47 protein-coding genes and 3 pseudogenes (1 of these 50 running past the window's edge) are annotated in these 57,671 nt (G+C 36.9%); 12 read left to right on the plus strand and 38 right to left on the minus strand.

Translation table 11 applies throughout. The features are described 5' to 3' along the window. Positions 1–508 precede the first annotated feature (508 nt). Both E1I69_RS05270 and E1I69_RS05275 read left to right on the plus strand, forming a co-directional pair. Positions 509–883 carry a hypothetical protein gene (locus E1I69_RS05270; protein WP_136378559.1) on the plus strand — a complete coding sequence of 125 codons (375 nt, stop codon included), beginning with the start codon at positions 509–511 and terminating at the stop codon, positions 881–883. A 97-nt stretch (positions 884–980) separates the two neighbouring features. Next, entirely contained in the window at positions 981–1,721 is a 741-nt protein-coding gene (locus E1I69_RS05275; protein WP_136378560.1) for an N-acetylmuramoyl-L-alanine amidase, read from the plus strand. Between the two features lie 66 nt (positions 1,722–1,787). Here the strand turns inward: E1I69_RS05275 and gloA2 are convergent, their stop codons facing one another. Further along, positions 1,788–2,174, minus strand: coding sequence for an SMU1112c/YaeR family gloxylase I-like metalloprotein (gloA2, locus tag E1I69_RS05280; RefSeq protein WP_136378673.1), 387 nt, complete (start codon positions 2,172–2,174; stop codon positions 1,788–1,790). Between the two features lie 230 nt (positions 2,175–2,404). Continuing rightward, on the minus strand, positions 2,405–3,910 hold the full coding sequence (locus tag E1I69_RS05285; protein ID WP_136378561.1) for an alpha-N-arabinofuranosidase: 1,506 nt from the start codon (positions 3,908–3,910) through the stop codon (positions 2,405–2,407). A gap of 394 nt (positions 3,911–4,304) precedes the next feature. Between E1I69_RS05285 and E1I69_RS05290 the strand changes: the two genes are divergently transcribed. Further along, positions 4,305–5,228: an ArsR/SmtB family transcription factor gene (locus E1I69_RS05290; RefSeq protein WP_136378562.1), complete on the plus strand. Its 924-nt coding sequence runs from the start codon at positions 4,305–4,307 to the stop codon at positions 5,226–5,228. Between the two features lie 177 nt (positions 5,229–5,405). On the opposite strand, the gene E1I69_RS05295 is transcribed toward E1I69_RS05290, so the two are convergent. The 4 genes from E1I69_RS05295 to E1I69_RS05310 form a co-directional block, all read right to left on the minus strand. Continuing rightward, positions 5,406–6,116 carry a GDSL-type esterase/lipase family protein gene (locus tag E1I69_RS05295; protein WP_136378563.1) on the minus strand — a complete coding sequence of 237 codons (711 nt, stop codon included), beginning with the start codon at positions 6,114–6,116 and terminating at the stop codon, positions 5,406–5,408. A gap of 161 nt (positions 6,117–6,277) precedes the next feature. Next, on the minus strand, positions 6,278–7,099 hold the full coding sequence (locus tag E1I69_RS05300; RefSeq protein WP_136378564.1) for a carbohydrate ABC transporter permease: 822 nt from the start codon (positions 7,097–7,099) through the stop codon (positions 6,278–6,280). Next, positions 7,096–8,040, minus strand: a complete 945-nt coding sequence (locus tag E1I69_RS05305) for a carbohydrate ABC transporter permease (protein WP_136378565.1) — start codon at positions 8,038–8,040, stop codon at positions 7,096–7,098. Before E1I69_RS05305 ends, E1I69_RS05300 begins: the two co-directional genes overlap by 4 nt. 73 nt (positions 8,041–8,113) lie before the next feature. Next, the gene (locus tag E1I69_RS05310) at positions 8,114–9,430 is read right to left on the minus strand and encodes an extracellular solute-binding protein (RefSeq protein ID WP_136378566.1); all 1,317 of its coding nucleotides are present in this window, start codon (positions 9,428–9,430) and stop codon (positions 8,114–8,116) included. 589 nt (positions 9,431–10,019) lie between these two features. Between E1I69_RS05310 and E1I69_RS05315 the strand changes: the two genes are divergently transcribed. Then, positions 10,020–10,913, plus strand: coding sequence for a 2-hydroxy-3-oxopropionate reductase (locus E1I69_RS05315; RefSeq protein WP_136378567.1), 894 nt, complete (start codon positions 10,020–10,022; stop codon positions 10,911–10,913). A 256-nt stretch (positions 10,914–11,169) separates the two neighbouring features. Here E1I69_RS05315 and dhaL read toward each other — a convergent pair whose 3' ends face one another. The 3 genes from dhaL to E1I69_RS05330 form a co-directional block, all read right to left on the minus strand. After that, positions 11,170–11,817, minus strand: a complete 648-nt coding sequence (gene dhaL / locus E1I69_RS05320; protein WP_136378568.1) for a dihydroxyacetone kinase subunit DhaL — start codon at positions 11,815–11,817, stop codon at positions 11,170–11,172. A 12-nt stretch (positions 11,818–11,829) separates the two neighbouring features. Continuing rightward, entirely contained in the window at positions 11,830–12,831 is a 1,002-nt protein-coding gene (locus tag E1I69_RS05325; RefSeq protein WP_136378569.1) for a dihydroxyacetone kinase subunit DhaK, read from the minus strand. 90 nt (positions 12,832–12,921) lie between these two features. After that, positions 12,922–13,749 carry a sugar phosphate isomerase/epimerase family protein gene (locus tag E1I69_RS05330; RefSeq protein ID WP_136378570.1) on the minus strand — a complete coding sequence of 276 codons (828 nt, stop codon included), beginning with the start codon at positions 13,747–13,749 and terminating at the stop codon, positions 12,922–12,924. Between the two features lie 285 nt (positions 13,750–14,034). Here E1I69_RS05330 and E1I69_RS05335 point away from each other — a divergent pair, with 285 nt between their 5' ends. Beyond that, positions 14,035–14,814, plus strand: a complete 780-nt coding sequence (locus E1I69_RS05335) for a DeoR/GlpR family DNA-binding transcription regulator (protein ID WP_136378571.1) — start codon at positions 14,035–14,037, stop codon at positions 14,812–14,814. Between the two features lie 199 nt (positions 14,815–15,013). Here the strand turns inward: E1I69_RS05335 and rpiB (E1I69_RS05340) are convergent, their stop codons facing one another. Then, a complete protein-coding gene (gene rpiB / locus E1I69_RS05340; protein WP_136378572.1) occupies positions 15,014–15,496 on the minus strand; it encodes a ribose 5-phosphate isomerase B in 483 nt (160 codons plus the stop codon). A 484-nt stretch (positions 15,497–15,980) separates the two neighbouring features. Here rpiB (E1I69_RS05340) and E1I69_RS05345 point away from each other — a divergent pair, with 484 nt between their 5' ends. Together E1I69_RS05345 and E1I69_RS05350 are read left to right on the plus strand one after the other, a co-directional pair. Continuing rightward, entirely contained in the window at positions 15,981–17,555 is a 1,575-nt protein-coding gene (locus tag E1I69_RS05345) for a glycoside hydrolase family 43 protein (RefSeq protein ID WP_136378573.1), read from the plus strand. Positions 17,556–17,697: 142 nt separating this feature from the next. Next, entirely contained in the window at positions 17,698–19,230 is a 1,533-nt protein-coding gene (locus E1I69_RS05350; RefSeq protein ID WP_207308511.1) for an alpha-N-arabinofuranosidase, read from the plus strand. Between the two features lie 325 nt (positions 19,231–19,555). Here E1I69_RS05350 and E1I69_RS05355 read toward each other — a convergent pair whose 3' ends face one another. The 12 genes from E1I69_RS05355 to E1I69_RS05410 form a co-directional block, all read right to left on the minus strand. Then, positions 19,556–20,428 (minus strand): ROK family protein, encoded by an 873-nt coding sequence (locus tag E1I69_RS05355; protein WP_136378574.1) that lies wholly within the window; start codon positions 20,426–20,428, stop codon positions 19,556–19,558. A 79-nt stretch (positions 20,429–20,507) separates the two neighbouring features. Next, on the minus strand, positions 20,508–21,506 hold the full coding sequence (locus E1I69_RS05360; protein WP_136378575.1) for a zinc-dependent alcohol dehydrogenase family protein: 999 nt from the start codon (positions 21,504–21,506) through the stop codon (positions 20,508–20,510). Between the two features lie 13 nt (positions 21,507–21,519). Next, a complete protein-coding gene (locus tag E1I69_RS05365) occupies positions 21,520–24,027 on the minus strand; it encodes a beta-mannosidase (RefSeq protein ID WP_136378576.1) in 2,508 nt (835 codons plus the stop codon). 192 nt (positions 24,028–24,219) lie between these two features. Continuing rightward, the gene (gene manA, locus E1I69_RS05370; protein WP_136378577.1) at positions 24,220–25,167 is read right to left on the minus strand and encodes a mannose-6-phosphate isomerase, class I; all 948 of its coding nucleotides are present in this window, start codon (positions 25,165–25,167) and stop codon (positions 24,220–24,222) included. Between the two features lie 67 nt (positions 25,168–25,234). Then, complete coding sequence (locus E1I69_RS05375) at positions 25,235–26,779, minus strand: alpha-glucosidase (RefSeq protein WP_136378578.1); 1,545 nt, start codon at positions 26,777–26,779, stop codon at positions 25,235–25,237. Between the two features lie 107 nt (positions 26,780–26,886). After that, a complete protein-coding gene (locus tag E1I69_RS05380) occupies positions 26,887–27,975 on the minus strand; it encodes an ABC transporter ATP-binding protein (RefSeq protein ID WP_136378579.1) in 1,089 nt (362 codons plus the stop codon). After that, the gene (locus E1I69_RS05385; RefSeq protein ID WP_136378580.1) at positions 27,962–28,684 is read right to left on the minus strand and encodes a hypothetical protein; all 723 of its coding nucleotides are present in this window, start codon (positions 28,682–28,684) and stop codon (positions 27,962–27,964) included. Before E1I69_RS05385 ends, E1I69_RS05380 begins: the two co-directional genes overlap by 14 nt. A 1-nt stretch (position 28,685) precedes the next feature. After that, positions 28,686–29,603: a carbohydrate ABC transporter permease gene (locus E1I69_RS05390; RefSeq protein ID WP_161974835.1), complete on the minus strand. Its 918-nt coding sequence runs from the start codon at positions 29,601–29,603 to the stop codon at positions 28,686–28,688. Positions 29,604–29,613: 10 nt separating this feature from the next. Beyond that, complete coding sequence (locus E1I69_RS05395; RefSeq protein WP_136378582.1) at positions 29,614–30,549, minus strand: carbohydrate ABC transporter permease; 936 nt, start codon at positions 30,547–30,549, stop codon at positions 29,614–29,616. A 62-nt stretch (positions 30,550–30,611) separates the two neighbouring features. Beyond that, positions 30,612–31,883, minus strand: coding sequence for an ABC transporter substrate-binding protein (locus tag E1I69_RS05400; RefSeq protein ID WP_136378583.1), 1,272 nt, complete (start codon positions 31,881–31,883; stop codon positions 30,612–30,614). 103 nt (positions 31,884–31,986) lie between these two features. Next, positions 31,987–32,898: a DUF1861 family protein gene (locus E1I69_RS05405; protein ID WP_136378584.1), complete on the minus strand. Its 912-nt coding sequence runs from the start codon at positions 32,896–32,898 to the stop codon at positions 31,987–31,989. 25 nt (positions 32,899–32,923) lie between these two features. Next, positions 32,924–33,991 carry a BtaManbiosPhlase gene (locus E1I69_RS05410; RefSeq protein ID WP_136378585.1) on the minus strand — a complete coding sequence of 356 codons (1,068 nt, stop codon included), beginning with the start codon at positions 33,989–33,991 and terminating at the stop codon, positions 32,924–32,926. A 310-nt stretch (positions 33,992–34,301) separates the two neighbouring features. On the opposite strand from E1I69_RS05410, the gene E1I69_RS05415 reads away from it, so the two are divergent. Both E1I69_RS05415 and E1I69_RS05420 read left to right on the plus strand, forming a co-directional pair. Further along, a complete protein-coding gene (locus E1I69_RS05415; RefSeq protein WP_136378586.1) occupies positions 34,302–35,330 on the plus strand; it encodes a LacI family DNA-binding transcriptional regulator in 1,029 nt (342 codons plus the stop codon). Positions 35,331–35,378: 48 nt separating this feature from the next. Further along, positions 35,379–35,600 (plus strand): annotated as a pseudogene (locus E1I69_RS05420) (glycosidase); the annotation flags it as partial. A 70-nt stretch (positions 35,601–35,670) separates the two neighbouring features. On the opposite strand, the gene E1I69_RS05425 reads toward E1I69_RS05420, so the two are convergent. From E1I69_RS05425 to manA (E1I69_RS05440), 4 genes are all read right to left on the minus strand, one after another. Further along, complete coding sequence (locus E1I69_RS05425) at positions 35,671–36,102, minus strand: hypothetical protein (protein ID WP_136378587.1); 432 nt, start codon at positions 36,100–36,102, stop codon at positions 35,671–35,673. A gap of 25 nt (positions 36,103–36,127) precedes the next feature. After that, a complete protein-coding gene (locus E1I69_RS05430) occupies positions 36,128–36,289 on the minus strand; it encodes a glycogen debranching N-terminal domain-containing protein (protein ID WP_161974836.1) in 162 nt (53 codons plus the stop codon). A 288-nt stretch (positions 36,290–36,577) separates the two neighbouring features. After that, a complete protein-coding gene (locus tag E1I69_RS05435) occupies positions 36,578–37,267 on the minus strand; it encodes an acetyltransferase (RefSeq protein ID WP_136378589.1) in 690 nt (229 codons plus the stop codon). 19 nt (positions 37,268–37,286) lie between these two features. After that, positions 37,287–38,234 carry a mannose-6-phosphate isomerase, class I gene (gene manA / locus E1I69_RS05440; RefSeq protein WP_136378590.1) on the minus strand — a complete coding sequence of 316 codons (948 nt, stop codon included), beginning with the start codon at positions 38,232–38,234 and terminating at the stop codon, positions 37,287–37,289. A gap of 451 nt (positions 38,235–38,685) precedes the next feature. Here manA (E1I69_RS05440) and E1I69_RS05445 point away from each other — a divergent pair, with 451 nt between their 5' ends. Together E1I69_RS05445 and E1I69_RS05450 are read left to right on the plus strand one after the other, a co-directional pair. Next, complete coding sequence (locus tag E1I69_RS05445; RefSeq protein ID WP_136378591.1) at positions 38,686–38,976, plus strand: IS110 family transposase; 291 nt, start codon at positions 38,686–38,688, stop codon at positions 38,974–38,976. Beyond that, a complete protein-coding gene (locus E1I69_RS05450; RefSeq protein WP_136378592.1) occupies positions 38,973–39,557 on the plus strand; it encodes a transposase in 585 nt (194 codons plus the stop codon). Before E1I69_RS05445 ends, E1I69_RS05450 begins: the two co-directional genes overlap by 4 nt. 683 nt (positions 39,558–40,240) lie before the next feature. Here E1I69_RS05450 and E1I69_RS05455 read toward each other — a convergent pair. From E1I69_RS05455 to E1I69_RS05485, 6 genes are all read right to left on the minus strand, one after another. Further along, positions 40,241–41,878: a GTPase domain-containing protein gene (locus E1I69_RS05455; RefSeq protein ID WP_161974837.1), complete on the minus strand. Its 1,638-nt coding sequence runs from the start codon at positions 41,876–41,878 to the stop codon at positions 40,241–40,243. Positions 41,879–42,110: 232 nt separating this feature from the next. Beyond that, a complete protein-coding gene (locus E1I69_RS05460) occupies positions 42,111–45,176 on the minus strand; it encodes a glycoside hydrolase family 2 TIM barrel-domain containing protein (RefSeq protein ID WP_136378594.1) in 3,066 nt (1,021 codons plus the stop codon). Positions 45,177–45,483: 307 nt separating this feature from the next. Then, complete coding sequence (locus E1I69_RS05470; protein WP_136378595.1) at positions 45,484–47,523, minus strand: beta-galactosidase; 2,040 nt, start codon at positions 47,521–47,523, stop codon at positions 45,484–45,486. Positions 47,524–47,578: 55 nt separating this feature from the next. After that, positions 47,579–48,406, minus strand: coding sequence for a carbohydrate ABC transporter permease (locus E1I69_RS05475; protein WP_136378596.1), 828 nt, complete (start codon positions 48,404–48,406; stop codon positions 47,579–47,581). After that, positions 48,406–49,329, minus strand: a complete 924-nt coding sequence (locus E1I69_RS05480; RefSeq protein ID WP_207308512.1) for a carbohydrate ABC transporter permease — start codon at positions 49,327–49,329, stop codon at positions 48,406–48,408. The genes E1I69_RS05475 and E1I69_RS05480 overlap by 1 nt, the downstream gene beginning before the upstream one ends. 67 nt (positions 49,330–49,396) lie before the next feature. Next, positions 49,397–50,707, minus strand: a complete 1,311-nt coding sequence (locus E1I69_RS05485; protein WP_161974838.1) for an ABC transporter substrate-binding protein — start codon at positions 50,705–50,707, stop codon at positions 49,397–49,399. A gap of 296 nt (positions 50,708–51,003) precedes the next feature. Between E1I69_RS05485 and E1I69_RS05490 the strand changes: the two genes are divergently transcribed. Further along, positions 51,004–52,299 (plus strand): helix-turn-helix domain-containing protein, encoded by a 1,296-nt coding sequence (locus tag E1I69_RS05490; RefSeq protein WP_136378598.1) that lies wholly within the window; start codon positions 51,004–51,006, stop codon positions 52,297–52,299. Between the two features lie 218 nt (positions 52,300–52,517). Here E1I69_RS05490 and E1I69_RS05495 read toward each other — a convergent pair. The 6 genes and pseudogenes from E1I69_RS05495 to E1I69_RS05520 form a co-directional block, all read right to left on the minus strand. After that, positions 52,518–53,461 (minus strand): annotated as a pseudogene (locus tag E1I69_RS05495) (aldo/keto reductase family protein). Between the two features lie 280 nt (positions 53,462–53,741). Further along, positions 53,742–54,257: pseudogene (rpiB, locus tag E1I69_RS05500) on the minus strand (ribose 5-phosphate isomerase B). A gap of 480 nt (positions 54,258–54,737) precedes the next feature. Beyond that, on the minus strand, positions 54,738–55,277 hold the full coding sequence (locus E1I69_RS05505; protein WP_136378599.1) for a D-lyxose/D-mannose family sugar isomerase: 540 nt from the start codon (positions 55,275–55,277) through the stop codon (positions 54,738–54,740). Between the two features lie 29 nt (positions 55,278–55,306). Next, a complete protein-coding gene (locus tag E1I69_RS05510; protein WP_136378600.1) occupies positions 55,307–56,191 on the minus strand; it encodes a class II fructose-bisphosphate aldolase in 885 nt (294 codons plus the stop codon). Positions 56,192–56,207: 16 nt separating this feature from the next. Next, positions 56,208–57,284 (minus strand): carbohydrate kinase family protein, encoded by a 1,077-nt coding sequence (locus E1I69_RS05515; protein ID WP_207308513.1) that lies wholly within the window; start codon positions 57,282–57,284, stop codon positions 56,208–56,210. Beyond that, positions 57,253–57,671: the 3' portion of an ABC transporter permease gene (locus E1I69_RS05520; protein WP_136378677.1), read on the minus strand. Its footprint extends 529 nt past the window's final position; only the last 419 of its 948 coding nucleotides appear in the window; the start codon falls outside the window, past its right edge; its stop codon occupies positions 57,253–57,255. The genes E1I69_RS05515 and E1I69_RS05520 overlap by 32 nt, the downstream gene beginning before the upstream one ends.

Genomic DNA, 57,671 nt, shown 5'->3' on the forward strand with positions numbered 1-57,671 from the left:
TTGATTTAATATGGTATTATTCATTGAAAGCTCCTTTGTAGAAAGTTTGTATTGTTTTTGGGAACAAACAAACATCTAACACTTCTACAATAAGGGCTTTCTTTTTTTATGTCTACATACAATTAGCGTTTTTACATTTTATGGAATCTGCGCAAAGCTAGTGGACCTGTCCCCCTGTCCCTAAAAATAAATGTGGAAACTTGAATGGTAGATTTGAAGTATGTAATGGAGTATTTCGTTTAAATAAGAAGATGTGTAACAAGAAGATGGAATGATAGATGGGGTCTTTGGAAGTATCTGCATATAAAAATCTAGCAAATAGTCAGAAAACTGTCAAGGCGGGGCATGGCGCTGGGGCTTGTGGGTCATGGGGACAGTTACCTCGTCCCACCATATTTTTACAGGGACAATGAACCTGTCCCTCTGTCCCAGTTCAAAAAAAATTAATAAGGGATGCCCCTTTGTAGCCTTCTATTCTCTATAACAATGGTAAAAGGGGGTTCAAGATGTGTCGAGAATAAAAATAGATTCTGAAATGGATATTCAGAAGTATTCGCAGTTTTACGATTATGAAGAATTTAAAACGAATATGGAGATTTGGCTGATTGTTCATCAAAGCGAGTTCACACTCGGAGAAGTATATGGATTAACTCAATTAATTCACTTATCCTCAGAAGTTCCAGGGGTTTGCCATGAAGCTATGGGAAAAATCGTATGTTGCAAAGAATTAGGATTAAACGAACAGACCATTTCCCGCTCTACGTTTAAGCGAATGATTTGGAAGTGTATGCGTTTCGGAATGTTAAAAGTCAACGAAACAGAAAACGAATACGGGTCACAAAGGGGGAATCTCTATATCTTTAACCCCTACCCTACGTTTTAATAATTGGGACGGAGGGACAGGTCCCTCGTCCCAAAATTTATTTACAAAACGGGACAGTGAACCTGTCCCTCTGTCCCATAAAAGGAGTGAATTATCGATGAGTTGGATTCAAGATGCTGGACATGGTGGTAGTGATCCGGGCGCGGCAAAGGATAGCAATATAGAAAAAGTGTTTACTTTAGAAGCTGCACTCTATGTAAACAGACGGTTATCCGAACTAGGAATTGCAAGTAGTCTAACCAGAACAGGTGATGTAACATTAAATCCCGCACCGAAAACCTCAAAAGTAAAGCCATACAAAAAATGCATTTCACATCATTTTAATGCGGGTGGTGGAAGTGGAGCTGAGACCATCCATTCCATCTACTCTGACGGCAAGTTTGAGAAATTATTAATTGAAGAATTAAAAAAAGCTGGGTATCCAGTAAGACCGAGACCTGTGTACACCCGTAAAAATTCATCTGGCGGTGATTATTACTATATGCATAGACTTACAGGATCCTGTCGGACTACCATACTAGAATACGAGTTTGTGGATGGACCACAATCAGAGAAAATCAAGGACAAGACCTATCGGGAAGGTATGTATGAATGTGTGGTGCGTGCTATTTGCCAGGAGGAAGGTGTTCATTATGAAGGTTCTGGTTCAGGGCAAACACCTACACCCCAAAAAGCCAATCCGCCAAAAGAAACATTAACCGTTGACGGTTATTTAAACCCGAAAACAATCAGTGCCCTTCAAAGATATTTTGGGACTCCTGTTGATGGGATCATCAGTAAACCATCACTTGTTATTAAAGAACTGCAAAGACGATTGAATAAAGGGAATTTAGGATAAAGAAAAATAAATGAGGTGAACCAGGAAATCAAATTTACTAGACTTCCTGGTTCATCTTTTTCATAGCTAATGTTCATAAATCTCTAAAGGCAAATCATCTGGATCTTTAAAAAAGGTAAACCTCTTTCCTGTTATCTCATCTATACGAATAACTTCTACTACAATATTCTTTGACGTTAACTCCCTCACCGCTTCTTCGATATCATCTACTTCAAAAGCTAAATGTCGAAGGCCCGATGCCTCGGGATAGCTTGGTCTTTTCGGAGGGTTCTTAAAAGAGAATAATTCAATCTGATAGGTATCCCCAACTGCCAAATCAAGCTTGTATGAAGCACGGTCTTCCCGAAACGTTTCCTTTAATACCGTAAATCCTAACTTATTCACATAAAAGTCTTTGGACTTCTCATAGTCCGAACAAATAATTGCAACATGATGAATCCGATTGATTTTCACTGTGATCATCCTTTTCTTATATCCCATTAATTTCAAGTTGCCGTTCAGCCAATTAATTTGTACTACTTATATTTACTCATTCAATACCCTTTCTGCAAACAAAAAGTACTTCAAGTGTTTTTAAAATAAGACCACAAACGTTGGGTAAGCAAGGGGCTTCCTTCATCCAAACTAAAAAAACATATCTTTACCAAGAAAGGGTTTTGGTAAAGATATGGTCAATTTCAGGATTATTTTTTAGCTAAACGGATAACATTCCAAGACAATTTTGGCAAGACAGCTGTGACTAATCCATTCTCAACTACCGCGTTTCCATTTGTGTGTGGAGCAACCGGAGTACCCTGAGCGGAATTTGTCTGTTTGATCTCATCATTTTCAAGAACAATATGTTCAACTATCTTATATCCTTCAAAATTACGGATATCACACTCTAAATGTAGTCCTTCTTGCAAGTCACGATTTACCGCAAAGATTGTGAGTTGTTCGTTTTCCTCATTATATACAGCTGTGGACTCTAATAATGGAACGTCAGTAAAGTCTTTACTATCATATTTCGGACTTGAAACAATTGGATTCAGTGCCACTCCTCTTCCATAAACAGAGGTGTGCATATATGGGTAAAATATCGTTTGTTTCCATGCAGGTCCATTCTCTTCCGTCATTATTGGAGCAATCACATTCACTAATTGTGCAAGACAAGCTATTTTCACACGATCCGCATGTTTTAATAATGTAATTAGCATACATCCCACAAGTAGAGCATCTTCGAAATTATATACATCTTCTAGCTGTGGCGGTGCAACACTCCATGGTTCAATTAACTTATCTTGTTCTTTTGAGTGATACCAAACATTCCACTCATCAAAGGAAAGGTTAATCTTCTTTTTACCCCGTTTTTTGGCTTTAATATAATCAGCAATTGAAATAACAGATTGAATAAAGTCATCCATCTCTAGTGACATTGCTAAATAATTGGAGATTTCATTGTCATAGTTACCGTAATACTGATGCAATGAAATGAACTCGACATGATCATATGTATGATCTAAAACAGTTGCCTCCCAATCGGCAAAAGTCGGCATCGAACGGTTTGAACTACCACAAGCCACTAGTTCAATATTCGGATCCACCCACTTCATTACTTTTGCTGCTTCTTGCGCTATCCGTCCATATTCCACTGCAGTTTTGTGACCAATTTGCCACGGACCGTCCATTTCGTTTCCTAAACACCATGTTTTAACATTATAAGGTTCTTTAATACCGTGGGAAATCCGTAAATCACTATAATAAGATCCTCCTGGGTGATTCATATATTCAACTAGGCTTCTAGCTGCATCAATACCCCGTGTTCCTAAATTAACAGCCATGTTTACTTCAGCATTAACTAGCTTTGCCCACTTCATAAACTCATTCGTTCCGATTTCATTTGTTTCTGTTGTTCTCCAAGCAAGGTCTAATCGGCGTGGACGCTGTTCAACAGGGCCTACTCCATCTTCCCAATTGTATCCCGATACGAAGTTTCCTCCCGGGTAACGTACTAATGGGACTTGAAGTTCTTTCACCATTTCAATTACATCTTGACGAAAACCCATTTCATCTGCTTGAGGATGCCCGGGCTCGTAGATTCCCCCGTAAACGGCTCTCCCTAAATGTTCAACAAACGAACCATAAATACGATTATCGATTTCCGAAATCTTAAAGTCCTTTTCAAGGATCATTTTTGCTTTTTTACTCATTTCATGTTCTCCTTTCAATTACTTCAATAATATTTAAAATATTTTATATTTTTATGATAATTACCATTACCGAGGTTGTCAACCCAAAATGTAACCGCAAACATTTTGTTTTATTCGACGAATCTGAATAAACCATTTAAATTTTTCGTAAGATTTCGTAAGATAATAGAGAGGAAGTTTGTTATATCGTGCTTCGAATAGCCTGTTTTCGCGGGAATCTTACCATCCTAACAACAAACTTAACTAGTTTAAATTCTTTTAAAATTTTTCAGTACTGTCAAATTGATTCGATTTCTTGGACAAACAGCACCCTTACAAATCATTCAATTTTGTTTTATGATTATATGAAATAGTTCACGATTACATAAAATAGAGCATTATGGGGGATTGAAATATGCATATCAATGATCTACACTCTGGACTTCATATTTTTAAGGCATTAAGTTCAGAAATTCGATTAGAAATTTTAACTTTGTTAACTAAATACGACAGCCTTAATTTGAATGATCTCGCAAAAAAACTAAACCTATCGAATGGCGCTATAACGATGCATATTAAAAAATTAGAAGAAAGTGGATTAATCGAGGTTATATCTACTGTAGGGAAACATGGGATGCAAAAGATTTGTTATTTAAATGAAGATGAATTAAAGATAGAATTACAACCAAAAGAAGACCAAAACTTCTACGAGTATCAAATTAAGGTTGGGCATTATTGCGATTTCCAGGCGGAGCCAACATGTGGTTTAGCAACAAAAGAAAGCATCATAGGGGAATTCGATGATCCTCGTTATTTTGCAGACCCCGAACGTATAAATGCAGAGATTATCTGGTTAAGTAAGGGCTTTTTAGAATATAGGATTCCCAATTACCTAAAGTCCAACCAAGAGTTCAAAGAACTGCAATTTAGTTTTGAAATAAGTTCTGAAGCACCTAGCTACAGTAATGACTGGCCATCTGATATATATTTTTATATTAATAATATCGAGTTAGGGTACTGGACCTCCCCAGGAGACTTTGGAGGAATAACCGGAAAGATGAACCCACCTTGGTGGCCACCCGAATTAAACCAATATGGATTAACAAAATTATTACGCATAAATAATGAAGGAACGTTTATCGATGGTTTCCGTATCTCCGACATTACTCTTTCGGATATTCAATTGACAACGAAATCAGAGATTAAACTTAAGCTAGCCGTTGGGGAAGAAGGCAATATAGGAGGTTTAACCATTTTCGGAAAAAACTTCGGTAATTTTGACAAAGACATATCGGCAAGAATCCTTTATGATGAGAAAAAAGGTGAGTTAAAAAAATGAGGATGCCTCTTAACAGGGTATCCTTTTAGAGGAAATAGAAGTAAGACTTTGAAAGTATATGTTGACAGAGCATGACTTGTACAGAATTTACGCCTCCGTTGGATATCCCATTGTACACAACATAAAAAAACGCAAAAAAAGCTAAGGAAACAGTGGAATCGTATCCCTTATTCATGTTTAGATAACGATTCCGTTTTTCCTTAATTCACTGCGTAGAACATCTGCCATAATGTCATAACCGAGTACATGTGGATGCAACCCGTCATTCGCTAAACCTGGCTGAAGTGAATTTCCACCTTCAACTTTCATTGCACTATGATAATCAACATAAATTAAACCTTCTTGTTCGGTCAACTGCTTATATGATTGGTTAATCGCAACAACCAATTCATTACGTACATCTGTTTGTCCATTTGTTTCAATACAAGTTGGAAGTATAGAAGTCACTATTGGGATAATACCCGCTTTTTTTGCTTCCGCGACTATGGCTGTTACATCCTCGAGGACCTCATTATGAATTTGATCTGGTTTCTTTCGAACTTCAGCTTGCAACTCATCTAAAATCCATGTGTTATTGATCCCAATATTAATCACAACATATGTTGGTTTAATTTGAATAACATCTGCAGCGAACCTACGTCTGAGAAATGGGGTCATATCTCCTCCAATCCCCCTATTTACAAGACGGCGATTGTTAGCACCAAAGTATGTTTCAATATCCCAGCGATCCGTTATGGAATCACCAATAAAAACAAAATCAATAGGTACTTTATGACTTATCAAGACTTCATTTTGAAAATCAAATGCATTACGTCTTGTGTCTGTTGGCACAACAGCTCCAAACATACCTGGTTTAAGCATTTCTGGTCGTTTTGAAATCTTTGCCATACTACCATCATCCTCCTCTATCATTTTATATAAGTTATGGGTACTCATAAGAAGCCAAACCAAAAACCAATCACTTATGAAGGACTGGAAATATGGAATAATTACTCATTAGCTATTAACATTGAGTAATTATTCCAGTTATAGTTTCCATTAAAGATCACTCATCCCTTTACAGATCCTCCTGCTAAACCTTTTACAACTTTTTCTTGTGCAATGATAAATATAAGAATTACCGGTACACTTGCTAATGTTAATGCAGCCATCAAACCAGGAACATTAACAGAAAACTCGCCATAGAATTTTTGAAGTCCGATTGGCAATGTCATATTTTCTGGACTTGTAATTAAGATTAAGGCAAAAATAAATTCATTCCAAATATGCACAAAGTTATAGATTACTACCGTAGAAATGGCTGGCACGATATTTGGAAATAATACTTTTGAAAAGATAACCCAATGACCTGCCCCATCCATTCCTGCAGCTTCTTCAAGTTCAACAGGAATCTCTTGCATAAATTGGGTCATGATAAAGATTGAAATCGGTAATGCAAAAGCTACGTAAGGTCCTAATAAAGAAAATAATTTATCATAAAACCCAAGACTATTAGACATTACAAAGATTGGAATGAGAGTTGCATGAATAGGTATCATCATCCCAATAAGAAACAAAATAAACAGAGGACGATTTAATCGAAACTTCATTCTACTTAACGGATAGCTGGCAAGAGCAGAGATAAAGACAACTAATACAACAGATACTACCGTAATAATGATACTATTTACAAAATAATTTGTTAAACCCATCTCAAAAACCGAAGAAAATTGTTCTAATGTGAATGATCCAGGAAGTATTGAAAATGGATTAAGGAAAAATTCATTCATTGTTTTAAATGAAGTGGAAATCATATATAAGAATGGGTAGCTAGTAAATAGAAGCAAAATGATTGCCACAAGATAAAGTAGACTCTTATTAACTAGTTTCATTGTACTTCCCCTCTTTTCTTACGCTGTGATTCACCTAGTAGAATAAAAATCACACTTATTAATGAAATGATAAACATTACTGAAGCAATGGCACTACCATAGCCCATATTAAAGTTAATAAACGTTTGTCTGTACATTAATGTTCCTAAAATTTCTGTTGAACCTCCAGAACTTCCACCAACCATTACATAGAAGATATCAAAGGTTTTAAGTGAACCCACTACCGCAAGAATAGATGAACTTACAATTGTTGGCATTAAGGAAGGTAGGGTAATATAATAAAATCGTTGGAAACCATTTGCTCCGTCTATATCTGCAGCCTCGTACAACTCTTCTGGAATACCAACCATTGCCGCTTTAAATAAGATCATATAAAAAGGTGCAAATTGCCAAACCAATACAATCAATACAGCAATAATCGCAACATTTTTGGATGCTAACCAATTGACTGATTCAAAACCAAGTGCATTTAATGCCATATTAATGGGACCATTAGCAGGGTCATACATAAAGACCCACAATAATCCAACTGCAACCGCTGACATTAGATAAGGTAGAAAGAATAAAACATTAAAAAGTCTTTTCCCTCTAATTTTGCTTAGCAAGATCAAAGCCATACCCAAACCTAATGGAACTTGGACAAATACCGATACTAATACGAGATACATATTGTTCCGTAATGCATACCAGAATGAGGAGTCAACCAGTAAGTTTTTGAAATTATCAAGACCAATAAATACACTTTCTCCCATTCCATTCCAATCTAACAAACTATAATTAAATGTTGTAATAATTGGATATAAAATAAAGATGATGTATATGATAATTGCAGGCAGAAGGAATAAAGATATTGCGAGTGTATTTTTATTTTTTTTCTTTTTCTTTTCTTTTTGTGCCTCAGCATGGACAATATCCGATGTTATATTACTTTCTGTTACCATCTTCATCCACCTTTCTTCAATGATTTAAAGGGGGTGAAGGCTAGTAACACCACCTTTCACCCTACCTTTTTTCTTATTCTAATATTTCTTTAGCTTTATTCTCCATTGCTTTTGCAGCATCCTCAGGTGTGATCGATTTACCGAATAATTCATAGGTTGTATTCTTATGAAGCTCACCTAACTCTGGTGGTAAGGTTTGGTCATATGGGAATTGAATAGAGTTCGCATTATTAATCATGTCTGTAAATATTTTTACAAACTCATCTTCAACCTCTACACCTTTAATCGCAACCGGAGTTCCAGATTTATTTAAGTACCCTTGAGCAGTTTCAACACTTGTCAACTCTTTAATTAGTTCTAGTGTAAGTTCTGGATATTTAGTGTCTTTACTAATTGACCAAACCGGTGATACCCCAGCAGCTATGTTAGTAGGGTCACCTTTGCCAGATTCAATAGCTGGGAATCCAAAGACGCCCATCTTTTCTTCGAATTCAGGAAATTCATCACGAACATTATTTACAAATCCTGTTGTAATAAGCATCATAGCAGCCTTACCTGAATACATCAGTTGTCTACCTTGACCTGAATCATAAGGAACACCATTGAAACCTGGATTGAAAGCCCCTCTGTCAACTAAATCTTGAATATATTCACCTGCTTGGATGTAGGCAGGGTCATCGAATCCGCCGCCATTTCTGCGGTACGCATCTTGGAATACCTTTTCTCCACCTAGGCGGTCAGCAAAGTACATTAAGTAGAAAGCTCCTGGCCATTTTGGCTGATTCGCCAGCGCAATCGGATATACATCATTTTCTTTTAATACTTCGACAATATCTAACAATTCATCATATGTTTTTGGAACTTCCAGCCCGTATTTCTCAAAGATTTCTTTATTGTAAAAGAATTGATAGGTTGAAATCCCTAATGGAAGACCATAGATTCTGTCATCATAAGTTGAGTTGTTGAGAGCTACATCAACAAAGCTATCATAGTCGATATCTTCATCCGTTAAATCCCTAACCTTTCCGGATTTTACAAACTCTTCTAACCAACCTCCGCCCCAGCTAGTAAATACGTCAGGAGCATTATCACCAGACATCGCAACAACTACGCGTTGCTTATAATCATCGTTTTGAATAAGCAACTCATTTACTTTAACGTTTGGATTTTTCTCTTCGAAACGCGCTATTGCTTCTTGATATACTTCTTGCCTTGCACCTGGATCAAAGTGCCAAAGATCAATTTCTATTTGTTCTTTATTACCTTTACCTTGATTATCTTTACCATCTCCATCTTTAACGACGGAATCAATGCTTCCTTGTTGACAACCAGTTAATCCAATAACAACAATTGCCAATAAGACACAAAGTACTAATTGAAGTTTTTTCATTTATTGCACCCCTTATTTTTTTATTTTATTTTATTTTAAAATCAATGAGTGATTCTAAAACCTCATCCAAAAATCACAACTAGCAAACTCCGATACTGAATCCAAGTGTCCGTTATAACAAAACGCTTACAACATAATCGAAAAAAATAGTATAATAGATTAAATCCACTGGTGAAAAAACGCTTACAAGTATTAGCAAGGTATTTTTGTATAAATGCTTTAAAATCCTTTCATTTGTTATTAAAAAAATCAGTAATGAAAATAATAAATAGTTTCGTTTTCTTAAAAAATGAATCTATCTATTAGATTACTTGTTAATATGATATTTCTTTTTTTAACAAAAGTCAACAAATAACAAGATTCAAAAATACCGTTAAATACGTTTAGAAACCCTATTCACAACTGTTTTTACGAAAAAAATATTTTTATATTAACTTTCACTTTCAATCGTTTGTTGTCAATAGACTTTCAAAAACATACATATTTTGGTCATATTTAAGTTATATACTCATCAATTGTTGTACTTTTATTGTTTTTATTATAAAATTAATGAAAGTAAAGAATAACATTCTATTGGAGGGATTTTAATATGAAAGTAGGTTTTATAGGATTAGGAATAATGGGTAAACCCATGGCTGGTCATTTAATAAAAAACGGATATGAAACATATCTGTTCGATTTAAATACAAAAGCTGTTCAGGAATTAGCTGAATTAGGTGGTAATGCGTGCGAATCAAACAAAGAAATAGCTGAGATCTGTGATGTTATTTTTACAATGTTGCCTGCTGGAAAGCATGTAAAACAGGTACTATTTTCCGATGACGGCGTAGCTAAGAATGGAAAACCAAATACAATTATAATAGATATGAGTTCTGTATCTCCAGAAGAGTCCAAGTCTTTTGCTAATGACTTATATGAATATAATATGGCTTTTATAGATGCACCAGTAAGTGGTGGAGAACCTATGGCAATCGAAGGAAAACTATCTATTATGGCTGGCGGAGCAGAGGATGATTTTAACAGAGTATTACCATTGTTAAAAACGATGGGATCTAACGTTGTTCACGTTGGCGAAGTAGGAACTGGATCCGCTGCAAAATTAGCTAATCAAATTATTGTGAGCATACATCTCGCAGCACTCTCTGAAGCAGCCGTATTTGCCAGCAAGTCCGGAATTGACTTAAACAAGTTGTACCAAGCAATTAGTGGAGGATTAGCTGGAAGTGCAGTAATGGAGGCAAAGATGCCAAAAATTATTGATAGAGACTTTGAACCAGGCGGAAGAATTGAAATTAATTTCAAAGATTTAGGTAATGTACAATCATCAGCAAATGCTATCGGGGTTCCATTACCCATTACTAATCTAGTAAAAGAGGTTTTCGGCTCTGAAGTCGCAAACGGCAATGCTACAAAGGACCATTCGTATATTATTAACTTTTTCGAAAGAATGGCAAATCACCAAATACCTAAAGGCGGAAAGTAAGCGCAATCACGAACACCTATAACACAAAAAGAGCTTAAACGTACCCGAAACCTTACGAGAGAGGTCAGGGTGCGTTTTTTTGTGCCTTTTTTCTTCCGATAGGCCATTTTTCTCGTTTAAGAAGACAAAAAAAATGACCTAACAACCTTGCTTTTAAACACACAATAGCAAAGTCGCTTTGGTCACTTTTTCCTATTTAATAGATACGGTTGAACCTAATGGGTAATGGCAGGTACGTCAATCCATACCGCTCAAATTAAGAGTTCTTAACTTTGACAACCTTTAGAAAGGTTTCTAAGATCATATAAGCAGAAGTAGCTCCTGGGTCCTGCACACCCCTTGATCTCTCGCCCAAACGACTAGATCGACCAATCTTAGATATCAGGTCTTTTGTTGATTTCATTCCTTTTTCGCCAGCTAATACTGCATCGTTGAATGCAGATAGAAAGTCTTGAGATTGAGTAAAACTTGTTTCTAATGCTTTAGCTGCAGGGTCGATAGTATCAATAATTGTTTTATCCCCCACTTGCGCTTTACCGCGATCTTTTATGCCGTTTATGAACGCAAGCCAATACTCAGTAAGTTCCGCGTCATTGACTTCAGACTTACCTTTAACTATTTTAGCTCCATTTATAAAACCAGAAGCATATAAAGGACCTACTGAAGAACCAACGGCATTTAAAAAAGTCATACCGACCACGGAACTGATTTTTCCAAGGTCTGTCTCATTCGCAAGTTCATTATTTAATTTCTCATTAACCGCTCGCCAACCAATTGTCATCGTAACTCCATGATCCCCATCACCAAGTTTGCGGTCAAGTTCGCAAAGATAGTCTCTTTCAGTCTCCATAACTTCCACGACTTGCTTAAAGTAATATAGAAAATCTTCCGATGTTACTTTCATAATTATCCCCCCTTATCTTTGAACAAACATAGGACAATCTACTGGATGATCGACCATCTTTTTCATTTCATCGTCTACTTTCGTAACCGTTATAGATGCTCCACCCATTTCAAGTGAGGTAATATACTCACCCACATACGAACGATAAATATTTATTCCTTTTTCCTTAAGTACCTCATCCACTCTTCTAAACATAATATACAGTTCCATTAGCGGTGTTGACCCAAGTCCATTAACAAGAACGACAACATCATCACCTTTATTAATCTCCATATCACCAAGAATATTATCTAACAGTTCGTCGACAACATTGTCAGCCTTGTCAACCGGAGCCTTACGAATACCCGGCTCACCATGATGGCCTAAACCAACTTCCATTTCATCATCACCCAAAATAAAGCTTGGTTCACCTGTTTGAGGTAATGAGCATGAACTTAACCCTACACCCATCGAACGAGTGTTTTCATTCGCTTTTCTGGCTACCCTTGCAACTTCTTTTAAATCATAACCAAAGTCTGCCGCTGCACCAGCCATCTTATATACGAGAAATTCACCAGCAATTCCACGGCGTTTATCTTTCTCTTCTTTTGGAGCTGAAGCGACATCGTCCGTAGCAAGCACCATTTCCACTTGTATATCTTCCATAGCTGCCAAATCCGCAGCCATCCCGAAATTCATAACATCACCAGCGTAATTGCCATAAAGGTAGACGACACCTGCCCCTTTATCAATCGCTTTGGTAACCTCTAGTATCGGTGCCGGTGGTGGTGAAGCAAATATGTTCCCAATCGCTACACCATCTGCCATTCCAGCTCCCACATACCCCATGAAAGCAGGTTCATGACCCGAACCTCCACCAATTAAAATCCCAACCTTACCTTCCTTCGTTTCTTTAGAAGTGACTAATGCACGGTCATTTCCTTCCAATCTTTTTACATAAGAAGAATGAGCCTTTACATACCCGTCAATCATCTCTTCTACTACATATTCTGGATTATTTATTAGTTTTTTCAACCTCTTCACCTCATAGCTTAGTAGAAATTCTTTACCTAGTCCTAAACTTTTTCAAGTAGACACTAATGCCTTAGACATTATGTATTACCCTTATTTTACTAGATTTATAGTAATAGGTTTTAAGTTCTTTTCTACATAATCCCCAATATCTGCTATAACTTTTCTAGTATTTGTTTGTGCTTCAGGTGTTTCTTCTTCAACCATTATCCAACCATCATAGCCACCATCAACAAGAGCCTGAACACACCCTTTAAAGTCGATATCTCCTTCACCCATCTTCATCCACTTACAAGTAGTCGTTGCATCTTTAAAGTGAACATGTTTAATCGCGGGTAAGTACTCTTTAATAATTTCAACAGGATCCATACCACCAAAAATAATATGACCAACATCTGGAGTGTACCCCATATATCTCGTATCTAATCCATCAAGAAGGACCTCATAATCTTCTTTAAATCTCCAATAAGATGTTTCATAAGAAATGGGGTGGAGCGAAGTAATAATACCGTTCTCACTTGCTCGTTTTCCTAATTCGTTAGCACCCTGAATAATTTCTTTTTGTCTCTCTAATAATCTATCACGGTTTGGTCCAACCCTAGAAGGAACATTCATCTTAGCGCCAGGAAACTTCTTTAAATAATTTATATAGAAATCTGCTAATTCTCTTTCTTCCTTCGATTCCTTTCCACCCTCAAAATGGAACGGTAATGTTAATGCCGCTAACTCTAATCCTCTTTTGTCGAGTTCTTCTTTAAGACGTTCCGGAGAATTCTTATATCTTCCTAAAAGAGCTACTTGCATATCAAGCCCTTTAAACCCAGCATTATCAATATCATCTATTATCTGGTCTAACATATCTTTTTCGACATCATAATCCAAAACCCAAGTAGATCCTTGACAACCAAATTTTATCGTCATCTTCCAAACCTCCTATATAATGTATAATACAATTCCAAGACTTCACATACCCAAAGTCCTATAATTTATGAATACGTTTTCTTATGTTTCATTTTATCAATTATTTACATTTTGTCAATAATATTTTCGATTTCAACAAAATTGCAAGGAGATTCGAATATAAACAATAATCACCATACTGCAATCACAAGGATGAGGACATTTCACCTCTTATTGATTCTTGCCAATAACGTATAATTAATCTATACTTAATGTAAATTTCAACAAATAGGGATGTGAAAACAAATGAAAATGTTTGTTTCGGAAAGAAGAAATAAAATAATGCACTTCTTACAAGCTAAACAACGCTTAACCGTCAAAGAACTAGCCTCCAAAATAGGGGTTTCTGAAGCAACTTTAAGATCAGACCTTAATCAAATGGAGGAAGAGGGATTATTAACAAGAACTCATGGCGGAGCTATATTAAATGAATTTGCCACACCAAGCGAAACTAGTTTCTCTGCACGCTCGAAGAGGAATCAAAAGGAAAAAAGGATAATTGCAGAAAAAGCTTTAGAATTTATCCTTGAAAAGCAATGTATCTTACTTGACGCTAGTTCAACTACAATGGAATTAGCCTACCTTTTGAAACAGAAAAATATTCGTCTAACAGTGATAACTACCGGAGTTAAAACTGCTTTGGAACTGAATGAGAATCCTCATATTAATGTCATATTAATTGGTGGCATGTTGACAAAAGGTTCCTCCTCACTCGAAGGCACTTTAGGAATTGATATAGTTAATCAGTTTAATATTGACATCATGTTTACATCAGCCAACGGGTTCACCGCTGATTCCGGATTAACTGATTTTAATTTATATGAAGTACAGTTAAAAAGAGAATTGGTAAGAAAGTCTAAAATGGTAATTGCGTTAATTGACCATTCTAAGATTGGGACAGTATCAAGTGCAGTATTTGCTAATATCAATCAAGTTAACACAATTATTACGGATAAAGAGGTTGAAGAGAGTATTTCCAAGGAACTAACCTCCAGAAATATAGATGTCATCAACGCTTCATCTTGATCCAAAAGTAGCCTCTATATGCGTTTCCTTTATGAAACGTTCATTCACCTCCTGTTAAGTTTTCTTTAATGAAGATAAAAAAATCAAGCTACCTTTGCCAATGAATTGGAGTTTGGTAGCTTGATTTTATTTTTTTCCTTTCATTCTCATGAACTTTTAAAATAGGTAACTAATAGTAGTGTGAAAAACCCACACACATTTAACTACAATGATTACCAGACACTTCCGCTTTAATCTTATCAAGGAATTCATTTTCTTTCTCGATAATTTTATTCACCTTGCGCTCCGAACCACCAGCCCAGTGGGAATTTAAGTATGCTTCAACCACTTTTTTCCCAACTTGAGTCCCGATAATTTGAGCACCCATCGTAATTATTTGAGCATTGTTACTTAATTGCGCTCTCTCTGCTGAGTATACATCATGAGCAAGGGCAGCGCGAATTCCAGGGTATTTACAAGCAGCAACAGCTACCCCAATACCTGTACCACAAATCAATATTCCTCTTTCAACTCTTTTTTCACTGACTGCACCTGCTACTTCAAACGCAACATCTGGGTAGTCGACCGCTTCCCTAGAGTAGCAACCAAAATCAACGACTTCATGTCCCAGCTCTTCTACAAAACTTTTAATTGTCTCTTTGAAATCAAACCCAATATGATCACTGCCAATTCCTATTTTCACTGAACGAAACTCCTCCCCCATTTATCAATCGCTTCCATTTTTTCTTTTGCATTATCATTCTATTACATTTTATTGTTTTTATCAACATTTGATTTCGTTTTTAACACTTTCAAAAATAAACAAAAGTGAATATACGAATATATTTTTCTCACAATCCTTCAACTTAAACATATTATTTTCACCCTGCAAATAATATAAATTAAATCCTTTTCTCACATTTTAAAACACCATTAATTCAGTCATGTATATAGGAATATTACTCTTATATTATGATTGGATAGGCATTTTTATGTTTTTATTTTTCAACTTTTAGTTTTATTGTTTATTTACTTTTTTTTATAATTTCTATCATTCTATTTTCTTTACCTTAGTTTTATATTCAAATATCCTTGTCATTACTTTTTTTATAGCTTATTATAATATGTACAAAGAAATGAAAGCGCTACTTATTATGACCTATATCTTATTGAAAGGATGCGTTAACATGACCAAAATTAAGAACCCTGTACTCCCTGGTTATCACCCCGATCCATCTATATTACGCGTTGGGGATGATTATTATATCGCAGTATCAACATTTGAATGGTTTCCCGGAGTGCAAATCTATCATTCTAAAGACATGGTGAACTGGAGACTACTTACATATCCTCTTACACGCACATCTCAATTAAATATGATAGGAAATGTAAATTCCGGCGGTGTATGGGCTCCTGCTTTAAGTTATTCGGATGGACTCTTTTACTTAATCTATACAGACGTTAAGAGTAGAACAGGTGCTTTTAAGGATACACATAACTACTTAGTTACAGCCGAAAACATCGAGGGACCTTGGTCAGATCCGGTTTATCTTAACAGTAGTGGTTTTGACCCATCACTATTCCACGATGATGACGGCAAAAAATGGCTGGTTAATATGATTTGGGACTTCCGCAAAGGAACAAATTCATTTGCTGGTATAGCACTACAAGAATATTCTGTTGAGGAACAAAAGCTAGTCGGGCCCATTCGCAACATATTCAAAGGGACTGAACTAGGGCTTACAGAAGCTCCACATCTATATAAACTAAAAGGATATTATTACTTAGTTACAGCAGAAGGCGGTACATGGTACACACACGCTGTTACAGTTGCCCGTTCAGAATCATTGTTCGGACCATATGAAGTTGATCCTACTAACCCAATTCTAACGTCCAATCAGGATGACATGTCTCAACTACAAAAGGCTGGTCACGGAAGCTTTGTAGAGACTCAAGATGGCGAATGGTATATCGCTCATTTATGCGGTCGTCCAGTTGTTGATAAAAAGTGTATACTAGGTCGCGAAACCGCAATTCAAAAGTGTTATTGGACAGAAGACAATTGGATAAGAGTGGTGGGTGGAAATCATCCAAAATGGGAGGTAGATGCACCTAATTTACCTGCGCATCCATTTGAACCAGAAAGCTTAAACGATGATTTTTCAACAACCACCTTGAAAAAATATTGGAATTCATTAAGAAGACCTATTACGGAGGACTGGGTATCATTATCAGAAAGAAAGGGATATTTGCGTTTAAAAGGTGGCGAATCCATGAGTTCCCTCCATCATCAGAGTTTATTAGCCAGAAGGTTAGAAAGCCTTGAGGTGGAAGTCGAAACAGCAATTGAATATACTCCTACTAACTTCCAACAGATGGCAGGACTCATACTGTACTACGACACCGATGACTATGTCTATCTACGTGTAACCTATAATGAAGAAAAAGGTAAATGCTTAGGAATCATCCAATCCAAGCACGGGAAATATGATGAGTTGTTACCAGAGGATATATCCATTCCGGAGAATTCTACTTGTAAATTGAAGGCAACAATCAATCAACAATTTCTACAATTCTTCTATTCTATCGACGGGAATGTTTGGATAGATGTTGGTGGCCCTATTGATTTTAGTCACCTTTCTGATGATGATGCTGATTATATACGTTTCACAGGTACCTTTGTTGGACTTTGTGCTCAAGATTTAAGTGGCCAGGCATTGCATGCGGATTTCGAATATTTCAATTATCAAGAAAATGTGTAACTCTAGTTTTTATTCACTGATGTATGTCTGTACGGTATAGAGTTAGTTTACCTATTGACAAGATATAGACAATTTGGATAGAGCAACAACAATTGTTGACATATGTTTTTTTATATTTTCCAAACAAAGGAGTGTGTATAGCGTGACATCATTAATTAATATTCATACAAAAAAGAAGGACCATACGATTAGCCGCCATATATATGGCCATTTTGCAGAGCATTTAGGCAGATGTGTATACGAAGGCATATGGGTTGGTGAAGATTCATCAATTCCTAACACACGTGGGATACGGAACGATGTAGTTGAAGCACTAAGAAAATTACATATCCCAAACTTAAGATGGCCAGGTGGTTGTTTTGCAGATGAGTACCATTGGAAAGATGGAATCGGACCTCTAGAGGACCGCCCAACTATTGTTAATACGAATTGGGGAAAAGTAACGGAAAATAATCATTTTGGGACTCATGAATTCATGGATTTATGTGAGCAATTAGATACAGAACCGTACATTTGTGGAAATGTAGGTAGCGGTACCGTACAGGAAATGCAGGAATGGGTTGAATATTTAACATTTGATGGGGAGTCTCCTATGACCAACTTACGCAAAAAGAACGGTCGGGACAAACCTTGGAAGTTAAAATACTTTGGAATTGGTAATGAAAACTGGGGTTGCGGTGGAAAAATGCGAGTGGAGCACTACGCTGATAAATATCGTAACTATCAAACCTATGTTAAGGACTTATCAGGAAACGAAATTTACAAGATTGCTTGCGGTCCTCAAGAAGCGGACTATCATTGGATGGAAGTTATGATGAGAGAAGGAATGGACCGAATAGAGCCTGTTAAGGATGCTATTATTGAGAATATCTGGGACTATCACCGCCCAGAAATGAATGGCATTAGCCTTCACTACTATACGCGTAATCGCGCCAATTACACATCAGCTACTGAATTTGATGAGGCATTATGGTTTGATTATATGGACCGGACAATGAAGATTGAAGAAATCATTGAAAATCATACAGCCATTATGGATAAATACGATCCAGAAAAAAGTGTGGGGCTCATTATCGATGAATGGGGAACTTGGTTTAAAGTAGAGCCAGGTACGAACCCAGGCTTTTTATATCAGCAAAATACGTTACGCGATGCTTTAATTGCCGGGATTAATTTAAATATCTTTAATAATCATTGTGACCGAGTGCATATGGCTAACATTGCCCAAGTCGTTAACGTTCTACAAGCCATGATCTTAACTGACGGTGAAAAAATGATTCTTACGCCTTCTTATCATGTGTTTGAAATGTACAAGGTACATCACGATGCCACTTTACTTCCGACAAATGTAAGCAGCCGATACTATACGTATGAAGATAAGCATTTACCAATGATTAATGTATCTGCTTCTCAAAATCAATCTGGTCAAATAAACATATCGATTTGCAATATTCATCCTAGTGTATCCGATGATATCATCATAGACTTAGAGGGGTTAACAAGTGAAGCTCAGGTAGAAGGACGAGTTTTAACAGCTGATCAAATAAATGATCATAATACATTTGATGCTCCCAATAACATACAACCTATTGAATTTAACGATTTTAAAATAGAGCCAAATAAACTAATGGTAACTATACCATCTAAATCCGTGCTCGTCTTACAAATCAATTAAAATATGTTTGTGTGAATATACTTTCATTCAAACTTTGGACTGCTCACGGTCAAGTAGACTTAAATAAAACGGTATCTGGTCAGGCTTTCGCTCTTTGTATTTAGAGCTGAAGCCTGATTTTTTGGGTCTATAATATTTGTTGAGGTTTAAATTAAAATGTGTGCATAAAAAACACGCAAACTCTTTATTCCTTTATACTTGAATTGCCGATAATCAAGTCTAAAGAATGGAATTGCGTGTATAGAATTTCAACATGATTTTTCCCGAAATAACTCACTCTAGGTTGGTTTTGGTCCAAGTTCAAATAAGGGGACACTTCTATTTTTTATTTACCATTCACTCCGAAAGCAATGGAACCTGCTAAGCCAGCATTGTCACCTAGTCCTGGTAGAACGATGTAGTTGTCAATATTCTCTGGTGTTAATTCAGGAACAGCCACATACCTATTTAACAGTTCCAATACCTGTTTCCGAACGAGTGGTAGCAAGTGTTCCTGCTTCATCACTCCGCCACCCACAACGATCTTTTTCGGAGATAATATAAGGATGTAATTCATTAGGGCTTGCGCCAGATAAAATGATTCGATTTCCCACACTTCGGGTTGATCCGTTAATTCTTGTCCTTTTTTGTTCCATCTTTTCTCAAGAGCTGGACCCGCCGCTAACCCTTCAAGGCAGTCCCCATGATAGGGACAGAATCCTTCGAAACGATCATTTGGATGACGCTTCACAAGGATATGGCCCATTTCAGGATGGGTTAACCCTTGGAATGGCTTCCCGTCTATAACCGCACCAACTCCAATTCCTGTTCCAACAGTCATATACAGACAACTGTCCAAGCCCTTTGCTGCACCCCAAGTAGATTCAGCCAGGGCAGCTGCTGTTACATCTGTATGAAACCCAATTGGGACATGAAAATGATTCTTGAGTGCACCCACAATGTTAAAATTTTTCCACTTCACCTTTGGTGTTTGCGTGATATATCCGTACGTTTCGCTCGCTCTATCTACATCAATTGGTCCAAACGATCCGACTCCGATCGCCTTAACCTCTTTATCTTGAAAAAATGAAAAGACTTTTTCCATCGTTTCTTCTGGAGTTGTAGTTGGAAAGGTGACCCTTTCGTAAATCTCTCCATGTTCATTCCCTACTCCACATACAAACTTTGTACCGCCTGCTTCGATACCACCAATTCGCATAATGTCCACCTCTCCTATCTGATTAAAATGACGAAGCACGTCCCGCTCCACTCTGGAAAAAGGGACTGTTCCCGTCCCACTATTCCCCGACGACGATTCCTTTCACGACATTCAGTCTTGGGTACTCCTTCATAATCACTGGTAATTCTTCCATTGTGAAGCGATGGCTAAGCAATGGTTTGATTTGGATTTTTCCTTGTTCAACTAGGGCAATGGCTTGCTCATGTGTGTGGGGATTGATGAATGAACCTTTAATGGTTAATTCTTTTGAAAAAATCTCATATGGGTTCACTTCTATTTTTGTATCAGGTGCTGATACGCCAAAAAGTAAGACCGATCCACCCTTTCGTGCCATTTGCACAGCCTGGGTCATGCTATCTTTTCGTCCCACACACTCAATGACAATATCAAATCCACTCCTAAAGTTCTCAAGTTCATCTGGAGTCACTGCCCGATCGGCCCCCAATTTAATGGCAACTGCATGTTTTGTTTGGTCGGGTTCACTAACTGTGACATTTGTTCCATACATTTTTGCCATTTGTAGCATCATAAGGCCAATGTAGCCTCCGCCGATGATGAGAACAGATGCACCTGGCCAGGTTTTCACTTGACTGATACCGTGTAATACACAACCAAGTGGCTCGATCATCGCTCCTTCTTCATAAGATAGCTTGTCTGGGAGTATATAGCAATTTGCGGATGGAACGGCACAGTATTCCCCCATGCCACCGTTTCTTGTTACCCCAACTGCTTGTAAGTCTTCACATAGGTGCGGACGACCACCGCGGCAGTATTCACATTCCCCACAATACATATTCGGATCAATTGAGACGCGGTCCCCCTGCTTTAGCGTGGTTACTTTCGCTCCGACCGTTACGACCTCTCCCGCTAATTCGTGTCCTAACACAATCGGATACTGAACCTCGGCAGAACCAGGTTGTCCATGATAAATATGCTGGTCTGTTCCGCAAATTCCACAGGCTTTCACTTTGACAATAACTTCATGGTCTGGTGGTTCCGGAACAGGAAGCTCTTTTATTTCCATTTTCATTCTATCCATTAATACAGCAGCTTTCATTTTTTTCTCCACCTTATTGTACCGAATTAATTGCTGAAACTCGTAAACCACTAAAGTCTACTTTTTCACCTTCAAGATGACCAATTTCAATCGTCTTTGTTTCGTTTGGCATTAAATCAAAGAAGTTGTCACTAAAATAAATTTTCGTTGCAGGAATCTCTAATTTTACCATTCTTGCATGATTGTCAGTACGTACAGTAACTGTCTGGTTCCCTTCATTAACGTCTACCTGAAGATGAGCTTGAGGGAGTGCCAACTCTTTATGATCTCTTAAATAATACACATTTTGTTGTGCCTTGCCTTCCAAAGAAGATAGACGAACCACGACCTTACTGGCAGGGTACCCACTGAGCAGCTTCTCTTCTGTAAAACTCGTTATTTTAATTGAAGCATTTGCCTGAACCTCAACAGGAATAGTCGTTGTAAATAACTCTTCTCCACTAAAGCTTTCAACCTTTAATTCTAGTACATCTGTATACGACTCTAGTAAATCATTAACTACCCAAATATGGAGATTATTTCCCACATCATGATCAATCGTTAATAAAAGCGGATGGAAGAATTTCTTCGCGTAAAAATACGATGCTTTTGGTAGTTGATAATAATCAATCATCGACCAGCTTGTACCTGGCCAGCAATCATTTAGCTGCCAGATTAGAGATCCACTTGTAAATGGCTTATTTCGACGATAATGCTCAATCCCACACTTCAATCCTTCTGCCTGAGTAAGCATGGAAAAATTCATGTATTCTTCAATATTTGTAGGGATTCCCGTGTAGCCTTCCATGAGCATAATCCCTTTTTGGTGATGATAGTCCTTGTTGCGATAAGACATTTCATCACTACCCCAATAGAAGGTTCCCTCTGGAAGATTATCCTCTAATGTAAATCGATTCGCTGAGGCATGCATACCGAATTCACTGCTAAAACGGGTAAAATCCTTTTTATAGTTTTTAAAAGATACACCTTCAACACTATAATCCTGACCTAAGTTCTCTCCAAATTTTCGAGGTTCCACATTTCCGTGCCATACCTGCCAATTGTGACGGTCGCCTACCTCCTGAGAGTCATGGTCATTTCCGCCAAATGGAGAGCTTGGCCAATAAAGACGACTAGTATCCAACTCATCTAATAATTCCGGAATAAGCTCATGGTAGATTTTTTCTCCGTAAAACGGAGTACTAATGTTTCCTGCTGTATATTCCACTTCGTAAAGCCAGTCATTTTCGTTGTTTCCACACCATAAAGCAATTGATGGATGATTACGTAGCATCTTAATAGCTGTCTCGATTTCTTTTCGTACATTTTGCATATAGTTATAGTTGTAATCTGGGTATAAAGCACAGGCAAACATGAAGTCCTGCCATACTAGGATACCTAGGCGGTCACATTCCCGATAAAAAATGTCTCTCTCATAGATTCCACCGCCCCAGACGCGAATCATGTTCATATGCGCCTCTTTTGCTTGGGCTAAGAGCTGACTGTACCTGGAATCTGGAGCAGCCCCTATAAAGCTATCAATCGGAATCCAGTTCGCGCCCTTCGCAAACATTTCAACACCGTTTAATACAAAAGTAAAACGGTTATTGCCCTCCGCATCTTTTTGCAAGACCTCAATTGTGCGAACCCCTACATTCGTTGAATCCGAGTCTACCACTTCACCTTCACACACAAGTTCAACATCAAGCGTATAAAGATGTGGCATTCCTAAATCATGTGTCCACCATAGCTTTGGATTTTCAAGCTCAATTGTAAAATTCACATGGTTTTTCTGAACCTGTACGGTTTTTGTGATTTCGGTATCACCATCGTGGAAGTTTACGTTTACAGATAAAGGCGATCTTCGCGCATATGTCTTTGTATCTACATCAATTTCTACAACTGCTTTGTCGTTCTCAACTTCTATTGTTCTAGCATACACACTGTCAATCTTGGTCATTTTTCGTTTTTCGAGTCGAACATCCTTCCAAATACCCGCCGTTATGATTTGTGGACCCCAGTCCCAGCCAAAATGATACTGAGCCTTGCGTGCCCAAATTCGGTCTTTTCCATAGCCGGCCCAGTAATTCTTTTCCTTTTCCTTTAGGACATCGGCGACAACATCAAATTTAACCGCGATACTATTTTTCCCATCGAGTACTTCTCTTGTCACATCAAACACATGGGGAATAAACATATTTTCAGTGGAGGCAATTTCGCATCCATTTAAATAAATCGTTGCGTACGTATCAAGCCCTTCAAAGATTAATTCGAGGCGCTCATTCGCTTGAATACTTTTCTTATCATATTGAAATTCTGTACGGTACCACCATATCTTCTCCGAAACCCATTTTGATTTTAGATCATTATGTCCAAAAAATGGGTGATCAATTAAGCCCTTCTGAATTAACGTAGAATGAACATCACCTGGTACATTCGCAGTCATCCAAAAATGGTCGATATAGTCTGGAGCAGCGATTACTAAATCACGTTCTTGTCCTCGGTCAAAGTGCTGGATTTTCCAGTTTTGTGTTAGTTTCATGGGTTGTCGTCCTTTCTCATAGTTAGCTATCTTGTCAAGAAAATTCATTTATTCTATAAGCAGTTTAATTCTAACGCTCGGTAGATTTTAGCAATATAAATTTCGTATTTATTCCGCATTCAAAGACAACGCTTCCAACTAATTCACAATCTACACGATATTTAATAGAGTGGGACAAGTGACCTGTCCCACTCACGGATGAGAAACAATGAGTTCAACATTTCCTTTTATCGAATATTCACCTAATCCAGCAGGTAAGATAAAATGAATTCCTTTCTCAATCACAAAGCTTCCTTCTTCCGTTTCAATAGCACCTGACCCATCTAAAATACTGCAAATTAAAAATGGTTTATCCTGTTGGAAAGCTGCAGAATCCTCAATTTCCCATTTGTAGACAGAGAAGTACTGTTCCTTCAAAAAAGTCGTAATCGTAGCACCCGGGATGTTCTCAATGCTAGGATTTACAGTTGCATCTTCATGTGGAATTGTAGAAACATCAATTGATTTTTGAATATGCAATTCACGCTTCTGTCCATTTTGATCGACTCTGTCATAGTCATACACACGATAGGTTGTGTCAGAGCTTTGTTGTGTTTCTAAGATAAGAACACCTGAACAAAGGGCGTGAATCGTACCACTAGGGACGTAAAAGAAGTCACCAGGTTTCACCTTTACACGACTTAATAATTCGTTCCATTCTCCATTCTCAATCATTTCAACGAATTGCTCTTTCGTTTGAGCTGTATGACCATAGATGATTTCTGCATCATCCTTACAATCAATCACATACCAGCATTCTGTTTTACCAAGTTCGCCGTTTTCATTTTTGTTTGCATATTCATCATTTGGATGGACTTGAATGGATAAATCATTGTTTGCATCAAGGATCTTGGTGAGGAGTGGAAATACATCTCCCTCCATGTTACCGAATAGTTCACGGTGTTCTTTCCACAGCTCCCCAAGGGTCTTTCCTTCGTAAGGTCCTTGATTCACAATACTTTGCCCATTGGGATGAGCGGATACAGCCCAGCATTCTCCTGTTAAATCGGATTCGATTGGATATCCAAATTCAGTACGTAACTTGGTTCCACCCCAGATTCGTTCTTGAAATTCTGGTGTTAAAAAAATTGGTTGTTTCATATAAACCACTTTCCTTTCGATTACATTCTTCATAACTTTAATACTAGTTTACTGTCCCCACGTCCCATTAATTTACCGCTAGGATTACAGCAGCATGCTCAGGTATTTCAATTTCAGATTGCGTCCACTTAGGTGAAACATTACTCAAAAGCATTCCATCAATTTCCCAATCATTTTCCACTGTTTCAGACTCTTCACCGAAATTCAAAAAAAACAAACAGTTGCCACGTTGATAATAGATTAGATTATTTACTATTTCTAGATGTTTATAGGGTGCATAGCAGAAATCATCTATTTCTCGTAATCTGATTAACTTTTTGTAAAAAGAAAACAAACGCTGTCCTCTTCCGTCTACCCTTTTTGCTTCTGGAATCCACGGTTCAACTGGAGAAAAAGGTTCGTTTTCCCACTGCATCGGAGCTCTTGCTTTGTCTCTAGAAGCTTTATTAGCCTTCATAATCGCTTCCTGTATGTCTTCTCCATTTTCAAGAGCTAAGCGATAACTCATAATTGCTTGAATGTCCCTGAATTCTTCTATTGAATGCTGGACAAGGTCCTCCATCCCAATTTCATCTCCAAAATAAAGAAAAGGTACACCTTTCGCTGTTAAAATTAGTGTTGCCAATAATTCTGCTTGTCCTATATTCCCATTTGCTAACCTTGACCACAATCTGCCCATATCATGACTACCAAAGAAAAGGGTAGGATCCCTATCTGATTGATAAATGTCATCCATTCGTTTAAGCTCATTAAATACTTTTTCAACCTTGAATGCTTCTACACTTCCAAAGTTAAAATTAAATGTTACATCTAAAATATTGTCTTCTGAGTATTTTGCGATTGTTTCTAAATCATCAGAACTTATCTCGCCAACCGTAAATGCCTTTGGGTTGATCTTTTTAATAAAAGCATTTATTTCGCTTAGGATGTCTCTAATCCCTTCTTGGTCTTTATCCATTAGATGGATTTGTTCCCCATTTTCGTCCGTAGGGTTATCAGGGAAAGTCTCTCCCAACGTAAGGTTATTAATAACATCTAGTCGGAATCCATCGAATCCTTTGAGCAACCAATATTCAATTACTTTGAAAATCTCCTGTTTAACTTCTGGATTTCTCCAATTTAAATCTGCCTGTTCTTTTGCAAAACTATGATAATAATATTGTTCTGTCCGTTGATCGTATTCCCAAGCGGAACCACCAAAGAATGATTCCCAATTATTTGGCGTATCCTTCCAAATATACCAGTCTCTTTTAGCAGAATCACGAGATGAGGCAGATTCTTTGAACCATTGATGTTCTGTAGATGTATGATTAATAACCAAGTCAGCAATGACTCTAATGTTTCTTTTATGAGCCTCTTCTATGAAGCGTTCAAGATCTTCATCACTACCGAAGATTGGGTCGATTGAATAATAATCACTAATATCATATCCATTATCTATTCGTGGAGATTGATAAAAAGGAGTTAACCAAATTGCCCCTATTCCAAGTTCACTAAGGTAATCCAACTTATTAGTCAAACCAATAAAGTCCCCGATGCCATCCCCATTTCCGTCTTTAAAAGAAGGCATGTAGATTTCATAAAAAACTGTTTCTTTCCACCATTTTTCCATTATGAACTTTCTCCTTCACTTGTTATGTACTGTAATGACATAATTGACCTTACCAATAGGTCGGCAAGGTCAATCAAATGGTATTAGAGAGGCATCTTTCGCAACACCTATCGGATGCGTTCTCCTGTATCAGCATCAAATAGTAATAGTTTATTATAATTGACGACATATGAAATATTATCGCCTAATGCATATTTCTGATTAGCAGGCACTTTTAGATAAATATTTTGATTATCAATCTCCGCAACAACAATAAAATGATCGCCCCGCATTTCAATCAACTGTATATTGGAAGTAATAACTTCGTTCGAATGCGCTTCAAGATATACACCTTCCGTTCTGAAATTCTCAGCGCGGATACCCATGTATACTTCCTTGCCTTGGTATTGATCGACATTTTTAATAACCTTAGGAATCGAAACAGTATGTTCACCGAATATAATATTATCTTTCTCGATTTTTGCCTTAATTAGATTGATTTCAGGTTCACCAATAAAGGTAGCAACAAAGAGATTATTCGGATCATTATATAATTCCGTTGGTGTACCCACTTGTTGAATAACCCCTTTATTCATTACCACTATACGGTCAGCCATAGTCATAGCCTCTACTTGATCATGCGTAACATAAATAGTTGTTACACCCAATTGCTTATGCAGTTTTAATATCTCTACACGCATTTTATTTCTGAGCTTTGCATCAAGGTTTGACAATGGTTCATCCATAAGGAAGATATTTGAATCTTGTACCATTGCTCTTCCTAATGCCACACGTTGCCTTTGACCACCTGATAATTCATTTGGTTTTTTTTCCAAATAATCACTCAAGCCTAGAATGGCAGCAACCTCATGGACTTTTTGTTTAATGATTTGTTTACTCGTTTTTCGAAGCTTCAATCCAAACGCGATATTATCATAAACCGATAAATGTGGATATAACGCATAGTTTTGAAAAACCATTGCCATATCTCTATCCTTCGCGTGAATATTATTTATTCTCTTTCCTTTTATCATAAAATCCCCATCGGATATATCTTCTAGACCAGAAATCATTCTTAATAACGTCGATTTCCCACAACCAGATGGACCTATTAAAGCAATGAACTCATTTTCTTCGATGTGTAAATTAAAGTCGTTTATGGCTAAAACTTTGTCGCCGTACACTTTATATATATTATTCAATTCAATATAAGCCATTGAAGTTTTCTCCTTTTCCAAAATAAAAATCATTAGTGCTTTTCTTTAGATTGTTTTTCATGCCGCCTGCATATAAAAACCCGATAATCAATACAGAAATCATATAAACCAAATGGAATTTATCTGTAAGGAGTGTTAGCATCATGGAAAGTGACCCACCTACTAGATAGACTGGATTCAATATCCGGAATAAACTCCTGAACTTAGCGGTACTTTTTATAAGGTAATGAGAAACGATGAGTAGGATCAAAAATAGAACAACGCTCATTAAAATATAAACAAAAGAATTGGTCAGTATTGATATCATAGCGGCTGAAGCTATTTGTTCTTGTACACTTGTAACAAGACTATCTTTATCCATATTTTGCTCATACTTAATCTGATTACTGCTGTTATTAATATTCAATTTAATAGAGTCTTCTTGAAAATGTAAATAATTTGTATCAATCTTGCTCGACCCCAGCACGGAAATACTGATAGCTGAACCCTCTGATTTTACAATTTCGGTTTGCGCTGTCAATTGTCCGTTTCTCACAAACATATCTGTATGAATTGCATTTAGACCTGCACTTATTTCTTCTGTCAACATCTTACTTTCATGAACTTCATTGACAATAAGCGGTGCAGATAGATTAACTGTTGCTATGATAAAAAAGATAATATGCCAAACAATTGGTATCTTAGGAAAAAAATCGAGTATATTTTTCATATTACTTCACTCCGGAAGCTTTGTTTGACGGTATAAAGTATTTTTGGAATGAGAAGAACAAGATAATCATTGGTATAACTGAAATAGTAGTTGCTGCCATTAACAATGGCCAGTTAACATCAAACATACCTTGGAACATTGCTAAACCTACTTGAATAGTAAATAGCTCCACATCGTTTAGGTAAATCAAAGGCCCCATAAACGCATTCCATGTACCCATAAATGACGAAATTGTAATTGTTAAAATTGCTGGTATGGACATTGGAAAGTAAATTCTCCAAAGAATCGACCAACTGTTGGCCCCATTAATATAAGCTGCTTCCGAAAAATCTTTAGGTATGGTTCTAAAATACTGTGTCATGAAGAAAACATGTACTGCTTGTCCACCAATTGCCGGTAATATTAAGGGAGTGTACGTATTGATAAAGGAAGTTCCAAAAAATTCTCCCAATTCTGCCCAGAAAATATACTGCGGCACAATGGTAATCTCACCAGGTATCATAATGGTTATTAACAAAAACATAAATAATGCTTTTTTGTATTTAAATTTAAATCGCGCAAAGCCATAAGCGACAATAACAGAAACCATTACTTCAAAAAATGTAACAATCGCAGAATACCCGACTGTATTCATAATGATTCTAAAGAAGGGCACGGCTTCAAAGACTCTCGGGAAATTAGACCACTCAATTGGATTAGGTATCCACTGTGGTGGGATAGAAAAAACATTGTTTGATGTCTTTAGAGCAGTTGAAAGCATCCAGAAAAATGGTAAGACCATGGATATTGCAACTAGAATTAACACAATATGTTTAATAACCGAACGTGTTTTTTTACCTACTGGAATTTTGCTGTTTTTCTGTTTATTTATTTTTTTTATTATTTCTTGCTCACTATTTTCCACATAATTTAATCCCATATCATTACTCCTACTCCTCATTTTCTTGACTGTACTTCCAGAAGTCAGTAAAGCGGAATACTAGTAGTGTAATCACTAAAACGATCAGTAAAAACACCCATGACATTGCTGACGCATACCCCATTTTGAAGTATTTAAAAGCTGTATCATAAATTTGCAGCATAATAAATTGTCCTTCATTCCCTGCACCACCTAAAATATAAGCATCGTTAAACTTTTTGAAAGCTCCAATGATACCCATGATTAAGTTATAGTAGAGAATTGGTTTTACATAAGGAATTGTAACTAGAAAGACACGTTTAAAAAATCCTGCACCTTGAATTTCAGCTGCTTCATGCAAATCATTCGGAACTTCATTGATGGAAACTAAGTACGTCAGCATTCCAGCCCCTGCGCCCCATAGACTCATGAATAAATAGGATGGTAACACCCATTCTGGATCCGTCAACCACCCTGGACCTTCGATTCCTATGACTTTAAGCAAATTATTAACCAACCCATTGTTAGGATCAAGAATCCATTTCCAAATAATCCCGATTGCTACACCTGAAACAACTGCAGGTAGATAATAAAGTGTTCTATAGACGGATAGACCTTTTGTTTTAGAGGACATAATCATTGCAATTGTAAAAGAAGCGACCATCCCTAATGGTACAGAGACGATTGCAAATCTGATTGTTACCCATAGAGAGTTATGAAAAGAAGTATCTACTAGAAGTTTTTTAAAATTTTCAAGACCAATGTATGTTGGGTTACCAATAACGGGCCAATCCATGAAACTCATAATAAAAGAAAGCACCATTGGAACAAGCCCAAATAAGAGATAAGCGATAAACCATGGTGCAATATAAAAATATCCTTTACTAATCTTTTTTTTCTTTTTTCCTTGTTTCCTTACAATGTAATCAATCTTTTCTGATTCACTCATCTCACGTAAATCTTCCATTATCCTCACCTCTAATCCTAAAAAAGACTGAATTTAATCAGTCTTTTTTAGGAAAGCTTTTTTTACTCTATGATAGCTTCAAATGCTTTTTCTGTTTCTTCAGCAACTTGTTTAACATTCAAATCGTCTTTACCATTGTTATTCGTCAAGACTGGCGTATCTAATAACTCCCACTGTTTTCCACCAATTTCATTTTGTTCTGGCAAGTTATTGAAACCTCTTGAGATTTCGGTGGATTTCTTGATAACATCCAGTGCATACGCTTTATAAGGGTTAACTTCGCCGATTATATCTACTTTAGAAGCCATTGGAGATGGAACTTTCCAATCGAACATTTTTTCAGTAATATCGATTAATGCTTTAAAAGCAATGTCTTCGTTATCTGTTTGTTCAGAAATTAACGTTGATGCAGTCCAGTTGAATGTTACGTGTTCCTGAGAACCCGCAGGCATTACAGCCATCCCAACTTCAAAAGAACCCCCTGCTTCTTCTACTTTTCTTTCCACGTCATCGTTTGCTCCACCAACCATCATAGCAATTTTGCCAGTAACAAATCCTTGTTCCACACCTAAAGAAGAAGCTTCTTGATAAGGCATTGTTACAGTTGGATCAGTGATGATAGATGCGGCTAATTCTAATCCTTTAAGAGTTTCAGGACTCGTTAATTTAATTGTCCCATCACTTTCAACTATTTCTCCGCCTTCACCCCATGCCCATACTGCTAACGGCGGGTTACCAGTTGTACCAAAACCATATACCTCATCAGTAGTTAATGCTTTTGCTTTTTCTGTGAAATCGGCCCAATTCCAATCCTCAGACGGTAATTCTACACCGTTTTCTTCAAATAATGTCTTATTGTAATAAACAACATATGGCTGTCCAATCCATGGTAAGCCGTAAGTTTTACCTTCATATTTAGCTGTATCCAACGATCCATCTAAATAGTCAGCCATGTCAATTGTATCTTGAGCATCTACTTTATCGGTCAAATCAAGTACTGCGCCATTTTTAGCATAGGCAGGAATGTATTCCTGTGCTAGCCACAACAAATCTGGTGCTTGATTACCAGCGATCATTGTTTGTATTTTTGTGTAGTAATCTTGTGGAATAACCATTTGTTCAACAGTATATTCATCTTGTTCAGCATTAACTTTATCAAGAATTGCATCAAACTCTTTTGCTTCTGTTTCGTTCGCCCAAGTTGCGATCGTTATTTCAACTTTACCATCTTTTCCAGTTTCCTTTGCATTATCTGCATCATTAGAACTACATGCTGCTAACATAAGACCTAGCCCTAGAGTAGCAACTAATTTACCAAATTGATTGAATTTCATCTTAAATCCTCCCTGATTTTCACTTTTTGTTTTTTGAAAATTTTAAGGTTTAATGTAGTTTTCTGGGAAAACACATCTCTCCTTAAAAGATTTTGCGATGTTGTCATAGAAACGGATTAGGAATCACAGCTTTGTGTGCTTCAGCATCGCTCACCCCAACATAAAGTTCTGCTTTACCATCTTCAATAAACTTTAATCCACCACTGAATAATACATCTACCAAGTCATCTCTTTTTGCATCTCCATCAGGAAAGTCACTTCTCATGGCAATGATTTTCATAGAACGAATTTCATTAATGCTTGGAACATACTCAAACGTTATTGGATAGTAATGACGATTTCCTTCTTCGTCGAAGCTTGCGATATGTCCTAGGGCTAATACTTGTCCCTTTTCATTAACATAGGCTTCATTTACTCCGCCCCACTCTTCATTCAAGAAATGCGCTTTAACTAACGGGGCAGCATCTATTATCTCGGCGTTCAACTCATCTAATGATGCAATCGAGAAATAACCGATTATTCCTCTTCCGCCTTTTTCACCTTGCGGGCGTGTAAAAATTCCAATTTTACCATCCTTATATTCAAATAGTCGAATATCTTTCATACCTAAAGGACCAACAGCAAATTTGGTTAAGCTATTTATATTTTTTCCCCGGTAGAAAACTGTTCTCCAGAATAGTTGTTTCTCGTTTTCAGGATTCTCGAAAACTTCAACACCACCGAAAACCAATTCTCCCTTTATTTTCGATACAAATGGATCTTGCAACGAAAACATTTTCGTGTTTTCACGCGGTTCCCAAACTCCATTCTTTTCGATAAAGAAGACTACTTCAGAAAATTCCGTGTCACGGCCTTCTACTCGGCCTGCTATTACGGTTTGTCCATCATCATCAAAAGGAGCTGTAATATTATAGACATCTTTCTCTCCAACGCCAGTAAAATAAAGTTTTTCAGTCTTAACTTCTTCCTGACGGCGTTTATAATCTGTTACTAATTCATTAACAGGATATACCATTTTTTCACCTTCTTATTTACTATTGTTAAAATCTAGTTAATTTCGACATGATGTCTGTCAAACTTAAATCCGCAACCGCCATCGATGTATCAGCTACTCCATAATAGATACGAACATTGTCACCATTTCTAATTAATCCACATGAAAATACTACATTTCCAAAGAATCCATTCTTTTCATAAGCTTCCGTAGGCTCAAGAATTGGAAGTTCCGTTTTTCCAATGACTTTCGCGGGATTATCTAAATCTAAGAGTACTGCTCCTAAGCAGTATCGATCATTTTTATCAGCTGCATGATAGACTTCCAGCCAACCCTCTTCCGTTTTAAAGGGTACTGCCCCACCGCCTATTCTTCCGTTATCCCAGCCTTCCTCACTTAAACCAAGCAAGTATTGATGATTTCCCCAGTAACGTAGATTATCTGACTCGGCAATCCAAATCTCAGGATTTCCTATTCCGCCGGGCACTGGACGGTGAAGTGTATAGTATTTTCCATTAATCTTCTCTGGGAAAATAGCAACATCTTTATTCTCTGGATGCAGCATTAGTCCTAAGCGTTCATAATGGATAAAGTCTTTTGTTGAAATCAGTCCTACACCAATACCTTCTTTTGATATTGCACTATATTGGATATAATACTCATCTTCAATTTGTGTTACACGCGGGTCTTCAACTCCCCATGCTTCCCTTTCCGTTCCTGGATATATAAATGGTTCATCATCCACAGTAAAGTTATAACCATCTGTACTTCTCGCAATTCGGATATAGGATATAGAAGTTAGAAATGCCACTTTCTTCGACCCCTCTGACCAAGAGATGGTACGAGGGTCTGAGAAGTTATAACGTGAATCATTCTTGTCTAGTTCAATCACATTCAGTTGGCCTTTTCCACCTGAAAAATCGATAAATGAAACTTTAACTGTACTCGGATTATCACTAATTGGACGTTCCGCTACTCTAAGCAGCAGTAACGTTTCTCCCTTATATTCTGCCACACCTGCATTGAAGACACCAATTACTTCATGGTCGTCATGATATGGTGTAACATCCTTCAGGGTTAGAATTGGGTTATTTATATGCTTTTTAACTTTCATATTTTCCTCCAAAGATCTAATAGTAAGATCCTTTCATTTTTAAAATGTAATTACTTTTTGTAACGTTACAACTTTTAATTATTAATGTGTAAATCGCTTACATTTACAATTATTACACGCGTTTGTAAACTTGTCAATAATTAATTATCATGTTGCTTGTCATGTTGTTCTTCAACAAACACTGTCATTATAGTGTTTATTTAGAGAAATAGAAGGAAGGTGTTGAAAAGCAAAGCTTTACATAGTATATTTGTTGTAACGTTACAAGAAAAAATAATGTATTACACAACAGAAAGATTAGGTGAAATATATGAACAAAAAAGTTACCATGCAAGATATTGCTGACTACCTTAATATTTCTAAAAACTCCGTATCTCAAGCTCTATCTGGAAAGCCTGGTGTAAGCGACGAAACAAGAAAACAAGTACAGGAAACGGCCAATAAACTAGGATACAACTATACTCCAAGACAATCGAATACCATCAGCAAAATGGAAAACATTGCATTAATTGCATCTGACTTCGCCTTATCACAAACAAGCTTTTTCGGTAAAATCTATTTATCCGTTCAAAAGGAGGTTAAAAAGAAGGGAATGAATTTACTGATTGAATCAATCAGTCCAAAGGATGCAAAAGAATTAGTGTTACCCTACTTTATAAAAAGTAAATCGGTACAAGGGATTATCATACTATCCCATATTACAACGGATTATATTAATGAGGTCATTTCAACTGGAATTCCGACAATCCTGATTGATCATCACCATCCTCATATAGAAGCGGATTCTATCTTGACCAATAACCGTTTTGGTGCTTATCTTGCTGTCGAATATATGATTAAGCGAAATCATAAAAATATTGCCTTCGTGGGAAACGCACCCTTTTCTCCAAGTTACTATGAAAGATTACAAGGTTATATAATGGCACATGAAGACTATCATTTACCGGTAAAAAACAAATTCATCTTAAAGGATAGTCCCGATCAAGAAGATATTGTTAAACAATTCATCGATAATCTGGAAGAAATGCCAACTGCATGGTTTTGTATTAACGATCGATTGGGATACATTGTTAACAATCTTTTAAAAGAACGAGGTTATCAAGTACCAGAGGAAGTTTCTGTATTCAGTTTCGATAATGGACAACTTTGTCAATTATCGACGCCAAGAATTTCTTCAGTTGATATTGATTTACAACAATATGGTATAAAGGGAGTTGAACTATTACTCTGGAGAATGGAACATCCAAATGATCCACATCAAGAAATTGTTATCTCTCCTAGAATAGTAGAAGGACAGTCTATTGGATGGAATAAAAGCGACGTAGTGGCACTGGGGTAAAGTTGGCAACGGTTCCATCAAGGAGCAACTTGATATTAGAAATAATTCGACTTGGAAGACCCTACAAAAATAATCGCTCGTTCAGAAAAACCAATACTTGAACCAGAAACAAGCTATGAAGTGGAATGGTTCTTCGGAAACGTTGTATTCTCATGTGGCGCACTCGTAAAAGGTGACATCGTCAAAATGTATTATGGTGTTGCAGATACATCGATGGCTTGTGCGGAATTAAGTCTTACGGAAATACTGAATTCGTTAACATATTATTAATAAAAGTGGTGTTAAGGAAACAAGTTCCTTGACCCCACTTTTTCTTTGGACAATCTACTTTCCTGTTGCCCTACCTGTTTATCTCCAAACCTGATGTATTATTAGCAATAGCAAAGACAATTTCTTCGTTCTCTTTTTTAACTGTTATATCTATAAATCCTTTTCCAACTTGAATCCCCTTGCACTCCATCCAGTCCATATCGTCAGGTAGAGTCGGATTTATTTTCATCATGCTCTTATGTGAATCTACCAGTAAACCCAATAACGCATGTACGAATGCAAATGGCGTTCCTGCTGCCCATGCTTGTGGAGAGCACGCAACCGGATATGGAATAATCGTTTCTTCTTGTTGATTGTCATATCCACAGAAAAGTTCAGGCAAGCGACTCGCTTCAAACTGTTCTGCACTTGCAAATAAAGCACTCACCAGTTTTTTTACATGTGCTGTATAGCCATACTTTGCTAAACCTAAGACAATAATCGAGTTGTCATGCGGCCACACGGTTCCATTATGGTACGCTACAGGGCTAAAAGAAAATGCACGGTTGTTGATTGATTTTCATCACATAACGCTTTAAAAATCTCGTGTCTTTATAATAAATCCCCGTACCTATGAGTGCTTCGTCCATATCTCCATACTGATTCGTAACGGAATAGACTTCACCATGTTTTAAAGATACAAATGACATAAAACTCCTCCTAACGGGATAGCGTTTACATATTAGGCGTCTGGGTGCTAGATGACCGTGTTGTAATGTCGTATCCATCCTCATTTCCCTATAGTAGGCTACTAAACTAATTATATAACAGCTTAACTTACAAATCCCTTATCCTTACTAAAATAATTCAAACAAACGATTGATTGAATTAAGACCCACGCGATATCATTGAGCTTGACTGTTAAACAAACGATTGTTTGAAATCGACATCCGAAAAAATAGCCCCATTAGTACAGATTTATACCAATCGGTCATTTTTTATTCTTCTATAGTAGGGGCGGTGCTATGTCCCTGCAAATATTCTTCTCCTACCATTCGCCTTTTTATGATTCTGGCTGGTGTGCCGTATGCCAAGACATGGGAGTCCACGTCGTGTAGGACGGTTGAACTTGCACCAATTACAGTATGTTCGCCAATGGTGCGGTTATGAATAACGTTTGCTCCCAAGGATATGACGGAATATTTCCCTATTGTCACACCACCAGCAACTGTGGCTCCAGGTGCTAGAGTCACAAACTCACCCAAGACACAGTCGGGGTCCAATGATGCTTTCGTGTTAATAATGCAATGGGTATTGACTCTCGTATTACTGTTAATCACGGCATTCGCCATGACAACTGTACCGTTTCCTATAGATACATCCCTACCTATCTGTACTGAAGGGTGGATAGCTGTTATAAACTGAAATTGAGGGTTAATAGAAAGGATCTTATTGACGATATTTGATCTTTTCCAGTTGTCAGCTAATGCTACGATTCCTCCAGCTACGATTCCCCCAATTTCAGGTAGTATATCCTCACTTCCTAAGATTTCATAGTCCATTACCTTTGTTCCTGGCTGTTTAAAAGGATCAATTAGTCCAAGGATGTTGAATTTTCCTGCCTTTTCGATTATGTCGATAACTACCTTACTATGACCGCCAGAACCAAATACAATAATATTATTCACGATATATTCATCCTCCTTTTTAAGGATGAGAAACAATCATTTCTAAGTCTCCTTTTAGCTCAAACCTCCCCAATCCAGCTGGCAAGATAAAATGTTTGCCTTTTTCAATCGGAAAGCTTCCTTCTTCTGTTACAATTTCACCTGTACCATTCAAAACACTGCAAATTAAAAAAGGCTTGTCCTGTTGGAAAGATGCAGAGTCTTCTATTTTCCATTTGTAAACAGAGAAGTACTGTTCCTCCACGAAAGTCGTGATTGTAGCACCTTGGATTTTCTCGATGCTAGGCTTAACTGTGATATCTTCATGTGGAATAGTCGTTACATCGATTGACTTTTGAATATGCAATTCTCGCTTATTCCCATTTTGATCGACACGATCATAGTCATACACACGGTAAGTTGTATCAGAGCTTTGCTGTGTTTCTAGGATAAGCACACCTGAACAAAGGGCGTGGATCGTTCCACTAGGGACATAAAAGAAGTCACCAGGTTTCACCTTTACACGACTTAGTAACTGGTTCCATTCTCCATTCTCAATCATTTCTATAAATTGCTCTTTCGTTTGAGCTGTATGACCATAGATGATTTCTGCATCATCCTTACAATCGATTACATACCAGCATTCAGTTTTACCCAGTTCACCATTTTCATTTTTGTTCGCGTACTCATCATTCGGATGAACTTGAATGGATAAATCATTATTGGCATCAAGAATTTTGGTAAGGAGCGGAAAAACATCCCCCTCCAAATCTCCGAATAGCTCGCGATGCTCTTTCCAAAGTTCACCAAGGCTTTTTCCTTCGTATTTACCCTGGCTTACTATACTTTGACCATTTGCATGAGCGGATACAGCCCAGCATTCACCTGTTAAGTCAGATTCGATTGGATATCCGAATTCGGTACGTAACTTGGTTCCTCCCCAAATACGCTCTTGAAATAGTGGTGTTAAGAAAATTGGTTGTTTCATAAGTTGCACTTCCTTTATCAAATACATTTCTTATTTAGATGATGAAAAAAGCAATCTGGTCTTCCCTCATGCTTCCATCACATTATTCCTAGTATATACTGCCTATATCATCGAAGTAAAACTTCGCATTAGTTTAAGCTTGCGAAGAAATCAAACTTACGTCTTTTCTCCTAACTTACCTCTACTACTTCAACTCTACTCGAGAAACGACTTTTGATATTTTTTTATAATTCATCTTTTAAAAACTGCCCCCCGCTCATATCCCCTGTTATCATCTAATTCTCTGGGACAAGTTATCATGAACGTAACTAGCTCCTTACTCGTAATCCCGTAGGTTAATTTGGTTAGACTGTTTAACAGTGATTAAAAATCAGACCAAATTAGAGCTACAATATGAAAGGAGCTAGTTATATATGAAGGATACCATAAAATACGTAGGAAAAAATTGCTGTTGCCATTGCTGAGGAAGGAAAGAAGAGAAGCACCAAGATATTATGGAATGATTCCTCATACCTTAGAAGCTATTAGAAAGTTAGTTGAAAAATTAGGAGATCAGCAACATTTAAAAGTATGTTATGAAGCCGGTCCAACAGGTTATCCATTGTACCGTTTCTTCATAAGTTTAGGAATTGAGTGTTTTGTAATTGCACCTTCTTTAATTCCTTCTAAACCGGGAGAAAGGATCAAAACAGACCGAAGGGATGCATTAGACTTGCCTAATTATTCCGTGCTGGTGAATTGACATCAATTTATGTACCAACTGAAGATGATGAAGCTCTTCGAGATTTAGTTAGAGCACGTGAAGATGCAAAAGAGGATGAGTTGAGGGCAAAACGCCGATTAACCAAGTTTTTATTAAGACATGATATAAAACCACCTGTCGGTGTTCGAAAATGGACCCATAAGTATCGGGAATGGCTAAATACATTAAAATTTACTCGTTCTCCATCTAGCGTTGTTTTCCAGGAATATTACCATCAACTTCAAGAAATCATGCAACGAATAAAACGGTTAGAAGAAAAGATACAATTACAAGCAACCAAAGATGTGCACGCACCTGTAATTCAAGCTCTTCAAACACTTAGAGTTGTGGCAACCATTACAGCTACAAGTCTAGTGGCTGAGATTGGTTCCTTTAGAAAATTTTCCACTCCAAAGCATTTTATGTCCTATGTGGGTCTTATTCCTAGTGAATTTTCTAGTGGTGAAAGTCGATTGTCCTTCTTGTCTTCTTTTCAATTCACCTTTTACCGCGGGTTGATATCTATAACTCCAAGCAGCTTCTACCAAAAAGACGACGAACGTGCCTATTCCCTGTTTTAGTAATCTTACCTTGATAATAAGCGGAAATATTTCTTATAAAGACGATTTTGTGCTTTCCTTGAAATAGTTTGAACAGCTGCAGAGAGGTAAAGAAAGTGGAAAAGCTATAACACTGTGGTAAGGGAATTAGCGTGTATTATCTGGGCAGTAACTCAAGAGGTAGAAACCAATTCTAACGCTTAATTGAATCTTAAACTATTGAAAAAACACTTGAATAAAATAAACGATTTTAAGAGTAGGGCTCTAAGGCAAAGAATAACACCGGTAAGGATTTTCCACGTGGTCCCTTTTGTGCTATGTCTAAATAGGCTAACGCACGTTTCAAGTTAGTGGAAGATCCTTTATACGGAAAGATAAAATGTGAAAACCCACGAATATCAGAGTGCTAACCGTAGCTAGATTTTTGCCTTCGTGCCGTGTTCTTAACTTTTAAAGTAAGGAGGAATTTAATTCTTAGCTTCAAAGAGTGTCTCATTCTATGGATTACCAGTCAAGAAGAGCACTTGACAGGCAATCCATAGAATGAGAAGTGGTCAGTAAGCTAAGAAGGGAAATCCCTAGCCATAAAATGTCTCAAACATTTAACACATAAAAGAAAAGAAGCTTTAATACGCTTCTCTTCTTAAGTGCGCCCAAAAAGCGCAATTATAAAAAGGGATACAGTGAGGTCTTGACAGTTTCGTTCATATCAGGGACCTGTCCCACCATCCCAGATATTTTGCTTTATCTATTAGTAGGTTACATTCTTCAATTAAATTAGCTAAGTCATTTACGATGGTGTTTTTTTCTAGTTCTGCATTTCTTAGTTCCTTTGCCGAACTAGTAATGTTTTCTAATTCTTTGTCGTGTATGTTATTTAGTACCTTTTTAATTTGATTGATGAAGTTTTCATTGATTACTCGAGACCATTCGTTAAAATTGTCTCGCGTTTCGAGTCTAGCATTCTGCAAGCTTTCCGCATACTTTGCTTCTTGCCTTTCTTCAAAGGCAGCCATTAGTGGGGCAACCACTACTTGGGATGCACCTAAGACTTTTCCGAACTTTGCTGCATTTTCTCCTAGTTTTCCAAGTCGTGCTGCAAGTTTTTGAGCCTCATAAGGTTTGAATTTTTTTCCAAAAAAGTGGCCAATATCTAATATTGCCTTGTGGGCGTCACTACCTGAGACGGCCTTAAGACCGCTCTCTCCAATCTTTTGTGAGTTAATTGTCCAATCCTTGAAGTTTTTACCTGCTGTGTTCAATAGGCCACCTATTCGTTTAACCATTTCTGGTGCCTTTTTCGCCTTATCATTCAGTCGGTTGTCCTTCACTTCTACTTGGAAATCAAAGGTCATATGATGTGATTCCTTTAAATCTTTTGCGAGCTGCGAATCCATCAATTCATTGATCTCAGATAATAAGACTGATATTTCTTCTTCAATATGAGCATCAATTTTTAATGACGTATCATAACATAATTTATCAATCTCTACAGAAATTTCATCACCTTTACTAGCCAGAACTTCCTGTTTAACAGATGGAGTGATAAGAGACACCATTTCATGTCCCTTCTTCGTAATAGTTGAAGTTAAATTATTCACTTCTCCTACTACTTTTCTTTCCAATCTTTTTCGACTTTCATTGACTATAAATCTTTTCTGTCTTAGTAGTTCTTGTAGTTTTAAAACCTCATCTGAATCAGCTGTAAGTTGATTAATGATCTGGTCAGAATAAGTTTGAATCATATTTAGTGGAGTTGTAATTCTACCAAGTAGTCCTTTCTCCTTGATAAAATGATTTAACTGTTCCTCAAACGCAGAGAAATTGCTTAAGCTAATTAATTCTTTCCCTTCTAAAGTGTCTCCCTCCGCACTCCCATCCATGTAATCTTGAGCGTCAATATAGGTAAAGCCGATTTCTTTAGGTGTCATGGGATCAAGAACAGGCTTAATTAACTCCACCCAATTCTCCTTGTTTGCCTCATCTTCCATCGAAATTTTATTCATAACTAGGATCATTCTAGAAGCTCGATTTTGTTCGAACGCTAGTTTTCTAAAATTCTTTCCTATAATATCGTCAAAACCATTAACTGTAATAACATAGACTAATAAATCCGCTTTATCCATATACCTTAAACTAAGAGTATCGTGTTCCTCATTACCTGCTAAAATTCCTGGTGTATCGATTAGCAGTACATTTCCCCATTGATAGGGTTGCGGCACATCAGTAGTTACATCTTGTCCTATTTTTATCGCTTTATTATTAGTAAGAGCCGAAATTATCGTAGAATGAGCAGAGTTTGTTCTGTTTGATATTGCCATTTTCAAGGACGATGTGTTCAAGTACCTTATATCCTTCGAAATTACGGATATCACACTCTTTGGTATGTCTTCCTTTTGTCCCTATCGCCTTTGTTATCCTTCAAACAAACCATTGACGTATTTGTCAATAGCTATTGCGAACCGGTAAAAGAATAAACCCTTAATGAGTCTTCATAGAACCTTTAACACTACCCTTATCCCTATAAATGTAGTAAAGAGCCTGAGTCTTCATTCAAGCCCTTTACTATCAACATTATTGAATTGGTTGAATTATAAATTCAAATTCCATATCTTTATTTGCTTTCAATAGATGTTCGGGGTATACTGGCGCTCCCCAACTATCATCCCCGCCAACACCCATTTGTTTGCCTGCTACAGTAACAACGGTATAATGTACATTAGGCAGTTCATAATGATGCGCCGCATTCTCTAATTCAAATGCAGTATACGGTGAAAAATTACATTCTACTGGACGAGATGTAGAAGAAATTTTGATACCGTGCCCGTCACTATTTGTGAGGTTTACCCAGCGTACTCCCGTACGATTGCCGGACTCTTGCGGTTTTACATATCCCGATAAATTATCTGACACTTTATTGGTAAATACGCCAAGTCTTGCCCCAGCTGCGCGATCTGAATAATTCTCTTCAGGTCCCATTGCGTACCATTCTAATTGGTCGTAATCCGCAGAAACTTTGAACGAAACTGCAAAAATTGGCATTTGCGGAAGACTTTCAGCACCATGATAAACGGATTTAACATGTACACTTCCGTCTGCTAATACCGTAAACTTATTTTTCACTTCGATTTCTGAGTGAATCGAAAACTTATAGATAAAGGTAACCTCAATTTTGTCTTTAGATTCTTCTACATCTAACAAAACAGATTGACGTGCTAGGCTTGCTGCATACCAGCACCCCGAAGTATAACCTTGCGAAAATCCTCTATCATTATCGGTGGTCGCTCTCCAAAATAGTGGAAGTAGTGGAGCTTCAACCATCTCTCTACCTCCATATTTCATAGAGATCAGACTTCCAGCCTTTCTACAAAACATGATTGTAAAATCGGTACCATGGACACCCACGTTTTGTGTACCGTATGCTACTCGTAGATTTCCACTCGGAATCTGAGAAACTTGTTTTTTCTCCTCAAACACATATTGACCAAAGGCAATCTCATAACCAGCTTCCGCCCAAAGCTTCTCTTCTCTTACTTTCATTGATACATGGATGACATATTCACCAGCCTCATTTAGTAACTCAATTGGCCATTTACATTCAACACGGCCCTGACTTTGCGGCATGATAACCACTTGTTCCTGATTCCGATACAATTCTTTTCCTTCTAAGAATAGAATGTATTCCAAAGCATAGTCAGATGTATCCTCAAATAGACTTTCATTTTTAATGGTAACGCCAGATTTATCAACATTAAGTTTGATATTTTGATATAAGTATTTTACTTCCTGCATCTTTGGTGACAGCTCTCGATTGGAATAGACAATCCCATTCGTACAGAATCCATAATCTGTCGGACGATCTCCAAAATCTCCTCCGTATGCCAGGAACTCTTTACCATAACGATCTTTCTTTATAAGAGATTGATCAATATAATCCCAAATAAATCCGCCTTGGTACATTGGATATTTATTTTCAAGAGCCGTATATTTGTCCATCCCACCTAGAGAGTTACCCATCGCATGCATATACTCACAGCTTATAAAAGGCTTTTCCGGGTTATCATTCAAATATTTCTCAATGTCTGCTGGCTTTGCATACATACGACTTTCCATATCACTACTATCGTTATAGTCACGATTATGGAATACACCTTCATAGTGCACAAGTCGACTTGGATCAACAGACTTGAAATAACGGGTAACATTTTGGATTACCTCACCTGCATATGACTCATTACCACAAGACCAAATTAATATGGATGGATGGTTTTTATCTCTTTGGACCATTGAAACTGCTCGATCTAGGACAATATCATTCCATTCAGGTTTGTTTCCTGGTATATTCCATGAAGGTTCAACGGCCCCCATCTTTTGCCACGATCCATGTGTTTCCAAGTTCATTTCATCAATCACATAGATACCGTATTCATCACATAACTCGTACCAATAACTTTGATTTGGATAATGAGAAGTACGAACCGCATTTATGTTATGTTGTTTTAGTGTTTTTATATCCCACAACATATCTTCTTTTGTAATTGCACGGCCTCTACGATGGTTGAATTCATGACGATTTACGCCTTTGAATACAATTCTTTCACCATTTAGACGCATGATTTTATCAACAAGCTCAAACTTTCGGAATCCTACCTTTTGTGGAATTACCTCAACGAGTGCCCCCGATGCGTTATAGATTTGAAGATAGAGTGTATATAGATATGGGTTTTCCGCACTCCAAAGTTTTGGAGCATCCACTTCCATCGATACTGAATTATTTTCACCAGAAAGGTCTCTACTCTTTTTTGTAACTAGGTTTCCGTTATTATCACACAGCTCAGCTATTAATTTGGAACCAACAGGAATGTTTGGTAGAAGCTTTACATCTACTTTAAGCTCTCCATTCCTATAGGTTGAGTCAAGATCCGTATGAATGTGGATATCCTGTGCATGAATCTCAGGTACAGTATATAGATATACATCCCTAAAAATCCCTGAAAATCTCCAAAAGTCTTGGTCTTCAAGCCAACTACCAGTACTTCGTTGGAATACCTCTACCGCAAGTTTATTATCTCCTTTTGTTAAAAATGGAGTTAATTCAAATTCAGCAGGTGTGAAGCTATCTTCACTGTGGCCAACAAATTCACCATTTAACCAAACAAAGAAAGCTGACTCAACACCTTGAAATGATAAATAAACAGGCTTATTTTCCATATTCTTAGGTACTTTAAAATACTTCACATAGCTGCCAACTGGGTTAAAATCTTTTGGAATTTCTGGAGGACGTACATCGCTATGCCCATCCCATGGATAGATTGTATTTACATATTGTGGTGTTCCATATCCTTGCAACTGAATATGTCCTGGGACTTTGATATTTCCCCAAGCCGAGCATTCAAAATCAAGCTCATAAAAACGCTCCGGCCTAGAGTCTGGATTAATAGAATAATGAAATTTCCAATTTCCGTTCAAGTCATGACGCATTTTCATTGCTGGAGCTTCTTTCGCTTCCCCCATAGTTGCATAATACACATGATCAGAATGAGCCGGAACTCTGTTAATTGCAAACACATTTAAATCTGTAAGCCAATCTATCGATGGAACTTGAGCCTCGGTATTTACTTTGATTTGGGTTTCTGTCATTTTCCTACTCTTCCTTTCTATTTTTCTATTTTACTGAGCCCATCATACCTGCTACAAAATAGCTTCTGAAGCAAGAGGAATATTATTATTGTAGGTACATACGTTGAAAAAATCCCAGGTTCTATAAAATCATCCATTCCTCAAGCTTCAAGAAGCTCTCTTAAAACATCTTTGTATTTTGCTTAAAGAAAATGACCAGAAAAGCAGTTGTAATGCTCGGCCATATGCGATGTTAAGGACAAGTTTGAAAATTAAATTTATATAAAAAAGGGTAAGTAATAATTAGAACTTAGAAATGATAATCATCTTATGGTTCTAGTACCAACACATCATAAGGTTTTAGCGTAATTTTATTAGTTACTCTTTTACCTGATAACGCATCTCTATACTCTTTCTTTAAAAGAATCTCCTGTGGTTGCTCAGAGTAGTTTAATAAGAATGTGTAATCATTTCCATCTTTGTGTCGGATTGATAATTCTATCTCCTCAGGTAACTCAAATTGATCTTGATAGTTATTTAATCCAACCTCATCTATTAATAATGAAGCTAGTTCTAAATTAAAAACTCCACCAAAATAATAACAACTCCCTGATCCAACGTTTCGTCTAACTAAGGCTGGTTTTCCTTCAAAGTGCGCATGGGTAAACGTGCTTAGTACCTCTACATCTCCATGAGGTTGCAAGACTTCGTTAAAATCAATCGCTTCGATATCATTTGAATCTTTGAATTTTAATCTAGGTACCTTCTCGAAGGGAGCCACTCTCGTAAACTCCTCAACAGTTACACCTGCTAATTCTGCTAGATAACCTGGGAATGCCTTCATATATGTTTGCCCTGTTTCATCCTTATATCCTGAACGACATCCAAAAATAACCTTACCACCTTGTTCTACGTACCTAGTAAATAATTCTGCCTGTTCTTTTGTCACTATTGCAGCATGAGGATAAACTAGTACCTTGTAATTTTTTAATTCTTCTAAAGTCGTTTCTTGATTTACATAAAGAGCATCTACGGGCACATGTTTATATTGGAATGCTTTAAACCATGCATCTTTGCTTTTGGAAATATATGGACCAACCCATTTATCAAATTCACCATCCCATTCATTATCATAACTTGTAATCAATGCTACCTCTGCTTGATAGGATGAACCTGCAATCTTTTCTGAAATTTGATGAATTTCTTTACTCACCTGCTCGACTTCTTCGACACGCCTGTTTGGAAGGTTATGATAGTCATTGATTCCATGCCAATAAATTTCTGTTCCTTTTGTAGCCGTTCTCCATCTAAAATACATAACCAAGTCTGCTCCATGAGCAATTGATTGATACGTCCACAGTCGAAGTTGGCCTGGCTTAGGCGTAGGCTGTTCTATTCTTGTCACCCATCCACCAGGACCAGATTGCTGTTCAAAAATTGCAAAGTTTGGTGATATACTCCTAACTACACTTAAATTCCAGCTCCATTTCCTATCGCGTAATGGTTTCTTTGAATTATCCTCAATTACTCGTCCAAAGTTTGGATAGGAATCGTATGCAAAGAAATCAAGTAATTCATTTGTCATTTTGTGATTATCTAAATGTTTAAACATTCCGTTTGTTGTAACCCACTTGTTAGGTGCATATTCACGCAAAATGTCAGCTTGTAATTTAACATAGGAAATTGCACTATCCGAAATAAATCGTTTTTCATCCAGCATATGATGAGGATTTGGTGAATTAGATACAGTTTTACGAGTTAAGTAGACCTGCTCCCAACTTGTATACGTTTGATTCCAAAATACTGTTCCCCAAGCTTGGTTTAGATTATCCAATGTTTCATACTTTTCTTTCACCCATTTCCTAAAAGCAATGTGATCCGCTTCCGAATAGAAAACATCAACCTCACAATTTAATTCATTATCAATTTGCCAACCTACGATTCCCGGATGGTCTCGATAATGTTTTGCCATTTCAGTAACAATAATAGAAGATAATCTTCGGTAGTTTTCGGAGTTGTAATTATAATGACGGCGCGCACCATGCTGAAATGAAATTCCATCTTGGTCAACATTCAATGTATCAGGATACTTATATGTCAACCAAGCTGGTGGTGTTGCTGTTGGTGTTCCCATGATAACTTCTAACCCAAATTCATGAGCCTTGTCTACGGCCTGATCAAATAATTCAAAAGAAAATGTACCTTCTTTAGGCTCAAAAACAGTCCAAGCAAATTCACCCATACGGACATACGTAATGCCCAATTCCTTCATTCTTCTAAAATCATCTTCCCAAAGTTCCTTTGGCCAATGCTCCGGATAATAACATACCCCTAATTTTAACTTTTCTTCTTTTATTTTCTTTACCATACTAATCAACTCTCCTAAATTTATTTTTCATAAAGCGCAACAAGTTCAAATTGTATTATTCCTTTATTGACCCTCCAAGAATTCCAGATACAAAGTGTTTTTGAAGAAATAGAAACACTACCATGATTGGAATGACCGAAATGGTTGTGCCTAACATTAATTGTCCATAATCAATAGAATTCAAACCTGCTAGTGTAGATAAGGCAACCGGTAATGTATAATGTTCCTGTGTCGTCATCACAATTAATGGCCACATAAAGTTATTCCATTGGTGTGTAAATAAGAAGATACCAACAGCCGCTAATGTAGGTTTCATAGTTGGTAAAACAATTTTAAAAAATATAAACAATTCTCCTGCGCCATCAATTCTACCAGCTTCTAGCAACGAGTCCGGAATCCCCTTCATATTTTGTCTAATCAAGAAAATTGCAAAGGGATAGCAAATTTGAGGTAGTATTACTGCTCGAAATGTGTTTATCCAGTCTAACGAACCAAACAACTGAAATAATGGAATGATTGTAGCCTGATATGGAATCATCATTGCAAGTAAGAACGATGCAAAGATTATATTTTTCCCTTTAAATTTATACTTTGCAAAGGCAAATCCTGCTGCAGAGCAAATAAATAAACTTACAACCACGTAAATAATTGAAATTGCAGAAGAGTTAAATAGAGCTTTAAGAATATCAATTGATTCGCTTAAATTCTTATAGTTTTCCACTAAATAGTCACCTGGAAGCAATCTGGGCGGAGAAGATAATACATCTCCTGATGGGTTAGTTGCTCCAACTACCATCCAGTAGAAAGGAGCCAGGGATATTACAACACCTATTAACAAAAACACATGTAAGAAAGTTTTCTGAAGTAGTTTACTATTCACCATTATTCATCCCTCGCCACTTTAAATTGAATCCAAGAAAGAATTGCTATAAATAACACTACTACATATGCTATTGCTGAGGCATATCCAAAATCAAAATATCCAAATCCTTGATTATATAAATAATAGGTTATTGTTAATGTCGCATTGTTAGGTCCACCGCCTGTTAAGTTATATGGTTCATCAAACAATTGGAACGATCCAATTGTTGAAAGTATGAACGTAAATAGTAAAACTGGCTTAAGCTGTGGTATCGTAATATAGAAAAATTTGCGGATAGGACCTGCGCCATCAATACTTGCGGCTTCATACAGACTATGAGGTATACTCTGTAAACCCGCTAAAAGAATGACCATATTGTAACCTGCCCATCTCCAGGTTGTAACAAGAATTAATGATACTCTCGCCCAAATAGAATCGGTTAACCATGCTACTTTCTCTAATCCAATTGACTGTAGCATGTAATTAATTAATCCATAATCCGTATTTAACAAAAGTACAAATATAACAGAAGCTGCAACTAATGAGGTAATTGCAGGTGTAAAAAATGCTACCCTATAAAATCCCTTCATCCCGATCAAAGAGGAATTTAAGAATACAGCAAGTACAACCGCGATAAATAACATAATTGGAACCTGAACAAGTAAAATAATAAACGTGTTACCTAATGCTTTATAGAAAAGTGGATCATTAAACAAACGAATATAGTTCGCAAAACCCGAAAATGTATATTCCCCTTCAACCTTCGTTTGAAAACTAAGTAGAAAGGAAGCAATTATTGGATAAACCGTAAATGCTAAAAATAGAATTAAAGCTGGTCCAACAAAGAAATATGGTGCAGTTTTAGTTGTTAACACTTGTTTTCTTTTTTTATAAATAAAAGAAGTCTCCTTCTCAGCTTTAAAAATCTGGTTGGTTTGCAACATTCACCCTCCTCAATAAAAATAGGGCTGAGCTAGGGATTTTTGGTCAGCCCTATTTTAGCAGTCTATTTTATTTTGAAACTTCTAATCCTGTTTGTTGTTGTGCCTGTTTTTCGCCATCCTCTAGCATTTGTTGCGCTGGCTTATCTTCTAATAGGAATGCCTGGAACTCACTACTCATTATCGATCTAAGCTCTAACTCAGCAGGTGCATGGTTAATCGCTAAAATTTCTGGTACTGTTTCTGCAAATTTCGTAAAGAATGGTTGGCTATTAAAATATTCTTGATTTTCCGTAAAGATTGGTTCTTCATAAGCCGCTAACAATGCAGGGAACAGGCCTCTATTTGTTAGTGCTTTAATTTGTGAGTCAACGTCAGTTGAAGCAAACTCTGCCAGAGCGTAAGCAGCTACTTTATTATCAGATGAACTCGGAATGGCTAGAGCAGATCCGCCATCATTGGCTGCCCTCACCCCACCTTCTTCTATCGCAGGAAGTTTAAACATATCCCATTTACCTGACAGTTCTGGCATTTGTTCTAACATTGTTCCACTCCACCATACAGCACCTGGCTGAGTAGCCACTTCACTGTTTTTCATAGCAGATACTTGTCCATCCCAGTTATTTGTATAGATGATTATCCCGGCATCCTTCATTTTTTGTAAAATTTCTGCGGCCTTTTTCGCTTCAGGAGAGGTAAGATCTAATTTCCCGTCCCCAGTAAAATAATATTTCCCTTGCTGTTGTAGCATGATGCGCAAAAGTCCTTCACTATCAGTTCCTAAAAATGCCTTTCCAGTATGTGCAACAACCTTTTTACCCACTTCTATATAATCATCCCATGTTTCGATACTCCTTGGGTCAATACCCACTTCCTCAAAAATGTCCGTTCGATAAATAACTCCTACCGGACCCAAATCTCTCGGGGCAGCTATAATATTACCTTCACTATCCTTTAAACCTTCGACTTTCGATTGCGAAAATTTAGCTTCATGTTGGTCATAACCTAGTGCACTAAGATTTACGAAAGGATCTTTAAATTCATTTGTAAATGAGTGGATACGATTATTTTCCACCTGTATTAAATCAGGTAAACCACTTCCACCACTGGATAAACCAGCACTTAGTTTTTGATACACTTGGTCTACACCTAGGTGTTCAACCGTTACATTCACATTTGGATATTTTTTGTTAAACTCTGGTAATACATCTTTCTCTAAATAATTTGCCTCTAATGCCCACGCCCAAACAGTAACATCTCCTTCTATATCCTCGGGATTTTCGGGGATGGTTAGGTCTTCTGAATTTGACGGTGAACTATTACAACCTCCTAGAAATAAAGAAAAAATAATGACTAAACCAAAAAACCAATAGTTTTTCACAAGCACACACTCCTTATTTTTTATAATTAAACAATTGAAAAATGTTTAATGACAAAATGAATCAACGCAAAATGATAACGGTTACAAATAATTCAAAAAAATAACTGAATCATTTGTTTGATAGTCTGCCTGTATTATAGAGAAAATAATACAGATATATTGTTTTAATGTAAGATTATTTGAAATTATATAATAAATCAGGACGAGATTATGGTATAATTTCCTTAAAATTGGTATTTATTCACTTTTTTTGAAATAGTAAAAATGAAATATTAGGACTATGGAGGTTAAAAATCGTGGATAAAAAACTTCAAGAGAACAGTGTGGAGTTGGCTTGCAAATTAATTAATGAGACAACGAACATCCCCATTTACGTGTTAGACAGACACCGTAAGATAAAACTAGATTATTCATCTAATTTGCCTTATAACCCTATATTTACATCGAATCAAGAACAGCTACAAAGTATTGAACTTTTTGAAACAACTAAACTATTTCCTAGATTACATAAAAATGAATTTTTAGAACAATATGTTTCAATCCCTTTCGTTCAACATAACACATACTTAGGGACGATTCTCTTAGGACCTACTGTGTTTCCTAAACCTTCGGAAATTTTTCTAGATGAAACTATTACTTTCCATGAACTTGGGGAAATGGCTACTGAAATAAAAAATTATTATTATTCCTTACCAGTAATAAGTAGTTGGAAATTACTACATGCAAGTGTTCTTCTTTCTAATGTGATTTTCAGTAAGAAGTTTGACATTAACGAAGTATTACATCAAAATCAGATCAATATTGAGGCGCCCTTGAATGTCGAGTTACCTGACAAAAATATTTCATTATTACTACAAAACGCTTTTTACCATCACGATCCTGTTTCAGAAGGGAAACTTTATCAATATATTACGGATGGAAACAAAGAGGATATATTACTTTATTATAAAGCCTTCCGGCAGAGGTCAGATTTTGAGTTTGGAAAATTATCTAAGAAAAGTGAACTGAGAAGTCAAAAAAATTTAACCATTGCAACAATCACTTTAGCAACACGTGCTGCAATTGCTGGTGGTTTACATTCTGAAATTGCATATACTCTAGGAGACCGATATATTCAGGATCTAGAAGAACTCCACTCAATAAAGGATATTGAAACATTTACTGAAAATGTTCTCTATGAATTTGCTGATAGAGTAAATCAAAATAAAAAACAACTATATTCAAAGCCAATAAGTGATTGCCATAAATACATTTTCAAACACATTTATGAAAACCTTTCACTCTCTATACTGGCCGATTATGTTTCTTTGAATCCCAAATATCTCTCGAACATATTTAAAAAAGAGGTAGGAATGACAATAAGCGAGTATATTCAAAGATCAAAAATTGAAGAGGCAATAAAACTGATGACATTTTCAGATTATTCCTTATCAGAAATTTATAGCCTACTCAATTTTACTGACCAAAGTTATTTTACTAAGGTATTTAAAAAATTTATTGGTCTTACTCCAAAGCAATATATGAACAAGATCAATGAAGCAGATAATCTTTTCAGGTCTAATCCGATCCAACAATCTCTAATACATAATTAATTGGATTGTAGTTATACAACGATGATGCAATTGTTTCAAATAGATTTGTCCTATTTTTAACTACGATACGAAAAAAATTACAATCTTAACAAAAATAAAAACGGACCAGTTCCAATTCGAATTGATCCGTTTTATCTTGCAATCCATTTCTTACCTATGCAATTGAGCTAGAACCAACATAGAATATTCCAAGAAATTATGTCTTTCCTTTATAGTATTTATTCTAAAATACCCTCAATTTTTTGGATCACTTCATCTGAGAGTTGAATTCCAACCGCTTTCACATTTTCTTCCACTTGACTTGGTTTACTTGCACCGGTTAGCGTACTTGAAACATTGGATTGCCTTAAAATCCAAGCTAAAGCAAGACTAGGCAATGTAATATCCAATTCGTTAGCCAAATTCTCTAGTTGTTCCACTTTACTAAAGATTGATCGATTTAGCATATCTTTAATAATGTTATTGATGGATTTATTTGATGCCCGACTATCTTCAGGAATACGATCAGCCTTGTACTTACCGGTCAACACACCTTGAGCAAGCGGAGAAAATACAACTTGTCCCACACCATATTTTTCACTGACAGGGATTACTTCTTTCTCGATATATCGAAGAAACATGTTATATTGCGGCTGGTTGACAACTATGCGGTCTAACAAAAATTGATCTGCAACACGCATCGCTTCTTCAATTTGTGCTGCACTCCATTCACTTACACCCGCATACAAGATTTTCCCCTGACGAATTAAATCATCAATGGCTCGTAACGTTTCCTCCACGGGTGTTTCTGGATCATAGCGATGGCAGTAAAAAATATCAACATATTCTAAGTTCATTCTCTTTAAACTAGCATTTACTTGTTCGGTTACATGCTTTCTTGATAACCCCGATCATTCGGACCTTCACCCATAGGCCAAAACGCTTTTGTTGTAATAATATAGGACTCACGTGGATACTGTTTTAATGCTTGAGCCATTACCTTCTCACCCTGTCCTCGCTCATAAACATTAGCGGAGTCAAAAAAGTTAATACCTAATTCAAAAGCTTTATGTATCGTTTTTTCAGCCACGTTATCTTCTACCGATTTTCCATACGTTAACCAACTGCCCAAACTAATTTCACTAACTTTTAATCCACTTTTTCCTAATCTTCTGTACTTCATAGTAAGAAGCCCTCCTTAATATTTTTCACTTTCTTCTTTATTTGTTTATTAAACCTCGAAAATACTACCTATAGCCAGCTTCCTCATAAGAACTGACTTTATAAAAAAGTATTGGATTTCTAATAATAAAATTCAATTACTAATGAATTACGTAAAGCTTTCTAAAACACTGAAGCGTTAAACAAACAATTGATTGAATTCTACGTTTTTAAAATACCTGTTTAGTACAGATTAGTACTAATCAGGCTTTTGCTAAACCAAGAACCGATTATAATATTATTTAGATAAAAAGAAATTTCAGAGGGTCAATCATCATTAAATCTCGTTGACCTATACCATATTCAAAGGTTTCTCCTACAAACTCTTTTTCTTTTTCTATTATCTTATTAACCTTGCGTGCAGACCCATTAGCCCAAGTTGAATTTAAGTAAGCATTCACTACTTTTTTTCCAACCTCTACACCTATAATTTGTGCTCACATGGTGTTAATCTGTGCATTATTACTTAATTGCGCTCTTTCTGCAGAATAAACATCGTGACATAGTGCAGCCCGTATTCCAGGATATTTATTTGCTGCAATTGCCACGCCAATACCTGTTCCGCAAATTAAAATACCTCGATCAAGTTCACCACTACTAATGGCTTCAGAAACTTCAAATGCAACATCAGGATAATCAACTGCATCACACGAATGACAACCATAATCGATTACTTCGTATTCGAAACCATCTAAAAACTCCTTAATCCCTTCTTTAAATTCAAATCCATTATGATCACTACTAATACCCATTTTCATATATTACTTTTCCCCTCTCTCCTAGCCAACAGTTAGATAATTTTCAATTGATAAAAGTATTCTTTGAAAGCTATCACTTTCCCAAGCAGCCCTTCCGATAAATAAGCCATTTACATCTTCAGCATTAAGGTATTTCAAACATTAGTTGGGTTTAATAATGTTTCTTATTTCATTAAATGTTTCAGCGAATCTGAAAAGTTAACGCCAAAAGCATTTAGAGATAAATACCACACACTTACTACCTATAGATGGGATGTTGTAAATTAAAAGTATAAAAGCCTATCTAGTGAATATATGCGATTGACAGTAGATAAGAAAGAAGCTTTTCTATATTTTGGGTCAAATCTTAAACAATCTAACTACTTCCACAACGAAAAAGGATAGAAACAAAGACAGTATATTGTTGTAGGGGGGAATCCTTCTACATTCGGTTCTTAAAAAAATGTGCTGGAGAAATTGCCCACCAGCACATACATTCTCTTATTCTATTTCCGGAACTCTTTGAATTCTTGGATCTGTAAAGATGTCACCTTCATCGGTACTTTTTGTTGAAAATTCGGAGACAATCGTGCCTTCACTTCCTGCTTTAAACCAATGTAGGGTATTAGGATAAATGGTATACTGTTCGCCTGGCTTTAAAATAATTTCATGAAAAACGGTATAGTACTCGTCATCCCCCTGTGGTGGATTCATCGCGCGGTTCTTTGTTTCTTCTCCCTCTACATAAAGATATACCGTTCCGTATCTGCATCGAAAAGTCTCTTCCTTGCCTTCATCAAAATCTCTTTTTGGATGCTTATGCTCAGGACAGGTTTGGTACGGAAGTAATGCCAACTCTTTCGCGCAAACCAGTTCTGTATTCACATAGGTAATCAATTGCAACCCTGTATCTTCCACTTTATTGAGTCCAAAGTCAGCCACTTCTAAACTACTTTTCTCTTTATCCGTCAAAATTATATGAGCTTTCTCGAATAGCTCTAAAGCCTGTGCTTTTATTTTTTCATACTCATGCTTTTTCATACTTCAAACCTCCTTGTAGGCAGTCTTGTCTATTTTTTTGCATATTGCCCTTTATTCGAAAAGATTTCCATCGCTCTCTTTACATCTTTTTTAATTGCATCCTTCGCAATTACCGCAAAGTCATGATAGAACAGGTCTTTGTTTTGCTCGATATATTCTTTTATGGCATTCGCACCTGCTTTGGCAGCATAGCTGTAATAGTTGATTTTTCTTACCCCTGAATTAATGACAGCTAAATATTCTTCCTCGCTTAATCCAGAACCACCATGCATGACAATGGGTATCTTCGTATTCTCAGAAATCAACTTCAATCGTTTGATATCTAATTGAGGCTCTTTAATATAGATTCCGTGTACTGTCCCAAAAGAGGCAGCTAATGCATCAATTCTTGTTCTCTGAACAAAATCTTTTGCTACTTCTGGATCTGTGTAATAATCTTCTGCATCTCCTTCTGTAAGTTCCTCTCCGCCTGCCGTTTCTTCGCCACCAATTCCAGATGAAGTGATCATACCAAGTTCGGCTTCAACGGATACATTATGCGAATGGGCATAGTCCACCACTTCGATAACCGTATTCACATTATCTTCATAACTCATATGTGAAGCATCAATCATAACGGAGCTAAACCCAGTGTCAATCGCCTTTTTGACCGTTTCTAGGCTTGAACCATGGTCAAGGTGCACGACCACTGGAACACTAGCATTTTTAGCAAGTTCAACGAGAATGGGTCCCATGACTTCAAGCGGCGTAACTTCAAAGTGTACTTCGGCATGAGATAAAATAATTGGAACCTGTAGTTCTTCTGCTGTTTCAATTGCTGCTCTAGCCGATTCCAAGGTAGGAGAGTTAAAAGCTCCCACTGCAAAATTTCCCGCTTCTGCTTTTGCTAATATCTCTTTTAATGTGACTAACATAAAAAAACAACCTCCTTTAGAATTCGATCCGTTCTCTTTTTGGAAATTTCCCATACATTGCAATGAGCTCTTCATAACTTTTAACTCCAGACGTACTGTCCTCCGCAAATAAAGAGGATGCCGCCGACGCCGTACCTACTTTCATTGAATCAGGAAGACTCAAATTTTTTATAGCGCCGTATAATACTCCAGCTACATAAGCATCCCCCGCACCTACCGTTCCTTTAATTAATTCCCGGTCTATCAACAAAGAAGGAATGCTATAGAATGATGTCCCATCGTACCCAAAGCTTCCTTCCGGAGTATGAATAATAACCCATTCCTTGACCCCAAATTCCTTCAACCTAAAAAGAACCTTTTGAATATTAGAAGTGATTAAATCCCCAGAAAACTCTCTTAATGGAATTCCAACACTTTTTCCCGCTTCAATTTCATTGATAATACAATAATCTGTATACTTTAAACTGGGAGGGACAAGTTTTTCATATCTGTTACTATTTTCACTGACAATATCTATGGACGTTTTCAAACCATTGTCCTGTGCCTGTTTAAGTACCTTAGCCATCTTTGTTCCATATTCACTGTCTTCTTGATCTAAAGAATCTAATAGAAGTATGTAGCCAATATGGAGAAACTTTGCATTTAATTTTTCAAATTTAATCGTATCCTCATCAAACAAGGATGAATTGCCCCTGTAGGTGAAAAAGGTTCTAGTATGATCGGTTTCATCCTGAATGACATCTGTAAAGGGAGTATCACCTATTACCTTCACATGGCTGAGATCAATATTTTGATAGTTTCCTAATCTCTCTTTAAGAAAGTGGCCCTTATCATCGTCACCAATAAGGGCTACAACTTCAATCGGTAGAGTTGAATCGATTTTAGCCGTTGTAATTGCACAGTTTGAAACTGCTCCTCCACTTGACCTTGAAATACTCCGGATTGTGGTTAATTCTGATCGATTTGGATACTTCTCAAGCTTCTTAATTTCGTCTACGGCAATCGTGCCTGCAAACACAATTCCCTCTCTCAATTCATCACCTTCTTTTTTCACGTTGATTTTACGACTTTCTTTTCTTAATGACGTCTGCATACACCGCTACTAAAATTACAATCCCTTTTACGATATACTGCCAAAAAGAACTGACACCCATTAGGTTTAAACCATTACTAAGAACTCCTATTATCAGGGCACCGATTACTGTACCACCAATCCGTCCGTAGCCACCTGTCATACTTGTTCCACCGAGAACTACTGCTGCGATTGCATCAAGTTCTGCTCCAGTTCCTGATGTAGGCTGTCCAGAAAACATACGTGAGGCAAGAACAATTCCCGCTACTGCCGACATGAATCCACCAAATGTATAGGCAAAGAACTTTACTTTTTTTATATTAATACCGGAAAATTTTGCAGCCTCCGCATTTCCACCGACTGCATACATGTAACGGCCTAGCTTCGTTTTGTTCATGATGAAATAAC

It is taken from the genome of Bacillus timonensis, from assembly GCF_004799755.1.
GTDB classification, from domain to species: domain Bacteria; phylum Bacillota; class Bacilli; order Bacillales; family Bacillaceae_L; genus Ferdinandcohnia; species Ferdinandcohnia timonensis_A.

What these genes read in the sequence shown, in the direction of transcription:
- E1I69_RS05275 (WP_136378560.1), top strand. Translation starts at nt 981, where the DNA reads ATGAGTTGGATTCAAGATGCTGGACATGGTGGTAGTGATCCGGGCGCG.
- E1I69_RS05285 (WP_136378561.1), bottom strand. Translation starts at nt 3,910, where the DNA reads ATGAGTAAAAAAGCAAAAATGATCCTTGAAAAGGACTTTAAGATTTCG.
- E1I69_RS05290 (WP_136378562.1), top strand. Translation starts at nt 4,305, where the DNA reads ATGCATATCAATGATCTACACTCTGGACTTCATATTTTTAAGGCATTA.
- E1I69_RS05295 (WP_136378563.1), bottom strand. Translation starts at nt 6,116, where the DNA reads ATGGCAAAGATTTCAAAACGACCAGAAATGCTTAAACCAGGTATGTTT.
- E1I69_RS05300 (WP_136378564.1), bottom strand. Translation starts at nt 7,099, where the DNA reads ATGAAACTAGTTAATAAGAGTCTACTTTATCTTGTGGCAATCATTTTG.
- E1I69_RS05305 (WP_136378565.1), bottom strand. Translation starts at nt 8,040, where the DNA reads ATGGTAACAGAAAGTAATATAACATCGGATATTGTCCATGCTGAGGCA.
- E1I69_RS05310 (WP_136378566.1), bottom strand. Translation starts at nt 9,430, where the DNA reads ATGAAAAAACTTCAATTAGTACTTTGTGTCTTATTGGCAATTGTTGTT.
- E1I69_RS05315 (WP_136378567.1), top strand. Translation starts at nt 10,020, where the DNA reads ATGAAAGTAGGTTTTATAGGATTAGGAATAATGGGTAAACCCATGGCT.
- dhaL (WP_136378568.1), bottom strand. Translation starts at nt 11,817, where the DNA reads ATGAAAGTAACATCGGAAGATTTTCTATATTACTTTAAGCAAGTCGTG.
- E1I69_RS05330 (WP_136378570.1), bottom strand. Translation starts at nt 13,749, where the DNA reads ATGACGATAAAATTTGGTTGTCAAGGATCTACTTGGGTTTTGGATTAT.
- E1I69_RS05335 (WP_136378571.1), top strand. Translation starts at nt 14,035, where the DNA reads ATGAAAATGTTTGTTTCGGAAAGAAGAAATAAAATAATGCACTTCTTA.
- E1I69_RS05345 (WP_136378573.1), top strand. Translation starts at nt 15,981, where the DNA reads ATGACCAAAATTAAGAACCCTGTACTCCCTGGTTATCACCCCGATCCA.
- E1I69_RS05355 (WP_136378574.1), bottom strand. Translation starts at nt 20,428, where the DNA reads ATGCGAATTGGTGGTATCGAAGCAGGCGGTACAAAGTTTGTATGTGGA.
- E1I69_RS05360 (WP_136378575.1), bottom strand. Translation starts at nt 21,506, where the DNA reads ATGAAAGCTGCTGTATTAATGGATAGAATGAAAATGGAAATAAAAGAG.
- E1I69_RS05365 (WP_136378576.1), bottom strand. Translation starts at nt 24,027, where the DNA reads ATGAAACTAACACAAAACTGGAAAATCCAGCACTTTGACCGAGGACAA.
- manA (WP_136378577.1), bottom strand. Translation starts at nt 25,167, where the DNA reads ATGAAACAACCAATTTTTTTAACACCAGAATTTCAAGAACGAATCTGG.
- E1I69_RS05375 (WP_136378578.1), bottom strand. Translation starts at nt 26,779, where the DNA reads ATGGAAAAATGGTGGAAAGAAACAGTTTTTTATGAAATCTACATGCCT.
- E1I69_RS05380 (WP_136378579.1), bottom strand. Translation starts at nt 27,975, where the DNA reads ATGGCTTATATTGAATTGAATAATATATATAAAGTGTACGGCGACAAA.
- E1I69_RS05385 (WP_136378580.1), bottom strand. Translation starts at nt 28,684, where the DNA reads ATGAAAAATATACTCGATTTTTTTCCTAAGATACCAATTGTTTGGCAT.
- E1I69_RS05390 (WP_161974835.1), bottom strand. Translation starts at nt 29,603, where the DNA reads ATGGGATTAAATTATGTGGAAAATAGTGAGCAAGAAATAATAAAAAAA.
- E1I69_RS05395 (WP_136378582.1), bottom strand. Translation starts at nt 30,549, where the DNA reads ATGGAAGATTTACGTGAGATGAGTGAATCAGAAAAGATTGATTACATT.
- E1I69_RS05400 (WP_136378583.1), bottom strand. Translation starts at nt 31,883, where the DNA reads ATGAAATTCAATCAATTTGGTAAATTAGTTGCTACTCTAGGGCTAGGT.
- E1I69_RS05405 (WP_136378584.1), bottom strand. Translation starts at nt 32,898, where the DNA reads ATGGTATATCCTGTTAATGAATTAGTAACAGATTATAAACGCCGTCAG.
- E1I69_RS05410 (WP_136378585.1), bottom strand. Translation starts at nt 33,991, where the DNA reads ATGAAAGTTAAAAAGCATATAAATAACCCAATTCTAACCCTGAAGGAT.
- E1I69_RS05415 (WP_136378586.1), top strand. Translation starts at nt 34,302, where the DNA reads ATGAACAAAAAAGTTACCATGCAAGATATTGCTGACTACCTTAATATT.
- E1I69_RS05430 (WP_161974836.1), bottom strand. Translation starts at nt 36,289, where the DNA reads ATGTCATTTGTATCTTTAAAACATGGTGAAGTCTATTCCGTTACGAAT.
- manA (WP_136378590.1), bottom strand. Translation starts at nt 38,234, where the DNA reads ATGAAACAACCAATTTTCTTAACACCACTATTTCAAGAGCGTATTTGG.
- E1I69_RS05460 (WP_136378594.1), bottom strand. Translation starts at nt 45,176, where the DNA reads ATGACAGAAACCCAAATCAAAGTAAATACCGAGGCTCAAGTTCCATCG.
- E1I69_RS05470 (WP_136378595.1), bottom strand. Translation starts at nt 47,523, where the DNA reads ATGGTAAAGAAAATAAAAGAAGAAAAGTTAAAATTAGGGGTATGTTAT.
- E1I69_RS05475 (WP_136378596.1), bottom strand. Translation starts at nt 48,406, where the DNA reads ATGGTGAATAGTAAACTACTTCAGAAAACTTTCTTACATGTGTTTTTG.
- E1I69_RS05480 (WP_207308512.1), bottom strand. Translation starts at nt 49,329, where the DNA reads ATGTTGCAAACCAACCAGATTTTTAAAGCTGAGAAGGAGACTTCTTTT.
- E1I69_RS05505 (WP_136378599.1), bottom strand. Translation starts at nt 55,277, where the DNA reads ATGAAAAAGCATGAGTATGAAAAAATAAAAGCACAGGCTTTAGAGCTA.
- E1I69_RS05510 (WP_136378600.1), bottom strand. Translation starts at nt 56,191, where the DNA reads ATGTTAGTCACATTAAAAGAGATATTAGCAAAAGCAGAAGCGGGAAAT.
- E1I69_RS05515 (WP_207308513.1), bottom strand. Translation starts at nt 57,284, where the DNA reads ATGCAGACGTCATTAAGAAAAGAAAGTCGTAAAATCAACGTGAAAAAA.